Source organism: Streptomyces kurssanovii (assembly GCF_040677245.1).
Taxonomy (GTDB): Bacteria; Actinomycetota; Actinomycetes; order Streptomycetales; family Streptomycetaceae; genus Streptomyces; species Streptomyces kurssanovii.
In genome coordinates this window covers 1-57,671 of sequence record NZ_JBFAQK010000033.1, presented here as the reverse complement: position 1 = coordinate 57,671, position 57,671 = coordinate 1, and the positions used below count along the sequence as shown (strand labels likewise).

Here is a 57,671-nt window from a genome sequence, read left to right as displayed (position 1 = left end):
TAAGCACGGGCGGCGGCCTGCGGCCGGTGGACACCCGCACGGCCCGGGGGTGCCTGAAGACCAGCCTCGGCGTTTCGGCCATCTCCTCTCAGCGGCTCCCCCCGTAGACCCCATGGGTCGGTGCATACCGCATGCTCTGCCTCCCCCTCGATTCCGGGATTCCGAGCCCGACCGAAATACAGGTGTTCGAAATCCGAGCCGGGTCGTTGAGCTGGACGACCCAGCCGCAGCGACCGTGAAGGGGGACCACGTTGACCTCGGCCAACACACATCAGAAGCCGGATCCCGGCACAGCGAATGCCGGTGCTTCGGACGACACGAGCAAAGCGCAGGACGAGGAGTTCCTGTACCGGGATGAATCCCGGCATCAGGCCGGCGCGCAGCTGACCACCGGCACCATGGCGCGGCGGCTGCCCGCGCTCATTCTGCGGTCTCTGAAGATGGCATGGCGGGTGGACCGGGGCGCGGCTGCCGGACTGCTGGCGTGCCAGATCGGTACCGGCGTGCTCGCCGCACTGGGGCTGCTCGCCGTCACGGGGACGATCACCGCGCTGATCTCGTCGGGCGACATCACCGACCGTCTGTGGGAAGCGGCGCCACAGTTGGCGGTCGTGGCCGCGGCCACCGGGTTGCGGGCGCTGCTGGGGATCACGGTCGTCTGGCTGACCGGTCGGCTGCGGCCGGTGCTCGCCCGGGCGGCGGAACTGACGATGATCGAGGCCGCGCTCGGTGCGGAACCGGCCGCGAACAACAAGCCCGGCTACAACGACGCCTATGACATCGCCGACCGCGGTGCCCAAGTCACCCCGGACCTGGTGGACGAGGCGCAGGACGTGCTGGCCGCCACTGCGACACTCGTCGCCGGCGCGACCGTTCTTGCCGTGCTGCACCCGCTGCTTCTTCCTTTGCTTCTCCTGGCATGTCTGCCGCAGGCCGCGGCGTACGTGCGGGCCGCCCGGGTGGTGTACCTGGCAGGACTGGAGACCTCGGGGCGGCGCCGGATGCTGCACAAGCTCCGCTGGCACATGGCCTACATGGAGTCCAGCGAGGAGATGCGGGCCTGCCTGGCCGGACCGTTCCTCGTCGCCCGTTACCGGCGGCTCGCCGCCTCGGTCAACGCCGCCGAACGCGAAGCCGCTGACACCGGCGCGTGGATGGGTCTGGCCGGTGCGATTGCCGGCGGGGTGGCGGCGGCCGCGGTGTGGGCCGCGCTGCTGTGGCTCCTGGCCTCCGGACGCATGAGCCTTGCAGCCGGCGGAGGCGCCGTCTTCGCCCTTCAGACAGCGACCGGCTCCGTGCGCGGCATCATCAACGGCGGTGCCCGATCGGTACGCACAGGGTGGTACGTGCAGGACTGGCAGAACTTCCTCGACAACGCCCACGGGCAGGCCATGGCAGCCTCCCGGGGCGCCGAGGCGCTGCCCGCGGCACCGGAGCGGTTCGAGGTCCGCGACGTCACGTACCGGTACGACGGTGCCCCGGAGGACAGTCTCTGCGGGGTGTCTCTCCAGGTGCGGCGCGGGGAGATCGTCGCGCTGGTCGGAGAGAACGGGTCGGGCAAGTCCACCCTGTCGCGGCTGATGTGCGGCCTGTTGCTGCCCACGGCCGGTGAGGTGGCCTGGAACCACACGACCACTGCGGAGATGGATCCCTGGAGCGCGTGGAAGCATGTCGCCCTGGTCCCGCAGAAGTACACCTACCTGCCCCTGAGCCTGCGGGACAACATCACGTTCGGGCAGGGTGACACGAGCGATGCCGCTGTGCTCGCCGCCTGTGAGGCGTCCGGGGCGACGGACATGCTGCCCGGTCTCAGGTCCGGTCTGGACACCCTGCTGACCTCGGAATGGTTCGGCGGCCAACAACTGTCCGGGGGCCAGTGGCAGAAGGTGGTGCTCACCAGGGCGTTCCACCGCCAGGCGGCTCTGCTGGTGATGGACGAGCCCACCGCAGCTCTCGACGCGCGAGCCGAGCATCGCATCTTCACCGGGCTGCGGGACCTGGCCAAGGACCGGGCGATCCTGCTGATCACTCACCGGCTCGCCAACGTCGCCATCGCGGACAAGATCATCGTCCTCGACCAAGGGCGCATCGTCCAGGAAGGCACATACGAGGAACTCACCCAGGGGCCGGGGCTCTTCCGCTCCCTGTGGGACCTGCAGCAGCGAACTACCGGGAGCGCCCCCTAGACCCGACCTCGGATGCGACGGCCCGGGCCTCGCCCGCAGCCGGGTCAGCCGGGCGAGGCGGTGGTGCGGGAGCCGGACCGGCGCGTCAGCTGGAATGGGTGGCCCATCGACCCGCTTCCCCTCCCCGATCGTGCCCTGCGCCCGGGCCGCGATCGACGGTATCCAGGCCGGCCGCCTCTACAGCGAACTCGGCTGTCCTGAGCCGGATCCTGGCCTCGTTCATGCTGTTTCGTGGTCGAGGGAGTCCAGGACCGTGAGTTCGTCCTGGGAAAGGCGCAGGACGCCGGCGGCCACGTTCTGGGCGAGGTGGTCGGGGTCGCCGGTGCCGGGGATGGCCAGGACGTGGGGGCCCTGGTGCAGCGTCCAGGCCAGCCGGATCTGGGCTGTGCTCACCCCGTGGGCGCGGGCGATGGTGTGCACCTGACTCTTGTCGTCGCTGGTCGCGCCGCCGTCGCGTCCGGTGCCGGCGATCGAGTAGAACGGCACGAACGCGATGCGTTGTTCACCGCAGGTGTGCAGGAATTCCTTCTGCTCGGGCGATGCGCCGATGCCGAACATGTTCTGGACGCAGACCACCGGCGCGATGGCCTGGGCCTCGGCGAGGTGGTGGGGGCGGACGTTGGACAGGCCCAGGTGACGGATGAGTCCGGCCTCGCGCAGTTCGGCGAGTGCGCCGAATCGTTCGGCGATCGAATCGGTGCCGACGATGCGCAGGTTCACCACGTCGAGGTGGTCGCGGCCGAGCTGGCGGAGGTTCTCCTCGACCTGGCCGCGCAGTTGCTCCGGGGTGGCGTGCGGCAGCCACTGGCCCGAGGGGTCGCGGCCTGGTCCGACCTTGGTGGTGATGACGAGGTCGTCCGGGTAGGGGGCCAGTGCCCGGTTGATCAGCTCGTTCGCGGAGCGCAGCGGCGAGAAGTAGAACGCCGCGGTGTCGATGTGGTTCACGCCGAGCTCGACCGCGCGGCGCAGCACGCCCATTGCCTGGCCGCGGTCGCGCGGGACGGCATCTGCCGCGAACGCCACGCCGTGCTGGGGCAGGCGCATCGTGCCGAACCCGACCCGGTTGACCGTCAGGTCGCCGAGATCGAAGGTGCCCGACGCCGCTGCGGTGATCGTCTGTGAGGTCATGGCGGGATGATCTCCGCACGGTAGGCTGGCCCGCCAATGATTCAGAAATCCCTGAATCCATTGAGGAGTGGTCGTCCTGGCGGAGTTGGCGTTCTCGGCGAGCGATCTGGCACAGGTGCGGTTCGCCGTCTCACCGATGTGGGAGGTCGCGCCCAGCTTCCGGCTGCTGAGGTCTGCCGCCGCGCACCCGGTCCACCGGCCCTGGGCCGACCAGGTGCGGCCGCGCATGGTGGCCGCCGGGCTGGACCGAGGCTGGCTCTCCGAGCTGATCCCGCCCACCGGCTACGTCCCCGACTTCCTCAACCCGGCCCCCGCCGGACCGGCCCCCACACCGGCGGCAGAGCGCGATGCGATCCTCGACTCCCCCGCCGACCGGGTACGCCGGGACCTCGCCCACCTGGCCCGCCACCAGCGGAGGCTCGGCCCCCGACTGCGGACACTCCACGCCGACCCGCGGACCCGCCTGGCCAAGGTCACGGAGGAACTGGAAACGTACTGGGAGCTGGCGCTGGCCCCCTACTGGGCACGGATCCGGGCAGTTCTGGACGCAGACATCTTCTACCGGGCCCGCATGGTCGCCGAGCACGGCGCGGGCCGCCTCTTCGACGACCTGCACGCTTCGGTGAGCTGGGACGACAACGCACTACGGATAGCCGGCAGAAAACAGCCGCTGACCCGCAGGACGGCAGGTACAGGACTGCTGCTGATCCCCTCGGTCTTCACCGGACCGGGACTGCGCACCCGGACCACGCTGCCGGATCCACCACAACTTGCCTATCCGGCGCGCGGTGTCGGCTCACTGTGGAACGCGCGGCCCCTCCCCCGGACCGACACCCTCGCCGTCGTACTCGGCCGCTCGCGGACCCTGCTGCTGACCGAACTGGAGACCCCGGCCTCCACCACACAATTGGCCCACCGCACCGGGCTCTCCCCGGCCGGGGTATCCCAATACCTCACCGCACTGCGCAACGCGGGCTTGGTCAGCGCCCACCGCGCCGGCCGCTCCGTCCTCTACGCCCGCACCGCCGCGGCCGAAACCCTCCTCAATGCCGCCTCCACTTGAGACTCGGCTCACCCCGAAGGATTTCCGGAGCCGACCGCCGAGCCGGCGGTAGCCATAGGAGGAACGCCGCATCATCGTCGAGTTCGGGGCAGGTGGGCCGCTCGCGGTGCCGTGAACGTCCTGCCCGTCCTACTGCCGTGAACCTGACGGCTTCTGCATCGGGGCACGCCACTTGTCCGGCCCCGCCTGGGGATCGAGGGGGGACGGTGCGTCGGCGCCGGCGTTCTCGCCGGCCCTCGGGCCGTTCCCTTCGCCCGCCGGGGCGGCCGGGCGGTTCGGCGACAGGCGCGCGCAGTACGCCTCGACCTGGTCGGGTCCGCCGGCGACGGCGGCCAACCGCTCGCTCACGGCACGTTCGTCGGCGCCGCCCTCGGCCCCTCGCCCGTCGGCCTTGCCGCCGTTCGCGTTGCTGCCGTTCGCGTTGCCGCCGCCCGGCTTTCCATGGTTCCGGCCTGCCGCCGCTGCCGCCTCATAGGCGCGGCAATGGGCGGTCAGGTCCTTGGCGGTAGGCGGGTGTTCGTGAGCTCCCGGGACGGTGGCGGCCGGGACGGCGGGCACCGTGGCGGGCGGAGTCGCACCGGTGCTCCGCTCCTCCGCGCCGGACGGAAGGACGCGGGGAGCCGGGCGCGGCTTGTCGGCGGGCGGCTCCGCGAACGGGGCCGGGATCGCGCCGGCCGCCATCGCGACGCCGCCGAGCATGACACCGGCGACGAGTGCGCCGGCACCGGCCCGGATCCAGGGGACACGGGTCCGCGTCTCCGCCGGCCGCCAGTCGTCCTCGGGGCGGGTGGGCAGCTCGAGCGCCCCTTCGTCACGGGCGGCGCGGAACGCCGCCAGGGCGTTCTCCTCGGCATGGGGAGCGACGGGTGCCGGGCGCGCGGCGGCGGCGAGCAGCTCGTCGAGCGTCGGCTGCCTCGACTCCGCGGACAACTGCGGCTGCGGCTGCGGCTGCGGCTGCGGCTGCGGCTGCGGCTGCGGCTGCGGCTGCGGCTGCGGCGAAGCTTGCGGCGGCGCGGCGGGGCCCACGGCATCTCCGGATCGGTTTTCGGTCATCTCGCATCTCCCAGCGAAGGGGAGTCCGAATCTGTCACACCGCCGCGCGGCGGCGACGCCAGGTATCTCTCCAGCCGTCTGAGTCCCCGGTGGGTGGCGGAGCGCACGGCTCCCGGGCGTTTGCCCAGTACGCGTGCGGCGGCCGGCCCGTCGAGTCCGATGACGGTCTGCAGGAGCACCGCCTCCGCCTGCTGCCGCGGCAGTTGGGCGATGAGGGCAAGGGCCTCCTGGGTGGAGACGGTCTCGAAGGCCTCTGCCGCCGTGTCCTGCGGGGCGGGCAGTCCGGTGAGCTCGCTCTCGAGGACCGTCCCGCGCGGGCGGCTCCGGATCCGGCGCAGGTGGTCCATGGCGCGGTGGCGGGCGATGGTCGCCGTCCACGCTCGGAAGCCGGCTCCGTCGCCGCGGAAGCGCCCGAGGTCACGGGCTATTTCAAGCCACGCGTCGGACGCGACGTCCTCGGCGTCGTCGCCCACGAGGCCGCGCAGATAACCGAGCAGCGGAGGGTGGACGAGTCGATAGGCCGCCGAGAAGGCGGCCTCGTCACCTCGTTGTGCCCGCACCACCGCATCGCCGAGCTCCTTGTCGTGCGTCTCCGCACGCCGGCTGCCCCGCCCCTTGCCCACTCGGCCCTCTTCGTTCCCGCCGGCACGGCGCACCCGTGCCCATGTCCCCCGTAGTGGTCAGCGCCGTCGCCCGCGCAAACGTCACAGCTCACCGGCCTCGCGGGCGGGCGCGGGCGGCGGCGCGGGGAATCACAGGCCCACCACGGTGACCTCGGTGGCCTTGACGCCCGTCCAGACCGACTCCCCTTCCGCCAGGCCCAGTTCGGCCGCCGCCTGCGGAGTGATCTCGGCGACCAGGTCCGGCGCGTGCGGCGAGGTGACGAGGACGCGCAGCCGGCTCCCCACGGTGGTGATCTCGCGCACGGTGCCGGGCCAGACGTTGCGGGGGCTGCCGCCAGGGCGTTCGCGGTGCACGGACACCGCCTCCGGGGCGATGATCGCGAGGACGTCCGTGCCCGGTGTCAGCGGATCGGCCACCACGAGCCGTCCGCCGCCGCCGAGTTCGATGCCGCCGGCCACCGCTGTGCCGGGCCAGGCGTTGCGGCCGAGCATCCGCGCGACCCACGGCGAACGGGGATGGCGGGTGACCTCCGCGGGCGGCGCGTCCTGGACGGCGCGGCCGTCGTCGAGGACGAGTACGCGGTCGGCCAGCGACACGGCTTCCACCGGGTCGTGGGTGACGATCAGGCAGACACCGCCGAAGCTGTCGAGATGACCGCGGAGGGTGTGGCGTACCTGTGCCCGGGTCGTCTGGTCGAGGGCGGCGAGCGGTTCGTCCAGCAGCAGCAGCCGAGGCCGGGCGGCCAAGGCGCGGGCGAGGGCGACGCGCTGGGCCTGGCCGCCGGAGAGCTGGCCGGGTCTGCGGGCGGCGAGATGGCCGACTCCGAGCCGTTCGAGCCACTCCTGTGCGCTGCGGCGGGCCTCCGTACGGGAGACGCCCCGCGAGCGCAGCCCGTACGCGGTGTTGCCGAGGGCGCTCAGGTGCGGGAACAGCGCGCCGTCCTGGGGCACCCAGGCCACACCGCGGCGGTGGGGCGGCAGGGCGGACACGTCGGTGTCGCCGAGCCGGAGGGCGGCGTGGGCGCGCGGGGTCAGTCCGAGGAGGGCGCGCAACAGGGTCGTCTTGCCCGCGCCGTTGGGGCCGACGACGGCGATGGTGGTGCCGGGTGCGGCGTCGAGGGTGAGTTCGTCGAAGCCGGTGACCTCCGCGTGCAGGGGCCAGCGTCCGTCCGCCGCCGGCGACCCGGCCGGCGAGGCCGCCGGGGCTCCCGGGGCTTCCGGGGACAGGGGGCCGGGTTCGTCCGGTTCGGCGACGGCGGCGGGCGCGCGGCGGGCCGCGGCGGGAGCCCCGCCCGTCCATCGGCCGCGCAGAGCGATCAGCACGGCCATGGCGATGACGAGCAGCAGGAGTGAGAGCGACGTCGCCGCGTCCGGTTCTTCCTGGAGCAGGAGATACACCTGCAAGGGAAGCGTCTGCGTGGTGCCCGGCAGATTGCCGGCGAAGGTGATCGTCGCGCCGAACTCGCCGAGCGCACGGGCCCAGGTCAGTGCCGCTCCGGCGATCAGCCCGGGGGCGACCATCGGCAGGGTGACGGTGAGGAAGACCCGGAGCGGCGAGGCGCCGAGCGAGGCGGCCGTCTCCTCGTAGCCCGGGCGCAGACCGCCCAGGGCGCCCTCGAGGCTGATGACGAGGAACGGCATGGCCACGAAGGTGGCGGCGACGACGGCTCCGGAGGTGTGGAACGGCAGCGTGATGCCGAAGGTGTCCTCCAGCCACGGCCCCAGCAGTCCGCGCCGGCCGAAGGCGAGCAGCAGAGCCACTCCCCCGACGGTGGGCGGCAGCACCATGGGCAGGAGGACGAGCGAGCGGACGAGCGTCTTGCCCGGGAAGTCGGTCCGTGCCAGCACCCAGGCGAGCGGCACGCCGAGCAGCAGGGACAGTCCGAGCGCCCAGAAGGAGACGACGAGCGACAGCCGCAGCGCCTCGGTGACGCCGGGGCTGGTCAGATGGCCGCCGATGTCGCCCCACGCGGTCCGGCCGAGGATGCCGGCCAGGGGCAGCAGCAGGAACGCGACGGCGAGCAGCGCGGGGACCGCCAGGACCACGGGCGTACGCGCTCCGATGCCCCTGCCGGGCCGGTCCCGCCTGCCGGTCGGGCGGGACCACGGGGGCGTGTCGCGTAGGCGCTTCATGGTGCGTCCTGGTGATCGAGCGGAGAGGGACGGCCGGCGGGGAGAGCGGTTACGGCTGCTGGAAGCCCGCGTCCCGGAGGATCTTCTGGGCCTCGGGGCCGGTCAGCCAGGTCACGAACGCCTCTGCCGCGTCGGGGTTCCGCGACGACTTCAGCGTCGCCGCCGGGTAGGAGGCGACGGCGTTGTGGCCGTCGGGGATGTCGACGGCGTCGACCCTGTCGGCGGCGACGGCGGCGTCCGTGCGGTAGACCATGCCCGCGTCGGCCTCGCCCATCTCCACCTTGCTGAGCACGGCCCGGACGTTCGGCTCCTCGGACACCGGACGCACGTCGACGTCGCGGCCCTGGAGGATCTGCCTGCTGTAGCGGCCGACGGGAACCTCGGGCGCGGCGAGCACGACCTTGAGCTTGGTCGCGGCGAGGTCCTCGAGTGAACCGATCTTGTGCGGATTGCCCTTCCCGGTGGCGATGACCAGCCTGTTCTTCGCGATGACGACCGGTGAGCCGGTGTCGGCGGCGAGGCCGTCCATGGTCCTGCTGTCGGCGGTGACCAGGGCGTCGGCGGGAGCCCCCTGCCTGACCTGCGCGGCGAGCTCCTGCGAGCCGGCGAAGGAGAAGGTGATCTCCGTGCCGGGGTGCGACGTCTCGTAGGCGTCGCCCGCGGTCTTGAAGACGTCGGTGAGCGAGGCCGCGGCGAGCACGGTGAGGCGGGCGGCGGACGGTTCGCCCGAGGCGCCCTTCCCGTCGGCGTCGCCGGTGCCGCAGGCGGCGAGCGGGGCGAGCAGGGCGGCCGTCAGGATCGCGGCCGCGGCGCGGCGTCGCCCGGGAGCGGGAGAGCGGCGGCGTCCGCCGGGGGTGGGGAACACGGGACGGGACTCCTCTGTGCTGCGGTGCGCCGCATCGCGCGGACGGCTCGGCCGGGCGCCCGGTTCAGGCGCGGTCGATGTGCACGTTCGTGGACTTCACCCGGGCGGTGGCCTGCATGCCGACCTCCAGTCCGAGTTCCTCGACGGCTTCGCGGGTGAGCAGGGACACGAGCCGGTGCGGCCCGGCCTGGATCTCCACCTGTGCGGCGACGTCGCCGAGCTTGACGGCGGTCACGATGCCGGGGAAGGCGTTGCGCGCCGAGGTGTACGAGGTCTCCTCGTCGCCGACGCCGCCCTGGGCGACCTCGACGGAGAACGCGGCCAGGTCCCGGCCGTCGATGAGGCGCCGACCGCTGTCGTCACGATGGGTCGCGACCCGTCCGGCGTCGGCCCAGCGTCGCGCCGTGTCGGCGCTGACGCCGAGCAGCCGCGCCGCCTGACCGATGGTGTAGGACTGCATATGCGCCACGATAGGCGCCTGGAGCTCGCAGGTACAGCCTGTTCGGCCGAAGCTCCATGGCAGATGCGCCCCGCTTGGGTGATGCCACGGACGGGCCTTTCCCCGTGGGCCGGCCCGCCGGACGTCTACGGCCCGCCGGACGTCTACGCCACCGACCCGATCCGACCGGTGGGCGTGTCGGGGCCGTCGTGGTGGATGGGGGTGTGCGCGCCGGTCAGGGAGACACCGGTGCCGCCGCGGCGGTTCGCCACGATCTCCGCGCCGATGGACAGCGCGGTCTCCTCCGGCGTACGGGCGCCGAGATCGAGGCCGATCGGTGAACGCAGCCGGGCGAGTTCGAGGTCGGAGACGCCGACGTCGCGCAGCCGCCTGTTGCGGTCCTCGTGGGTGCGGCGGGAGCCCATCGCGCCCACGTAGGCGACCGGCAGCCGCAGGGCCAGCTCGAGGAGCGGTACGTCGAACTTGGCGTCGTGGGTCAGTACGCACAGCACCGTACGGCCGTCGACCTCGGTCGACTCCAGGTAGCGGTGCGGCCACTCGACGACGACCTCGTCCGCCTCCTTGAAGCGGCCCGCCGTCGCGAAGACGGGCCGCGCGTCGCAGACGGTGACGTGGTAGCCGAGGAACTTGCCGACGCGCACCAGGGCGGCGGCGAAGTCGATGGCACCGAAGACGATCATCCTCGGCGCGGGGACGCTCGATTCGACGAGGAGCGTCAGCGGCCGGCCGCAGCGGGATCCGTCCTCGCCGATGACGACGGTGCCGGTGCGTCCGGCGTCCAGCATCGCGCCGGCCTCGCGGGCCGCCGTGCGGTCCAGTTCGCGATGGCCGCCGAAGGTGCCCTCGTACGTGCCGTCGGTCCGTACGAGCAGGGCGCGGCCCGCGAGGTCGGCGGGCCCGTCCGTGATCCGCGCGACCGCCGCCGCCTCCCCACGAGCGGCGGTGGCCAGCGCGGCCGCGAACACCGCCCGGGCGGGCGCGTCCGCGTGGACCGGAGTGACGAGGATGTCGATGACGCCCCCGCAGGTCAGGCCGACCGCGAAGGCGTCCTCGTCGCTGTAGCCGAACCGCTCGAGGACGCTTTCGCCGTCCTCGAGGGCCTGCCGGCACAGCTCGTACACGGCGCCCTCCACGCACCCTCCGGAGACCGAGCCGATCGCCGTGCCCTCGCTGTCGACGGCGAGGGCGGCGCCCGGCTGCCTGGGCGCGCTGCCGCCGACGGCCACGACGGTGGCGACAGCGAAACTGCGGCCCTGCTCGACCCACCGGTGCAGCTCTTCGGCGATGTCCAGCATGTCGGTCTCCTTCGGGTGTTCTCGGTGGCGGGCGGTTACTTGACTCCGAGCCAGCCCTCGATGGGGTGCAGCGCGAAGTAGGCGAGGAAGACGACGGCCAGGACCCACATCAGCCAGCCCACCTCGCGTGCCCGGCCCTGGACGGCCTTGATCAGCACATGGGCGATGACTCCGGCCGCGATGCCCGCGGTGATGGAGTACGTGAACGGCATCAGCACCGTGGTCAGGAAGACCGGTATCGAGGTCGCGGAGTCGTTCCAGTCGATGTGCTTGGCGTTGGTCATCATCATCGAGCCGATGACGACGAGCGCGGCGGCCGCGACCTGGGTGGGGATGACCTGGGCGAGCGGCGTGAAGAACAGGCACAGCGTGAACGCGAGACCGGTGACGACACTGGCGAGACCGGTGCGCGCGCCGTCGCCGACGCCGGCGGTCGACTCGACGAAGACGGTCTGGCCGGAGGCGCCCGCGACACCGCCGATCGCGCCGCCCGCGCCGTCGATGGCCAGGGCGCGGTTGAGGCCCGGCATCTTGCCCTTGTCGTCGGCGAGACCGGCCTGCTGGCCGATGCCGATGATGGTTCCCATGGCGTCGAAGAAGCCCGCCAGTACCAGGGTGAAGACGATGACGCCGACGGTGATGCCGCCGACGCTGCCCATCCCGTCGAAGGAGACGGCGCCGAACAGCCCGAAGTCGGGGCTGGAGACGATGGAACCGGTGATCTCGGGTGCGTTGAGGCCGCCCCAGTCGGCCTTGTCGAGGCCGGCGAACTGGTGGACGGCGGCGGCGAACAGCGTGCCGCCGATGATGCCGATGAGGATGGCGCCGGGGACCTTGCGGACCTGGAGCATGAAGATCAGCAGGACGGTGACGGCGAAGCAGAGAACCGGCCAGCCGGTCAGCATGTCGCTGGTGCCGAGCTGGATCGGCTTGGCGCCGGCGATGCCTCCGTCGCCGGGCATGGAGGTCACGAACCCGGCCTGGACCAGGCCGATGAGACAGACGAACAGGCCGATCCCCATGGTGATGGCGTGCTTCAGCGCCAGTGGGATCGCGTTCATGATCAGTTCACGGAGACCGGTGACGACGAGCAGGACGATCACGGCGCCGTAGATGACGCACATGCCCATCGCGTTTTCCCAGGTCATCTCGGGCGCGACCTGGAAGGCCATGACGGCGGAGACGCTGAGTCCCGCGGCCAGGGCGAGCGGCACATTGCCGACGAGGCCCATCACGATGGTGGTCGCCGCGGCGGCGAAGGCCGTCGCCGTGGTCAGCTGATCACCGTCGAGCCTGTTGCCGGCCGCGTCGGGCACCGACAGGATCACCGGGTTGAGCAGGATGATGTACGCCATCGCCATGAAGGTGGTGATGCCGCCACGCACCTCCCGGCCGACGGTCGAGCCTCTCTTGGTGATGTGGAAATACCGGTCGAGCCAGGACCGTCCGGCGGGCTGGCGCGATCCCGCGCCGGCGTCCTCCGCCGTGGTCCGGGGCTCGGTGGACTGCTGGGTCATGGTGCCTACTCCCAAGGTTCACAGGGGCACCCGCCGTGGAGACTGGTGATGGCGGGATTTGGGATGGTGCTTGGCTGCACGACCCGGGGGACGGCCCGAGACGAACTCGCTCTTCGGGTTACTGCGGTGCTGCTGCGGCCGCGAGCGGTGCGGCACTTGTTCTCCCCGGGCGGCGCGGGCCTGCGGGGAACCGGCTGGTTCCTTGGAGGCATGGCACGCACCGCCCGGAGAAGTGCGGAGAGGATCAGGTGCCGGTGAGGTGCTCGGGGCGCACCGGCGTCCTGTCCAGTTCCAGTCCCGTCGCGTTCCGGATCGCCGCGAGGACGGCCGGGGTGGACGACAGGGTGGGGGCCTCGCCGATGCCGCGCAGCCCGTAGGGGGCGTTGTCGTCGGCGAGTTCGAGCACGTCGACCGGGATGGTCGGCGTGTCGAGGATGGTGGGGATCAGGTAGTCCGTGAAGGACGGGTTCCTGACTTTCGCGGTCTTCGGGTCGACGATGATCTCCTCCATGACCGCGACGCCCAGGCCCTGGGTGGTGCCACCCTGGATCTGGCCGATGACGGACAGCGGGTTGAGTGCCTTGCCGACGTCCTGGGCGCAGGCCAGCTCGATCACCTTCACGAGACCGAGCTCGGTGTCCACCTCGACGACCGCGCGGTGCGCGGCGAAGGAGTACTGGACGTGGCCGTTGCCCTGCCCGGTGCGCAGGTCGAACGCCTCGGTGGGGCGGTGGCGCCACTCGGCCTCGATCTCGACGGCCTCGTCCTCCAGCAGGTCCACCAGGTCGGCCAGTACCTCGCCGCCGTCGGTGACGACCTTGCCGCCCTCGAGCAGCAGCTCGGCGGTGGCCCAGGCCGGGTGGTAGCTGCCGAACTTGCGGCGGCCGATCTCCAGGACCTTCTCGCGGACCAGCTCGCACGAGTTCTTCACGGCGCCGCCGGTGACATAGGTCTGGCGGGAGGCGGACGTGGAGCCCGCTGAGCCGACCTGCGTGTCGGCGGGGCTGATCGTGACCTGCGAGACGCCGAGCTCGGTGCGGGCGATCTGGGCGTGCACGGTGACACCGCCCTGGCCGACCTCCGCCATCGCGGTGTGCACGGTGGCCACGGGCTCGCCCGCGATGACCTCCATGCGCACCTTGGCGGTGGAGTAGTCGTCGAAGCCCTCGGAGAAGCCGACGTTCTTGATGCCGACCGCGTAACCGACGCCCCGTACGACGCCCTCGCCGTGCGTGGTGTTGGACAGGCCGCCGGGCAGCGCGCGGACGTCCGCGCCCTCGGTGGACTCCCACTGGCGCTCGGGCGGCAGCGGGCGGGCCTTGACGCGGCGCAGCAGTTCGGCGACCGGGGCGGGCGAGTCGACCGGCTGGCCGGTCGGCAGCAGCGTGCCCTGCTCCATGGCGTTGAGCTGCCGGAACTCGACGGGGTCCATGGCGAGGGCCTTCGCCAGCTTGTCCATCTGCGCCTCGTAGGCGAAGCACGCCTGGACCGCGCCGAAGCCGCGCATGGCGCCGCACGGCGGGTTGTTGGTGTAGAGCGCGATCGCCTCGATGTCGACGTCGTCGATGACGTACGGGCCGACGGAGAGCGAGGAGGCGTTGCCGACGACGGCCGGCGAGGCGGAGGCGTAGGCGCCGCCGTCCAGCACGATCCGGCACTTCATGTGCGTGATCCTGCCGTCGCGGGTGGCGCCGTGCTCGTACCAGAGCTTCGCCGGGTGGCGGTGGACGTGCCCGAAGAAGGACTCGAAGCGGTTGTAGACGATCTTGACGGGCTTGCCGGTGCGCAGCGCCAGCAGGCAGGCGTGGATCTGCATCGACAGGTCCTCGCGGCCGCCGAACGCGCCGCCGACGCCGGAGAGCGTCATCCGGATCTTGTCCTCGGGCAGGCCGAGTACCGGGGCGATCTGCCGCAGGTCGGAGTGCAGCCACTGGGTCGCGACGTACAGGTCCACGCCGCCGTCCTCGGCCGGCACGGCGAGACCGGACTCGGGTCCGAGGAACGCCTGGTCCTGCATGCCGAAGGTGTACTCGCCGGAGACGATGACGTCGGCCCGCTTGGCGGCCTCGTCGGCGTCGCCGCGCACGATCGGCTGGCGGTGCACGATGTTCGGGTGCGGCACATGGCCGGCGTGGTGGTCGTCGCGGCCGGGGTGCAGCAGCGGCGCGTCCGGCGCGGTCGCGGAGGCCTCGTCGGTGACGAGGGGCAGCTCCTTGTACTCGATCTTGATCTTGGCGGCGGCGCGGCGCGCGGTCTCCGGGTGGTCGGCGGCGACCAGCGCCACGGGCTCGCCGTGGTGACGCACGACGCCGTGGGCGAGGACCGGGGTGTCCTGGATCTCCAGACCGTAGTTCTTCACCTCGGTCGGCAGGTCGTCGTAGGTGAGGACGGCGTAGACGCCGGCCTGGGCGAGCGCCTCCGAGGTGTCGATGGAGACGATCTCGGCGTGCGCGACCGTGGAGCGCAGGATCTGGCCCCAGAGCATGTCCTCGTGCCACATGTCGGAGGAGTACGCGAACTCTCCCGTGACCTTGAGCGTGCCGTCGGGCCGGAGCGTGGACTCGCCGATGCCGCCCTGGGTCTTCTGGGTGAGCTTCGTGGGGGTGCCGGTGGTGGCCATCGTCAGACCGTCGCTTCCTGGTTTCCCTGACGGGCGGCCGCGAGGCGCACAGCGTCGAGGATCTTCTCGTAGCCGGTGCAGCGGCAGAGGTTGCCGGACAGCGCTTCGCGGATGTCCTCGTCCGAGGGGGACGGGGTCCGCTCCAGCATCTCGTCGGCGGCGACCAGCAGGCCCGGGGTGCAGAAGCCGCACTGCACGGCGCCCGCGTCGATGAAGGCCTGCTGGATCGGGGAGAGCTCGGTTCCCTCGCCGGTCTGCGAGTCGCTTCCCTGCGCGGACCACTGCTGGGCGTCCTGGAGGCTGGTGCCGCAGGCGCCCGTCCCGCATGCGCTCTGCTCCCGCTGCTTGGCGTAGTCGGCCAGCCCCTCGACGGTGACCACCTCGCGGCCCTCGACCTGGCCGGCGGCGACCAGGCAGGAGCAGACCGGAACGCCGTCGAGTCTGACCGTGCAGGAGCCGCATTCACCCTGCTCACAGGCGTTCTTCGAACCGGGCAGACCCAGGCGCTCACGCAGCACGTAGAGCAGGCTCTCGCCCTCCCAGACGTCGTCCGCTTCCTGCCGGCGTCCGTTGACGGTGAAATTGACGCGCATCGTTATGCAGCTCCTTCCAGCGTGCGGGCGGTGCCGCGGTACTGCTCCCAGGTCCAGCCGAGCGTGCGGCGGGCCATGATGCCGACCGCGTGGCGGCGGTACTTCGCCGTGCCGCGCACGTCGTCGATCGGGTTGCAGCCGCCGGAGGCGAGCTCCGCGAACTGCTTGGCGATCGACGGGGTGATGATCTTCCCGCTCTCCCAGAATCCGCCTTCTTCCAGCGCGGCGTTCAGGAACTCCTCCGCGGCCTTCGCCCGCACCGGGGTGGGGGCGGCGGACCCGATACCGGTACGCACCGTGCGGGTCTCGGGGTGCAGGGCGAGACCGAACGCACACACGGCGATGACCATGGCGTTGCGGGTACCCACCTTGGAGAACTGCTGCGGCCCGTCGGCCTTCTTGATGTGGACGGCGCGGATCAGCTCGTCGGGGGCGAGCGCGTTGCGCTTGACGCCGGTGTAGAACTCGTCGATCGGGATCATGCGGGAGCCGCGTACGGACTCCGCCTCGACCTCGGCCCCGGCGGCGAGCAGCGCCGGGTGGGCGTCGCCGGCCGGGGACGCGGTGCCGAGGTTGCCGCCGACACCGCCGCGGTTGCGGATCTGCGGCGAGGCGACCGTGTGGGACGCCAGCGCGAGCCCGGGCAGCTCGGCGCGCAGGTTCTCCATGATCGCGGTGTACGGGACGGAGGCGCCCAGCCGGACACTTTCGCCGCCGACCTCCCACTCGGTGAGCTCACCGACGCGGTTCAGGTCGAGGAGGTACTCCGGCCTGCGGTGGTCGAAGTTGATCTCGACCATCACATCGGTGCCACCCGCGATGGGGACAGCCGTGGGGTGCTCTGCCTTGGCGGCGAGCGCCTCCTCCCAGCTGGCGGGGCGAAGGAAGTCCATGGGTGGCTCTCTTCTTCTCGATCGGAGGTCGTTCGGCGCAGTGGCCCGGGACGACCGGCCCTCGACGTGTCATATGCCGTCGTTCATCTGCTGTTCACGCTGTGTGGTCCAGTACACAAGGCCGGATCCGGGCGGTGCAGTCACCGAAACCATGAAGGAGTTGGCTGGCCGCGTCCCTCGTCTTGTAGATTCGAACGAAAGGCGGAGATCAGCAACCTCACCGTTCCCCCATGGAAACGCCGGCGGCAGATCTTTGGCCATGACCGGCAACAACGAGACAGATCGGCGGCGACGAGATGCGGCTGCGCGCACTGCTGGAGAACGACGCGCTGGGGCTGCGGCTGCTCGGCGGCGAGGACGAGCTCGACCGCGGCGTACGTGGCGTGATGACCACGGACCTGCGCGACCCGAGCCGGTACCTGTCCGGCGGCGAACTGGTGCTCACCGGCCTCGCCTGGCGGCACGGCGCGGCGGACTCGGAGCCGTTCGTCCGGATCCTCGCCGCCGCACAGGTCGCGGGGCTGGCCGCGGGCGAGGCGGAACTCGGCGACATCCCCGACGATCTGGTCCAGGCGTGTTTGCGCCACCGGCTGCCGCTGTTCGCAGTGAACGAATCCGTCGCGTTCGCGACGATCACCGAATACGTCGTACGGCAGGTCTCCGGTGAACGGGCCGGAGACCTCGCGGCAGTCGTCGACAGACACAGACGGCTGATGACGTCCGGTCCGGCGGGCGGCGGCCCGGACGCCGTACTGGATCTGCTCGGCTCGGACCTGGACCTCCGGGCCTGGGTCCTGTCCCCGACCGGGCGGCAGATCGCCGGCGTCGGCGAAGGGCTGCCGGCGGAGGTCGGCGCGACGCTCGCCGGCGAACACCTCGCCGCCGTACGCACCGGCCGGCGCGCGCCGCACCGGACCGTCGTACGCGGGGTGGCCTACTCCCTCTTCCCGATCCGCAACACCGGAAGGGGAGCCTCGCCGGCCGTCAGGGACGTACGGGAGGGCGTGCTCTCCGACTGGCTGCTGGCCGTGGAGGCGGACGCCGCCGACTGGCCGGAGGCACGGCTCGACCTGCTCCAGGGCGTCACCCAGCTGATCGCCGTGGAACGGGACCGGCGCGAGGCGGCCCGTACGGTACGGCGGCGGCTCGCCCAGGAGGTCCTGGAACTCGTGCAGACCGGCGCGGCCCCCGCGGAGATCGCGGCACGGCTGCGGGTCGCCGCGCCCGTACTGCTGCCGGGCCTCGGCGCGGCGCCGCACTGGCAGGTGATCGTCGCCCGCGTCGACTGGGGCGCCGACGCCACCGTCGAGACCGGGCCGGTGGCCCAGTCGCTCCTCGAGGAGATCCTCGTCGACCCGTCGGCGGCCGGGGCCGAGTCCGCCGACCGGATCGCCGTCGCCCACACCGGCGACGAGGCGATCGCCCTGGTGCCGCTGCCGGTCGTGGGCCTCGGCGGCCTCGACGACGAGGACCCGCCCCCGGTGGACGCCGGCCTGCACGCCGACGCACTCCTCGAGTCCGTACGCGCCCCGCTGACCGCCGGCCTGGCCGACGACGGGCGCCTCACGCTGGGCGTCAGCGCGGCCGTGCACTCGGCGGAGGCCCTGCGCGGCGCCCTCGAGGAGGCCCGCCACGCCCGCCGCGTGGCCGCGGCACGACCCGGCCGGGTGTGCGCCGCGGGCCACCACGAACTCGCCTCGCACGTCCTGCTGCTGCCGTTCGTCCCCGACGACGTCCGCCGCGCCTTCACGGCCCGTCTGCTGGACCCGCTGCGGGACTACGACCGCCGCCACCGCGCGGAACTCATCCCCACGCTGGAGGCGTTCCTCGACAGCGACGGCTCCTGGACCCGCTGCGCGACGCGCCTGCATCTGCATGTGAACACGCTGCGATACCGGGTGGGCCGCATCGAGCAGCTGACGGGGCGTGACCTGTCGCGCCTGGAGGACAAGCTGGACTTCTTCCTGGCGTTGCGGATGAGCTGAGGGGGCGTTCTCGTCCCGTCCATGCCGGGTCCCGGCGGATACTCTCTCTGCCGGGTCCGGCACTTGCGAGAGGTGCAACGATGCACGCCGATACAGGGCTGACGCAGCACAACCTCGAGGCGCGCGGGTTCTGCGGCTTCATCCCGTTCAGCGGGCTGCCGAGCAGTGACGTGCCCGCGGAGGGCGGCGTCTCCGTGGTGCTGCGGTCGTCTCTCGGCCCGCCGCGCTTTCTGACGACGAGTCCTGCGGGACGGCGCAGGCAGCGCGATCCGTCCGTCCCGCCGGAGCAACTGGCTCTCGAATGGGTCGAAGGCGCCCACGTCCTCTACATCGGCAAGGCGGCTGCCGGAGAGAGGGCGGAGCATGGGCTGAGGGGAAGGCTGAGGCAGTACGCCAGGTCGGGCACCGGTTCGGCCGGCCACTGGGGAGGCCGCTACATCTGGCAGCTCGACGACTCCTCGGCCCTGCTCGTCGCCTGGTGCCTCACACCGGACCTTGATCCAGCACATGCTGAGGCCGACTTGATCGACGAGTTCGTCCGCCTGCACGGCAAACCGCCCTTCGCGAATCTGCGCAGGGGAACCCGGACCCGGCGCCTTGCGGCTCCGTAGACCGACGAATGGCGGCGTGACACCGCACCACAGAGGGGCGGCAAACAGCTGGCCCATCTGCAAACATCCGCCGGAACGCCGACGCCTGGGCGAAAGGCAAGCGTGCACGAGCGACCCTCCCGCCCCTCTCGTTCCTTACACGGCGATGGAGCGGCGGGCCGGACCGGGCGAGGCCGGCCGGTCCTCGCTCACAGGGAGCGCAGCAGGGCCAGTGACGCGTCGCGGAGCCGGTCGTCGTCGTGGCGGGGGCTGGCGAAGCTCCATGGGTCGACGGCTGCGAGGCGTCTTTCGGAGTGTGCCCAGTGATGCAACTCGGTCCGCAGTTCGTCGGGGGCGTAGCCGATCTCGATCAGCCTCTCCAGAGCCAGGATCCCCACCGGTTCGGGACCGGCGAGCGCGGTGAAGACGGGGACGGCCACGGGGTACGGGTCGCCGGTGATCCGCCAGTGCGCCTCGGCCGCGTGCGTGCGTGTCCACTCGTACGACGCGTCGAGGAATTTCTTTACGAGCGGTAGCAACGGCGCACCGGCCGGGCCGAGGAGGGCCGCGTCCTCCAGCCGCCAGTGCCCGGCCGAGACGGCCAACTGCTTCTGGAGCAGGGCGACGGCCGGTTCCGCGGATCCTCCCAGGCGGGCTTCGGCGACCGCCGCCGCAACCGCGACCTCTTCGTCGGAGGGGCTGAAGCCGGGGTGGTCGAAGTCGAAGTCGTCGAAGTCGTCGGAGTCGCCCGGGTGCTCGGCGGGGCCGGCGGCCTCATAGAGGAGCACAATCACTTCGGCGTCCCCCACGCCGAGGTCGCCGAGCCTGCGCGCGACAGGGACAAGGGTGCGGCGGGGGCGCAGCAGCTCTTTGAGCTCGGACATCAGGGCGGTGGCCGATTCGGGTGTGAGCGTGGCGAGTACGCCGCTCGGTGGGCGCGACCCGGTCGCGCGCAGGGCGAGTCGCTGGTGTTCGAGCCGGCCGGTACGAGCGGCAAGCGCGTCCAGGGCTTCCGCGGCCGGGTCCGTCACCGCAGCAAGGAGGCGGTCATCGCCCAGGCGCCCCAGGGCGAGTTGGGCGGCGGAGGCGACCCACCGGTCGTCGGAAAGCGCATGTGTGAGCAGGGCGTCGCTGAGCACCGGCTGCAATGGGCGCGTGGTGCCCGGCAGCCAACGGGCCACGGATTCCAGTATCCGGAGCCGGCACCGCGGATCCCGTTGCCGCTTCAGGGCCTCGCCGAGGAGCTCGACGGCCTCGTCCTCCTTGTCGCGCCAGACGGCGGCCAGCCGATCGGCCCGTCGCCACCCGTTCCCGACACGGTTCCCGTCCCCGATCCACCGGTGGGCCACAGCCACACTGCTCGCCGGATCCTCGTCGAGGACTCGCTCGATACGGTGCCAGGTGTCGCCGACACCGGGGAACGGTCCGCTGTCCGCAGGACCGGCCCGGCCGGCCTGCTCGGCCAGGACCCTCACCGTTTCCGGCGGATGCGGCGTCCCGGACCGCTCCAGAAGCTCAAGCGCCGCCACGGTAAGCACTGCGGGGGTCCTGTCCTGCAATGCCGTGTCCAGCCGGTGCCGGACAGCTTCCGCGTCCGGATCGAGGCGCGTCAGCACCGCCAGGGCGTCCGCACGGATCCAGGCGTCCGGATCGGCCCTGTACCGGGCGGCCAGTTCTTCCAGCACCACCCGTACGGCTCGGCCGGTCGCCAGGGGCGAGATCCTCACGACGGCCCGCCGCACATCGGCGTCGTCGTCGGTCAGGAACGGCAAAAGTGCGGGGACGAGGGCCGCGACCCGCCGGCGCCCTTCCTCCTCGTTCTCACCCCGCGGCCTTTCGCCCTCGCCCGCCGTGCCGGCGAGGATCTTCAGCAGACCCGCCCGCAGACGCGAGACATGAGCGGCGGCGTGCGCGAGGAAGGGGACTGCCTCGACCGTGGCCGGGTAGACCGACTCCTGGTGCAGGAGCACGTCCCACAGCGTGGCGAGCGCGTGGTCCGCGCCCTTCTGCTCCCGCCCGTACAGGGCCCGGATCAGCTCCGGGACGTCGTCCGCTCCGCCCCGCGCGTGCCAGTACGACGCCCAGTCGACTGCGCCGAGTTCATCAGGTGCTCTCACGGCCGGAACCGTAACGGACGGGTCCGACACCGGTCGCGATGCGGCCCACCGCCGCTCGGGCAGGAGCCAGGGTCACCCCCGCGCCAGCACCCGCGCGAACGCGCCCCCCTCCGCCACCAGTTCCGCCCACGTCCCCGTCTGCACGACCCGCCCCGCTTCGAGTACCGCCACCCGGTCCGCGCGGCGGATCGTCGACGGGCGGTGGGCCACGATCACGGTCGTGCGAAGGTGCGCGCCGTCCTTCAGCGCCGCCGACACCGCCGCGTCGCCCTCCGTGTCGAGGTTGGCCGTCGTCTCGTCCAGGACCAGTACGCGCGGGCGCGTCAGCAGGGCGCGGGCGAGGGCGATGCGGGCGCGCTGGCCGCCGGACAGGGTCGTGCCGCGTTCGCCGACGCGCGTCTGGTACCCGTCGGACAGGTCCGCGGCGATCCGGTCGACCCCGGCCACGCGTGCCGCCTCCGCGAAGGCCGCCGCGTCCGCGTCGGGTGCGGCGAGGCGGAGGTTCTCCGCCAGCGTCCCGTGGAACAGCGGCGCGTCCTGGCCGACGACGGACACGGCGCCGCGCAGGTCGGTCTCGGCCAGGTCGCGCAGGTCGACGGGTGGGCCGGATTCCGGGACGAGTTCGACCGCGCCCGACGCCGGGTCCCAGAACCGCGCCAGCAGATACGCGCACGTCGACTTGCCGGCGCCGGAGACGCCGACGAGGGCGAGCGTCTCGCCGGGCCGGACCGTCAGGTCGAGGCCGTCGAGCACGGCCCGGTCGCCGTAGTCGAAGCGCACGCCCCGCAGCCGCACGCCGAGCGGCCCTCCGGGCAGCGGCCGGGGTGCAGCCGGCGCGGGTGCGCCCGCCGGGGCCCGTACGGCCGCGCCCACCCGCGCCGCCGCGGCCCGCAGCCCGCCCGCCTGGCCGAGCGCGGCGGCCGAGTCGGCGACCGGCGCGAGCACGCCGAGCGCCAGCGCCATCGCCGCGGGCGCCCAAGCGCCGGCGACGGTGTGCGCGGCGGCCAGGACGACCCCGACGACGGCCACGACGACGAGCAGGTCGCGCACGGCGGCCGCGTCCGCTTCCCAGGCCTGCTCCGACCGCTGGGCCTCGCCGAGGGCGCGGCCGTGGGCACGGAGCCGTTCGCGGCGGGCGTCGAGCGCGCCGAAGGCCAGGAGCTCCCGGAGTCCGTCGACGCTCTCCACGGCCTCCGCCGACAGGTCGGCCGCCGCGGCCCGGGTCCGGGCGCCGCGCACCGCGCGGCCACGGGACTCCAGCGGCGGCGCGAGGGCGAGCAGCGCCGCGACGGGCAGCACGGGCAGCAGCAGCCATGGTTCGAGCACCGCGAGCACCACCGATCCGCCGCCGAACACCACTGCGGAGGCGAGAAGTTGAGCCACCGCGTGGGCGTAGAAGAACTCCAGGGCCTCCACGTCGCCGAGGGCGGCGGAGGCCAGGTCGCCGCTGCGTCGTCCTCGGATGCGCGCGGGCGCGCTGCGGGCGAGCCCGTCGAAGACCCGGACGCGCAGTTCCGCCAGGACGCGGTAGGCGAGATCGTGCGAAAGGTCCATCTCGCGCCAGGTGGCGAGGGCGCGCACGGTGACGAGCACCAGGAGTGTGGTGATCGTCACGGGGCCGGGAGCCTGTCGTTCGACGACGGCCGTGCCGACGGTGTGCGCGGTGAGTGTGACCAGGGCGACGAGGGCCGCCTGGTCGGCGAGGGCCGCGACGAACGTGCGGACGGCCATGGCCCGATGGGCGTCGAGCACCGGCAACAGGGCGCGCAGAGCGCCTCGTTCGATCCTCTGTTCAGCCTCTGGCGGAGCCGTCCGCCCGGCCTCTTGTCCGGTATTCATGCGGCCTTTCCTTCTGTGGTGCGTCCGGCCGCGACGAGGCGCGCGTAGACGCCGTCCCCCGCGAGCAGGGCCGCGTGGTCACCGACGGCGTCGACGCGTCCGCCGTCGAGGACGACGATGCGGTCGGCGTCCTGTACGGAGTCGAGACGGTGGGCGACGACGAGGCAGGTGCGGCCGCGGGCGGCCGACAGCAGTTCGCCGACGATGCGGGCCTCGCGGCGTTCGTCCACGGCACTGGTGGCCTCGTCGAGCACGAGGACGGGCGCGTCGGCGAGCAACGCCCGTGCCAAGGCCAGGCGTTGACGCTGACCGCCGGACAGGGTGGCACCGCGTTCGCCGACCTGTGTCCCGTAGCCGTGGGGCAGCCGGACGATCTCGTCGTGGATGCCGGCCGCCCGGGCGGCGTCGTGCAGGGCGGCGTCACTGGCCCCGGGGGCGCCGAGGCGCAGGTTGTCCGCGACCGTGGCGTGGAAGAGGTACGTCTCCTGGGAGACGACCGCGATGCCGCGGCGCAGCGAGTCGAGCGTGTACGCGCAGGCGTCGAGGCCGTCGACGAGGACCCGGCCCCGGTCCGGGTCCGCACGGCGGAGCAGCAGGCCCAGCAGCGTCGACTTGCCGGCGCCGGAGGGCCCGACGACCGCCGTGACACGGCCGGCGGGAGCGGTGAAGGTCACACCCTCGAGGGCGGGGCGTCCCCCTCCGGGATGCGTGAAGTCCACTTTCTCGAAGCGGACTTCGGGGGCGGCGGACCACGCGGCGACGGTCCGTCCCGTGTCGGGTACGCCGCCCTCCGCCGTGCGCAGAGCGGCGATCCCGTCGGCGGCAGACACCCCGAGGTACCCGGAGTGCCATTCCCTGGACAGGTCCCGCACGGGGCGGAAGCACTCGGCCGCGAGCATCAGCACCAGATACGTGCTCGTGGAGGGGGCGTGTCCCGACACGGCGGCGCCGCACGCGACGAGCGCGGCGGCGACCGTGCCGCCCTGCACGGCGAGGTCGGTGAGTCCGGTGTCGACGAGCGAGACGCGGAGTTTGGCGACCGTGGCGCGGTGCAGTTCGCGTGAACGCTCCTCCAGCCGCGCCCTGGTGCGTCCGACCGCGCCGGCGGCGCGCAGGGCGGGCATGCCCTGCAGCGCCTCGAGATAGTCGGCGGACAGGGCCTCGTACGCGCCCCAGTGCTGTTGCCCGCGGCGCTCCAGCAGCTTGTCCCACCAGCGAGGCGCGAACAGCGCGAGCACGAGGGCGGGGGCCAGCGCGACGACGGCCCACGGCTCCACGACAGCCACGGCGAGCACGAGTAGCGGCGGCACGGAGCAGGTGATGAGCAGTTGGGGCAGGTAGCGGGAGACGTACGCGTCGACTCCCTCGACGCCGTCGACGAGGGTGGCCCGTACGGCTCCGGCACGCGCGTCGGCGTGTCGCGGGGGCCCCTTTCTGCCGAGGCGTACGAGCAGTTCGTCGCGCAGCCCGGTGCGTACGGCCGCTCCGGCGTTCACCGCGACGCGCCGCTGCGCGCGCCCGAGGACGGCGCGGGCGAGGACGGCGGCGAGCACCGCGCCGAGCAGCGGCGGGAGGCCGCCGGTGTCCCCGCGGGCGATGCGGGCCAGGGCGAGGGCGAGCAGGACCGCCTGCGCGAGATGGGTGACCGCGACGGCCGCGAGGAGCGCGGTGGCCGTGAGCAGGGGGCGGCGCGCGGTACGCGCGGCGCGCAGCAGCTCCGGGTGGAGCATCATGACGGTTCGTCTCCTTGGTTCGTACGGCCTGTCGCACGGCCGGTGCTGGGACCTGCTGTCGCACGGCCGGCCGTCGGTTGGGTCGCACGGCCGTCAACGGGGCTACGGCCGAGGGCCAGGCCGTGGACCACCCAGTCCTGCCCGGCCGGGCCGCCGAGCGCGGCCCCGAGGTCCGCGCCCTGCCAGGAGCCGACGGGCCGTGACGGCACGCCGGCGGCGGTGGCCGCTGCCTGGGCGTGGCCGATGCCGTATCCGGCGGCGAGGTGGTCGTGCCGGACCCGGGCGACTGGGGCTCCCGCGGGGCAGCCGTACGCGAGGAGCACGGCCCCGGCCCGCGCGATCCAGCCCTGCCGGGCGCCCCAGTGGGCGAGTGCGGGCAGCACGTCACCGGAGGCGAGTCGGTGGAGGGTGACGGTCCGCCCGCGGGGCGGGACGAGGTCTCCGTGCGCGGTCGCCCCGCCGGGTGCAACCCTGTCCCGGGCCGACGGGGCCGACGGGGCCGACGGGCGGCTCGTCAGCAGGCCGGGTCGTGGCCCGCCCACCGCCAGGCACCAGCGTGGGCCCGCGGGTGACGCGGTCTCCGCGGCGGCGAGGATCCGCGCCAGCACGGCGTCCGACGGCAATCCGTGGAAGCCCGGGGACGCGCTGCGCCGCGTCAGCAGCACGGAGTCGTCGGGTTCCTGGCCGACGACCGCCCTCCAACTGCCCTGGGCGCCCCCGGAGTCGGTGAGCTCGGCGAGAACGCGCAGCGCCGTGCGCAGGCAGCCCGGTGGTTCCTGGGCCCACGGTGGCGACACGGAGCTGTCCCGGCCCGCTGCCCAGCGCGCGAGCGCGCCGTGATCCCCGGGAAGCAACTGGACGGCGGCCAGGGCGACCGGCACGCCCCCGGCCGCTGCGGACAGCAGCCCGCCGTCCTCGTCCAGGCACACCGTGTGCGCGCCCGCCAGGGCGAGCGCGGCCGCCGCGTGGCCCGCGTCGAGCAGCACCAGGGGCCAGGCGCGGTGGCCGTAGTGCGACACCGTGCGGCGAGCGGTCACGCCCAGGACGGCGAAGGCGCCCGCCGGTGCCGGTTCCGGCGCCGGGCCGTGCCGGTGCAGGCGGTGGCGCGCCGGGTCGTAGGCGTAGACGCCCGGCGGAAGCCCGCAGCCGGTCCCGAGCAGCAGATACGTGTCCACGGGGTGCAGCGCGCCGGCCGAGGGCGCGGGCCGCAGTCTGTCGCCCGCGAGCGAGAGCCGCAGGGTGCGGTCCAGGCAGGCCGGGACGGGCAGCGCGTCGCCGCGCAGGGGTACGGCCGCCGGCCCCGCGGGAAGGTCGGGGCCGGGGTCCGCCGGGGAACGGGCCAGGGCCAGCGCTTCGGTCACCAAGGGCGAATGCGACACCGTCACCGCCTCACATGTGCGGGGGCGGCGTGAGCGTGAAGTCACCGGGCCCGGTGGGCGCGTGTGCGCGCCAGCCGCGTCCGACCGCGGCATCCGCGAACCGCGGACAGCCGAAGTAGCCGAACGCCGCGGGCGCGTTGGGCACGAGTCCGGAGACGAGCACACGGGCCACCCGCAGCGGTGTCTCCGCGACGTCCTCCGTGGTCAGGTCCAGGGTGACGACCCGGTGCCCGCCGGCCGCGAGGCGCGCCTCCAGAGCGGCCCGGCCGCCGTGCGCGACCTCGCCGACCGGTACGACGCCCAGGGCGGGACGGGTGAAGCGGTCGGCCAGCGGCGCCGTCCGGGGATCCAGCCACACCTGGACGTGTGCGCCGAGGTCACGGACGGCACGGAAATCGGGTCCGCAGTCGTCGAGGTAGCGGCGGTCGGCACGGTGGTCCAGGTAGAGGCCGCGTGCCAGCATCCCGGCGTCGATCGCCCGGAAGACCCAGCCGTCCGCGTCGGCGGCGCCCTGCGTGAACACCCAGGTGTGCACGGCCTCCAGGACGGCCTTGCGGACGGCTTCCGCCGGGTCGTAGCGGCAGGCGAAGCCGGCTGCGTGGATGCCCCGCGCGGGGTCGTGGACGAGGGCGGCCATGCACGGCGCGAACTCGGAGGGCATCTCGACGACGGACACCTCGAGGCCGCAGCCGTCCAGGTCGCGGGCGAGGCCGGGGACGGAGCCGGGGTCGATGCCGCGGGTGGGGCCGTCGAGGTGCCACCACAGTTCGAGGGCGTCCCGCTCGACGACCTCGAGGAGTGCCCGTTCGACGGCGTCGTCGAAGCCCTGACCGGTGGCGATGCCCGCGTAGTTGAGGTGGTGGGTACGGGGCAGGTCCCGCAACCCGCCCTGCCGCCAGTTGAGATGGGTCAGCGCGACGGGCGCCCAGCATTCCTCTCCCGCCTCCTGCGCGCGGGTCCACAGCGCGGGGGTGTCGGGGGTGAGACGGCCGTATTCGAACCGGTGGCGTTCGTACTGCCAGTCGGCGTAGACGGGCAGGTCCCCGGGCCCGTAGAGGGTGCGGCCCTCCGACAGCAGTTCCGCGGCCGTGGCCCGGCGGGGCGCGTCGGGGTGTCCCGCGGGGGGCAGCCGGTTGCCGCAGTAGCGCTCCACGGCCTCGGCGACCGCCGCGATCCGCGCGCCTTCGGGATCGCCGAACGTGGTGCCGAGCGACACCCGGTCGGCCGGCCACGCCCCGAAGCGGCGTGCGTCACCCACGTCCGCGGTCATGGCGGTGTAGCGGGGAGGTGCGCCCGCGGGGTGCGGTACGGGCTCCACGGCGCGTATCAGCCCGCAGACGGGGTCCACGAGCGCGTCGAGGGTCAGGGGGCTGGTCAACTGCATGTCTCCTGTACGGGGTCGATGGGCCGGCGGCCGCGCACGACGGGCAGCAGGAGGCTGCTGCCGGCGGGCCGCAGGGTCCTGCGTGAGGCGGTGAGACGGGTGGCGTGGACGGGGTCCTCGCCGGTGTGCGGGTTGCGGGCGTGGGCGGGGAAGTGGTGTCCGGCCACCTCCACGCGCAGCCGCGTCCCCGCGGGCAGCCGGTGGGCCACGAGGCCGAGCGGCACCCGGAACCGGGCCACCTCGCCGGCCGGGTCCGACCTGCGGACGATGCCGGTGGCGAGCGGCCGGGCACGGCCGTCCGGATCGAGGGCCACCAGGCGCACGGCCCAGTCGGCGGTGGGGGTGGCGGCGGTCCCGCACAGCTCCGCCTCCGCGGCGCCGCACAGGTCGAGGGGGCGGGGCAGCGGCGGGGCGACGAGCAGCGCGCGGTCGGGGACGTCACGGCGTTCGACGCTCAAGTCGTCGGAGCGGACGGGGCGTTCTGGGTCGGCGACGAAGGTTCCGCCCTGGAGGAGCCGCAGGCCGCTCGGGACGCCGAACGGCCAGGCGGTCCGCTCGCCCGTGCCGTGCGGTGCCGGGTACCAGTGTTCGCTGCCGCCGAGGGCGACGGCACCCCGGCGTTCGTGGCGCAGAACGCCGTCGAGGGCGGCGCGTGCCCACCGTGCGTACAGGTCGCCGAGCCGCAGCCGGTGCCCGGGGCGCGCCTCCGGGGCGGGCTCGGAGGTCAGGCCGTGGCCCCACGGTCCGAGGAGCAGCCGTGCGGGGCCGCCCCAATCGAGCCAGAGCCGCAGCGTGTCGTCGGCGAACGGGTCGCGGGTGCCGCCCACGGCGAGGAGCGGGACCGGCGCGCGGGGCACGGGCGTGGGCCGGTGGGGCGCGGCCCATAGCCCGGGCCAGGAGGGGAGCGGGCGCCCGAGCCGCTCCGGGAGACGGACCAGGGGCAGGTGATCGAGGAGCCGGGGGTCACGCGCGAGGGCCTTGTCGAGGGCCGCCGTGTCCGAGTCGGGCCGGTCTCCGTGCGCCGCCCACCAGCCCGCGCGGGCCGACAGCCGCTCCACGCCGCCGGTTTCGCGGGCGGTCTCCGCGAGACCGAGAGCGGGTACGGCGGCGATCACGGCGTCCGGCCTGCTCCGGGGGTCGCCGTCTCCGACGGCCGCGAGTGCGCAGTGGGCCGCGTACGAGGAGCCGGCGGCGACGACCCGTCCGTCCGACCAGGACCGGCCGCGGACCCAGCGGAGCGTGGCGGCGCTGTCGGCCTCCTCGTGCCGGTAGGGCTGCCAGTCGCCGTCGGACGCGTACCGGCCGCGGACGTCCTGGACCACGGCGGCGAAGCCTCTGGCGGCCCAGGCGCGGGCCTCGCCGCGATGGCTGCGCCGGTCGTACGGGGTGCGCAGGACGACGGCTGGGAAGGGCCCGTCGCCACCGGGCAGTTGCACGGTGGTGACGAGACCCGCCCCGCCGACGGCCACGCGTACGAAGACGGGCTCGGGCAGGGGGACGTGTTCCGGCAGGGGCGCACGCTTCGACACCGGCCCAGTGCGGTCCGATGCGGCGACGGCACTGCCCGGCGCGGGCGCGGCTTCCGGCACGGGCCCGGGCTGACACCCGGACGCTGCCGTACGCCCCGGCACAGGCGACGCGGAGCGCGACCCGTGGGCGGGCCGGCCTCCGTTCGTCGGTCCGGTCGTCATCGCGTCAGCGGTGCGACGGCGGGGACCGGCAGCACGGTGTGCTCGTCGACCGTGAGGTCGCGGAGGTCGACGCGGCGCAGCCGGCGCGAGCCGCCCCGGCCCGACGCCCACGCGATGAGATCGGCGGTCAGCAGGCAGGCCGTGAGGGCGGCGGAGGCCGCCGTGTGCGCCGGACCGGTGTCGTGGGTGCACGATGCGGCCCAGTAGGCGGCGAGTTCACGGTGGGCGGGCGTCGCGGCGAGCCGTCGGAGCCGTACGTCGGCCGAGGTGACGTCCCCCGGGGCGGCCGCGAGCGGTTCGAGCCACGCCGTCGTGCCTTCGCGGTGGCAGCGCAACCAGCCGGCCCCGCGGGCCGGCAGCCGGTCCGCCTCGTCCCACAGCCCGTGCGGCACGGGCGAGTCGAGGCACCAGACGACAGCGTCGGGTGACGGCTCGTCGGCCAGGTCCGTGAGCCGTGTCGCACGGCGGACTTCGCCGGCCTCCGCCCGTACGAACCGGGTCAGCGGCTCGGTCAGCACGTCGTCGCCGAGGACGACGACGGTGCGTCCGGCGAGCGGCCCGCGGATGCCGGCCTCCTCGCGGACGAGAAAGCCGGCGTCGTCGAACGCGGCGACCAGGCCCGCGAGTTCACCCCCGTCGGCGCCGGGGGCGGACGGGCCGGGTGCCGTCGCGGCCGGGCCGTGGTCCGGTCGGCCTGTCCCGGTGAGCGCCGGGCGGCCGTGACCGCCGGTCAGGTGTGCGACGACGGCGTCCGGTGCCACCGCGCCGGTGTCGACGCGGAGGAACTCGCCGTCGGGCGTCCGGACGGCGAGGCCCTGGCCGGGGACGGTGACGAGGGCGACGCCTGGGGCGAGTCGCGCGGTGGCCACGGGTTCTCCTGGGGTGAGAGGCGGATGCGGGTCGGGCCCGCCCGGAACGGTGTTCCGGGCGGGCCCGATGGCGGGGACTACTTGTCGCTGTCGGTCTCGACGGCGGCGGCGCTGTCCTCGAAGGGGTTCTCGACGAGGGCGTTGGAGTGGGTGGCGGACAGGTGGGCGAGCTGGCCCTGCTCGGCGATCGGGCTGAAGACCTTGTGCTGCTCCATGAGTTGCTCTCCATTCGTCGGTTCCTGGCTGCGCCGCCCGGACTGTGCGGCGGCGACACCCAGACTAATGAATATGATTTTCATTTCGCAAGGGGTTCGTCGAGGGGAAGGGGGTGATCCGGGTAACACACGGGCCACCCACCCTCCGGGTCACGCCCCACGCGCCCTGCCACGCCCAGGACTTCGGCGAGCAGACCGGGCGTGACGACCTCGGCGGGCGGACCGTCGGCGGCCACGGCGCCCGCCCGCAGGGCCACGATCCGCTCGGCGAACCGCGCCGCGTGCCCGAGGTCGTGCAGCACCATCACGACGGTCAGTCCGCGCTCCTCCCGGAGCCGGACGACCGTCTGCATGACCTCGAGCTGGTGGCGCAGATCGAGATAGGTCGTGGGTTCGTCGAGGAGCAGCACACGGGTGTCCTGCGCGAGGGCCATCGCCAGCCGTACGCGCTGCCGCTCGCCGCCCGACAGGGAATCGACGGGCCGGTCCGCCCACTCGCCGACCCCGACGTCGGCCATGGCCCGTGCGCAGACGGCGTCGTCACCGTCCCTGAGCATCCCCAGCGGGCCCCGGTCCGCGTAGCGGCCCTGCCTGACGAGTTGACGTACCGTCATGCCCGGTACGGCAGGGGCGGACTGGTGCAGCAGGGCGACCCGGCGCGCCGTGTTCCTGCGCGACAGCCGGGCGAGGTCGTCGCCGCCGAGCAGCACCCGGCCGGCCGCGGGTGTGAGCAGCCCGGCGCACAGGCGCAGCAGGGTGCTCTTGCCGCAGCCGTTGAGGCCGACCAGGGCGACGCTCTCGCCGGTCCTGATGTCGAGATCGACCCCGCTCAGCACCTCCCGCCGGCCGTATCCGAAGCGCACGCCCTCGATGTGCAGCGTCCCTTGCCGCTCCGCCTGCCGTGCTCCGGCGTCGGCGTCCTGGCGGGTGGCCATGGTCATGGGTTTCCTCCGTGAAAGGGCGGCCCTGGCCGCCGGGTTCCTGCCGCCCGCACCGCATACGCGGGCCGCCGGGTTCTTGCCGCCGCACCGCAGGCGCGGCCCGCCGGATTCCTGCCGCCGCACCGCCCGCGCGGTGCGGCAGGTTCTCGCCACCGCACCGCATACGCGGTGCGGCGGACGGGGCGGCCGGGCGCCCCCGCTGCGGCGTCACTCGGGGCCCGTTCCGCGCCTCGCGACCGCCAGCAGCAGGGCGGCCCCGACGCATGTCGTCAGCGCGCCCGTCGGTACGGACAGCCGGTCCATGTCCAGCGCCCCGGCCAGCGCGCGCGACAGCCATTGGGCGCCCGCGTCGGCTCCGGTCACGACCGCCGCGCCCAGCAGCGCCGCGCCGGGCAGGGCGCGGCGCAGGTCCGCGCCGAAGACGGCGAACGCCAGGTGGGGGACGAGGAGTCCGACGAAGCCGAGCGCGCCGACGGCGGAGACCGCGCCCGCCGTGAGTGCGACGGCGCACCCGAGTGCCGCCGCGCGGGCCCGGCCCGTGGCCAGGCCCGCCGCGGCGGCCTGTTCGTCTCCGCAGCGCAGCAGGGTCAGCGGCCCGGCCATGATCCAGGCGGCGATCGCCCACACCGACGCCCACGGCCACAGCAGGACCCAGTGCTCCCACACGCGGCCCTCGGTGGAGCCCACCAGCCACTGGACGACGCTGCCGAGTTCTCCGGGCGCGACGAGCAGGACCATCGCCGTGAGCCCGCTGAGGACCGCGGAGACGAGGACTCCGTGGACGGCCGTCCGCGCCGGGTCCGACTTCTCCCGGCCGGTCAGCAGCCACAGCAGCCCGGCGCCCACGAATCCGCCGACGCAGGCCGCGACCACCACGGCCGCGGGTGAGCGCCACCCCGCCAGTCCGAGGCCGGTCGCGGTCACGGCGCCGAGCACCGCGCCGGGGGTGACGCCGGTGACCTCCGGGCCGGCGAGCGGGTTGCGCAGGGCGGACTGCAGGACCATGCCCGCGAGTCCCAGGCCGGCGCCCGCGGTCAGTGCGACGAGGGTCCTGGGCAGCCGGAGCCGGAGCACGATGTGACGTGCGGCCGGGTCGCCGTCACCGCCGAACACCTGCCACACGTCCCTGGCGTCCAGCGACCGCCCGGCCACCAGGTCGGCGCAGCCGACGGTGAGGACGAGCAGCGCGGTGAGGACGAGCGGCCACCGCCGTGCGGTGAGGGGTGCGAGAGCGCTCATGCCACGGCCGCCCTTCTCCTCATGAGGGCGACCCCGGCGGGCACGCCGAGCAGCGCGGTCCAGGCGCCGACGGGTGTCTCGACGGGTGCCAGCGCGAGCCGGGCGGGGAGGTCCGCACAGGCGACGACCAAGGCGCCGCACACCACCGACCAGGGCAGCCATCGCACCGCGTCGCCCCGGGGGTCGAGCCGCCGGGCCAGGTGGGGTGCGAGGAAGCCGACCCAGGCGACGGGCCCGCAGACGGCGACGACCGGCGCGATCAGCACGACGGCGATGGCGAGGGCGGCGAATCTGGCCCGCCGCACCCGTACGCCGAGTGCCAGGGCGTCGTCGTCGCCGAGCCGCAGCACGGACAGCACCGGCGCGCACAGCACGAGCGCGGGCACGGCGGCCGCGAGCCACGGCCAGAGCCCGGTGACGTCCTGCCAGGTCCGCGCGGACAGACTGCCCAGCAGATAGCGGTAGATGAGCTGGAGGTCGAGCTGGTCGGCCAGCACCATCAGGACCAGCAGCGCCGCCTGCAGCGCCGCGGCGACCGCGGCGCCGGTGAGCAGGACCGCGGAGGGACTGCGCCCGAAACCGGCGGCGAGCAGGGTGAGTACGCCTCCGACCGCGGCGCCGCCGACGGCGAGCAGCGGCTGTACGGCCAGGGGCACGGAGAGGGCGAGGACGAGGGGCGCGGCGACGCCGAGCGCCGCGCCGGAGGAGACGCCGAGCATCTCGGGCACGGCGAGCGGGTTGCGCAGCGCCTCCTGGAGGACCAGGCCGGCGGCGCCCAGGCAGGCCCCGGCGACGAGCGCCAGGACGAGCCGGGGCACGCGCAGTTCGGTGACGACGAGGCCGGCGAGCCCGTCGCCGCCGAGGGCGGCGGGCAGTTCGAGCGGCGGTACGTACGGCGTGCCGAGGGACAGCGCGCACAGCACCGCCGCCGTCAGCAGTCCGCCGGCGGCGGCGATCCGGCGCTTCACCGCAGCTTGGCCGTGGCCTCGTCGAGGACGATGCTCAGGGACCGGGTGCCGCGCCCCTTGGCCCACACCTCGGGGTCGACCTCGTACACCTGGCCGTTCCTGACGGCGGGGATCTGCGACCAGAGCGGGTTCTTGGCGAGCCGGTCGGACAGTTTGCCCTCGGAGGGGCCGCCGAAGGAGAGCGTCTCGACGAAGAGGACGTCGACGTCGCGCGCCAGGATCTCCTCCATGCTGTAGGAGCCTTCGATGCCACGGCTCTTCCACGGATAGTGGGAGATGCCGGGGAACAGTCCGGCGGCGACGTCGGTGCCGGGGGTGGCGACGCCGAAGTTCTCGTCGCTCCCGAAGATGATCAGTGCGGTCCTGTCGCTCTTCGCGGCCCGGGCATCCGCGAGTTTCTGCCGGAAGGTGAGCTCGGCCTTCTCGCCCTGCTCCGTACGCCCTGTCAGGGCGGCCAGGTCGCGCAGGTATCCGACGCTGTCCTCCCACGTGCGGGGCTGGACGGGCCAGAAAACGGTGGCGCCCTTGAGCGCGGGGGCGAGTTTGCCGTGGGTGTCCTCGAGTCCGATGACGAGATCCGGCTCGTGCGACAGGATCGCCTCCGCCTCGGGGCTGATGAATCCGCCGGGTACGACGGGGATCCCGGCGGCCTTCTTCTCGCCGAGGAATTCCTTCCGGGCGAGCAGCCGTGAGTTGGTGGCAACGGGCTGCATGCCGAGTTCGGCGAGCATGTCGTCGCAGAGTGCCACGAGGCAGACGACCCGCTCGGGCGGGGCGGATGTCGTGACGGTGACGCCCGCGGCGTCGGTGATCTTCCGTGCCGGGGTGATGGGTTCGGCCCGTACGTCGACCGCCGGGCCCGTGCCGTCCGGCTTGTCACCGGCCTCGTCGACGGGTGCCCCGCAGCCGGCCAGCAGGGTTCCCAGGACAGCGGCGGCTGCCCATCGGCGGACGGTCCTCATCGCTCTGCGCGGCATCGCATCTCTTTCGTCTCGGCTGGGCCGGGTGGGTGACCCGACATCATTTCTACATGATAATCATTACCAACAACACCGTCCGACCGCGGCCCTCCGCGACCGCCGACCCCGGAGACCGCCGTGTCCATGAGCCCTGCCCCCGCCTCTCCGCGCCTGCTCGTCGCCGATCAAGTCGCGGGCGCGGTATACGTGCTGAACCTCCCGGACGGGCGGGAGACCGGCCGCGTCGAAGGGCGCCACCTCGCCGAGCACGCCGGCTTCCTCGCGCTGCCCGGCGGCCGCACCGCGTTCGTCGACGACCTCGCGGGCGAGCTCGTCGTCCTCGACCCGTACGGCCCGGACGCGGGCAGGCCGCTCACGGCGGCGACCGCGCCGGTGGCCGTCCCCGCCGAGCACCTCGCCGCCGATCCGGCCGGGCGGCTGCTCGCCGTCACCACCGGACTCGGCCGCAACCGGGAGGCGTGGAGCGACCTGCTGACAGCGGTGGACCTCGGCGCACCGGGCGGACCGCGTTCGGTGCGGGTCCGCACCCGCGCGGGCGAGCCCGGCGTCACCGTCCTCGCCGGCACCGGCGAGGACGCGCTCGTCGTCCTGCGCCACCGCGAGCCGGGCTCCCTCACCGCCTACCGGCACGCCGACCTGATGAGCGCCGCACCGGCCTGCCCGCCCGCCGCACCCGCGGCCGAACTGCCGCTCGCCGACGACGACGGGCACGGCGACGCCCACGACCCCGTCTCCGGGCGGCTGTTCGCGGCCACCGGCTCCGGGGTCCGGCGCGCCCGGCGTGACGGCGCCGGCCTGGTGGCGGAGGAGCCGCTGCCGTGGGCCGGCGAGGGGCGCGGCTACTACCTGCGCCTGGATCCGGCGCGCCGGACGCTCTGGTCATGCGTCCGGGGCGGACCCGCCGACCCGGGCCGCTGGCCGGAGTGGACCAACGACGCCTGGTGGCACTCGCTGGAGCACGACACCACCGGGCGCCTTCCGCTCGGCCCCGGGCTGGTCTTCCGGCTCGCCGTTTCCGCGCGCCGCGCCGCGTACGCCAGGGTGCACCCCGACGGCGACGAACTCGTCCTCGTCGCGACGGACTCGGACTCCCCCGCCGTCGCCGCCCGGCTGCCGCTGCCCGCGATGGACGGCGCGCCCCGGCCCGGCGGCACACCGTGGGACGGGGTGCAGCGCCGGGCGGTCGCGGCGTCGCCCGGATCATCGCTCGTAGCCGTCACCCGTGGGGGTCATGGAGAGATCCACTTGATTGACGCCGACGCGGCCCCTGGCACATCACCCCTGGTGACGACCCTGAAGGTGCCCACACCGCTCAACGACGGGGGCCATCTCGCCCTGATCTCCCCCGGCGACGGCGCCCATGGTGACCCGGTCGGCCGCTGAAAGATTGTGAATTGATTCACCTGAACCCTTGGCCAGGCGCGCGGATCCGTGCTGAGATGCCGTCTGACTCAACAGCTCGATGGCGTGCTCGGGGAGGGCAAGTGGCGCATACCGCCATGTCTGGTTCCGGAACCACAGCAGGTGACGATCCACTCCAGACCGCGGTATGGCGGCTGCGTTCGCGCGGCTGTTGGACCGATGCGGCGGCGCTGCTCGCGCCCCGTGCCGCGGAACCCGCGGCGGCACTGGAGCGGGCCGGACTGCTCGTCGAACGCTGCCTGTTCACCTGCGAGGGCTGGGCGGAGGCGGAGGACGCCCTGCGCACGGCGGAAGCCGTCGCCCGCGACGACGAGGAACGCGGCGGCGCCGCGAGCGAGCGCGGCCGGCTGGCCTACGCGGCGACCCGCCTCGGCGTACGGGACCGGGCCGACGAGGCCCGCTCCGCGCTCGGCAGGGCGACCGCGCTGCTCTCCCCCGCCTCACCGAGACGCCCGCTGCTCGACTTCCGGCGCGGTCTGGTCTCAGAGCACATCGCGGACGCGCCGCAGGCGGCTCTCGCCGCCTACCAGCGGGCCCACGCCGGCGCGAAGGCGCAGAACGACCCGCTGCTGCTGTCGTTCACCTGGCAGCAGCAGGCCGGACTCGCCCTGCGTGAGGGCGAGTTGGCGCAGGCCCGGCACGGCTTCTCCGAGTGTCTGCGCATCAGGGAGGACCTCGGGTACCTGATCGGCACCGCGCCCGCGCTCGCCGGGCTCGCGGACTGCGAGCCGGAGCCGGAGGCGGGCCGCCTGCGTTCCGAGGCGCGCAGGCTGTTCCGGCTGCTGGGCGGCGTGCCGGTGTGGCTGGGCGCGCAGTTGTCGCCCGTGGTGCCTCCGCAGCCGTCCGTGGCCGAGCCCGAGCCCGCGGGCCAGTGAGGACCCGCCGCAGGGAAGGCGACGTCCCGGAGCCGCGCAGCCGGTGGGACGAGATCACGACCGGCCTGTGGGTCGGCGGTCACGTCTGGGCCGACACCGCCGGCCGGCACCAGGACGTCGTGGTCGCCGACGAGTTCGACGTCGTGATCAGCCTCTACACCCGCGAGGGCCACGGCCCCGCCGAGGGCGTGGAGCATCATGTCGTCCCCATCCCCGACGACTGGCTGACGGCCGACGAGATCGACCGCGTGAGCCGGGTGGCGCTGACGGCCGCCGACGCCGTACGGGCGGGACGCCGCGTGCTGGTGCGCTGCTACTCCGGCTACAACCGCGCCGGCCTGGTGGCCGCCCAGACCCTGATCGAACTGGGACACGACGCGGAGGGCGCCATCGACCGGGTCAGGCTGCGGCGTTCGCCGTGGGCACTGCACAACGCGGCGTTCGAGCAGTACCTGCTCACCGGACTGGACATCGCCTCGCTGCTGTCCGGGCTGGAGCCACCGCCCGCGAGCTGATCACGTCATCCAGGCGAGGACCCGCTGCGGATTCATGGCGAGCAGCACGAGGGCGACCACGACGGCCGCCCAGACGTATCCGCGCACCCTGCGGCGCGGCTTCACCGCCTGCGGCCGGCCGGGCCACTCCCGCCACCCGTCCGGCCTGGCCTCCACCGGCTTCCCCCGGCGTGCCCAGCGCCGCAACCGGCCCTGCCGCCGGGCGGCCTCCTCGTCGGCGCGCCGCAGCCGTTCGGTGACCATCCGCGCCCTGGCGGACGGTTCCTTGGGCGCGGCCAGCCGCGCCGGCCCCTCGCTCTCGAGCTGGAACCTCGCCCATTCCTCGTCGGATATGGACGACTCCGGCACCTCCGGAGATTCCGCGGTCATGTCGGCCCCCACCTGTCGGACAACTCGAACGGACACCCTAATGCAGCCTGGCCGACGCTCAGTTGGGAGGTGCGCCGGTGGGCCGAGGAGTATCCGCTCAGATCGGGCGCCGCGCCTTCGGTCTGCCAGGGTGGGCGGCTGACGGAGCGTCGGCGGGCGGACGGCCCGAAGCCCCCCGCCCGGCGGCAGCATGCCGTGACGACGCTCACCGCGGCGTCCTCGTCCCGGCCGGTACTCGTTCTCACGCTCACACATCGATGGCCTTGCGCGCATGGCTCACGAACTGCTCCCGCTTGTTCGACGCATGGTTGAGGAAACGCCGGATGCGATGCGACTCGTTCGCCCCGAGCGCATCACTGCCCTCGCGGCCGATGATTCTCGCCTGGATCGCTGCCGCGCAGGCCGACAGCGACGTCGCCCACTCGCCGGCCATGCGGGCCAGTTCCTCCGGGCCTTCGAGCTCGACGGCAGTCCGGGCACCGGCCAGGTCCTCTCGAACCGACCTGCGGGTCTCGTCAAGAGCACCCCGCAGCGCGTCGAGATCATGGCCCGGCCTGGCCAACTCGGTTTCGATACCCCTCAGCGCCCCGTGAACCTCATCAGCCTTGACCGTGAAGGCGGCGTAAGCATCGCGGCGCAGTTGGCGACGCCAGTGACGATGCTCGGCCCGAGCCTGCCGCTGCCCCGCCACCCCGGCGATGATCGCCGCCAGGGTCGTTCCGACCACTCCCACCCCGGCACCCAGAACGGCTGCAGTCCCAGCATCCACAAGAAGAGAGTGCCAGCAGGGCCTCCCGAGCGCTCGTGAATCCAGAGACCGGTCCGGTAGCAGCCGCGCCAACGTCCGGATTCAGCGGGGCCGGAGACGGACCAGGGCCTCTTCCGTGCCGATGTACAGGGCTCCGTCGGGTGTGACGGCGACGGCCCGGATCGCCGGGCCCGGGCGGAAGGTGAGGACGTCGCGCCTCCCCGGGCGGTGCAGTTCCGCCAGGCCGTCCGCCCAGGCGACCGCGAGGGCCGGTCCCTCCGGCGTCGGTCCCGTGTGCAGGGCGACGACCGGCGAAGGCCGCTGCGACACGGTCGAGCCGTGCCCGCCGCCCGCGGGCGACCAGGCGCGGACTGCGCCGTCCGTGCCCCCGGTCCGTACGGCGAGCGAGGGTGACGCGGTGGCCGCGAGAGCGGTGACACGTCCGGAGTGCAGGGCCGCCTGGTGGAGGCCGTCGGAGCCGAAGGCGTGCACCGAGCCCATGCGGTCGCCGACCAGCACGATGTCCGCCGCCGCGGCGAGGGCCGTACCCGGATGGCGGGCGAGGGTGGCGGCGACGGCCTTCGTCAGCGCGGTCGCGGTGCCGCCGTGCCGGTGGAGCCGGCCCCGTTCGTCCAGGAGCAGGACCGTGTCCTCCCCCAGCACGGCGGCGGCCTTGACGCGGGTGGCCGTCGACTGCTGCCGGACACCGTCGGGAAGGACGCGCACCCCGCCGCCCGGATCGGCCACGACCGGCGCGCCGCCCGGCAGGACGGTCAGGGCGGCGACCGGGCAGGGCCGGACCCGCTCCAGGTGCCAGGGCGCGCCCGCGGCGGACCGGGCCAGTGCCTGCCGTACCCGCGGCTCCGCGTCCGCCGGCAGAGCGGTCTGCAGGACCAGGGCGCGGCGGGCCGGCTCCTGGTCGCGGATGAGGGACTGCCCGGCCCTCAGCCAGGCACTGCGCAGGCCGCCGCAGTCGTCGTCGGCAGACTCGTAGGCGGCGGTCACCCGCACGGGGTCGGTCGCACAGACCGCTTCCGCGTCGGCCGTGTCCACGGGTCCTTCGTCACCGGGCTTCCTGACGGGGGCCGGCTCGTCGGGAGCTTCCACGGTCACCCGTACGTGACCGAACTCGCGGAGCACGGCGGCCAGTTCCGCCACTTCGGCCGGATCCTGGCCCGCCCCGCCGAGCCGCACGGTGCGCGGTGGACCCGCCAGCAGCGCGGACAGCAGTTCGGCGGGGGTGCCCGCCACGACGCCCAGCTGGTTCGCCACCGCCCACACCGTGCCGCGCACGTCGTCGTCCCCTCGGGTCCCGGGGCGCGCTCAGATGTCCGAGCCCGCGAAGTGCTCCCGCACCAGCGCCTGGACCACCGTGAGGTCCTGGGCCGCCAGCGCGTCCAGCAGCGCCGTGTGTTCTGCCGCGTCCGCGACCAGATCCGCGCGGCGGGTGGTGGGCGCGCCGCTGAGCGGCCACTGGGAACGCCGGTGGAGATCGTCCGCCACCGCCAGCAGTTGCTCGTTGCCCGCGAGGGCGAGGACCGCGCGGTGGAAGGCGCGGTCCGTCTCCGCGTAGCTCGCGCGGTCGCCGGTCGCGGCCGCGGCGGCCGTCGCCTCTGCCAGCGGGCGCAGCGCGCTCCAGCGGTCGGCCGGGACCGTGCGGGCCAGACGCAGCATGACCGGGACCTCGATCAGCGCGCGGACCTCCGCCAGCTCGGCCAGTTCGCGCGCGGTGCGCCGGGCGACGCGGAAGCCACGGTTCGGCACGACCTCGACGGCGCCCTCCATGACCAGCTGCTGCATCGCCTCGCGCACCGGAGTCGCCGACACGCCGTAGCGCTCGCCGAGGACCGGCGCCGAGTAGACCTCACCGGGGACGAGGTCGCCGTCGACCAGGGCCGTTCGCAGGGCGTCGAGGATCTGACCGCGGACCGAGTGACGCTGCACGGGACGGGGGGCCGGGGGCTCGCTGTGGGTGTGCTCGCCGCGGACCTGTTCCCGGGCGGCCCCCGGGCCGCCCTGCGCGGGCACGCGGACGGAGGCGTACGGCTGCGGAACGGCGAGGTCACGCGCTCTGGCCTGCTCCACCCGGTCCTCCTCCGGCAGTCCGCCCGGCCCGGCTCGCGGATGCGGGGCCCTGAGTGCACGATAGGCGGCCGGGGCCGCAGTTCAAACATCGAGATCATCGGGTAAGGTAAGGCTTACCTGCTAACGATCGCGATTCGGTGGTCCCCAGCATGACCCTTCCTGCACTGATGCCCGGCCTCACCTCCCCCGTGACGGACGCCTACGCGCGCCTCGCCGAGGTCTTTCCCGGGCTGCGCGTGAAGGAGCTGACGGACGAGGGACGCGCGCCCGACGGCGTCGGCTGGGTCCGGGCGGCGGACCTGGCGGCAGGCGGCGCTCCGCTCGACGCCTTCCTCGCCTGGGACAACGCCCAGGTGCTCCGGGACTACGGACAGCAGGCCCGTCCCGACGTCGTCGCGAGCTTCGGCCTGCACCGCTACGCCTGGCCCGCCTGCCTCCTGGTCACCGTCCCCTGGTTCCTGGTGCGCAGGGTGCCGCGGGTCCCGGTCGAGGACGTCGCCTTCCAGCGTGCGCTGGGTCACATGACGGTACGGATCCGGGAGTTCGCCTGCCTGCCGGACGACCCCGCCGCGAACCTGCCCGGCGCCCGCGTCGTACCGGACGAGGAAGCGCTGCGTGACGAGGTCCGGGCGGCCGTCGCCGAGCACATCGGACCGGTCCTCGACGGCTTCGGAGCCCGGATGCGCCGCGGCAAGCGCGCCCTGTGGGGGATGGCGACCGACGAGATCGTCGAGGGCCTGTGGTACGTCGCCCACCTCCTCGGTGAGGAGCGCCGCGCGGTGGCCGAGCTCGAGCAGCTGCTGCCGGGCGCGACCAAGCCGTACGTGGGCACCGCCGGGTTCCGCGAGCTGACCGGTCCGAACGGCGAAGCGCTGCCGACCCGCGACCGGGCCAGCTGCTGCCTGTTCTACACGCTGCGGCCGGAGGACACCTGTGTCACCTGCCCGCGCACCTGCGACGCCGACCGGGTCGCCCGCCTTCAACAGACCTCGTGATTCCACGCCACCTTTTCGAGTGGCATGAATTCGAACGCAACTCGCGTTGTTCAGGCGTCAGTTCGAGCAGATCGCACCTATTCGCGTACGGGACGGCCCCATTGGCGTTCTCTTGCTCGGAAAGCCCCTGGGTGTCCCCCGCGTTCGGCAATATGGCGGCCGAAACGCCCTACCGCGATGCAAGGGACACCGCACATGAGACTGACCGACATATCGCTGGACTGGCTGCTTCCGGGCGCCGTGATGATCCTGGGAGTCCTGGCGGCGGTGGCGGTGCTCGCGCGCGGCAAGCGCGCCGGTGACAAGGCCGCGGCCGATGACTCGTGGGAGCGCAGCGAGGAGCGCCGCAGGCGCAAGGAGGCCGTCTACGGAACCGCCTCGTACGTACTCCTCTTCTGCTGCGCCGCCGTCGCGGCGGCACTCTCCTTCCACGGCCTTGTGGGCTTCGGCCGGCAGAACCTGAACCTGACCGGCGGCTGGGAGTACCTGGTGCCGTTCGGCCTCGACGGGGCGGCCATGTTCTGCTCCGTCCTCGCCGTACGGGAGGCCAGCCACGGTGACGCCGCCCTCGGCTCCCGGCTCCTGGTGTGGACGTTCGCGGGCGCGGCGGCCTGGTTCAACTGGGTGCACGCGCCCAGGGGCCTCGACCACGCGGGCGCACCGCAGTTCTTCGCGGGCATGTCGCTGTCCGCCGCCGTCCTGTTCGACCGGGCACTGAAGCAGACCCGCCGGGCGGCGCTGCGTGAGCAGGGGCTGGTGCCCCGGCCGCTGCCGCAGATCCGGATCGTACGGTGGCTGCGGGCGCCCAGGGAGACCTTCGCGGCCTGGTCGCTGATGCTCCTCGAGGGCGTGCGGACCCTGGACGAGGCGGTCGACGAGGTACGCGAGGACCGCCGGCAGAAGCAGCAGAACCGGATGCGCCGACGCGACCGGGAGAAGCTGGAGCGCGCCCAGATCAGGGCCCTCAACCGGCAGCACCGCAACTGGGGGCTGGGCCGGGCGGTCCGAGGGTCGCAACTGCCCGCCCTCGGACCGGCCACGGGCGGCTCCCAGCAGCCGGGGAACTCGTCCTCGTCCGTCGTGGAGCCCGTCATAGCGGAGCCCGGACAACTGCCCGTGCGGACACGGCCGTCGCTCCAGGCCCTGAAGCCGGCCGGCTCCGAACCGGTCACGGTCGACCTCACGGCCGAGGACGACACCCAGGCCCTGCCGCGTCTCGACTCCCTGGAGCGCAAACTCAAGGATCTGGAGCAGCAGTTCGGCTGACCGGTGCCGGACGCGGGAGCGGCCCGCTGGCGGACCCGGCAGGCTCCCTGGCAGGGTCCTTGGCAGGCGTTCGGCCGGGGCCTACCACGGGAGCCGCCGGTCAGCGGCCTCTGGCCCAGGGCCGCTGGTCAGGCCGCCCCCGCGTGCAGCTCGAACCAGATCACCTTGCCCACTCCTTGGGCCGTACGCACGCCCCACGCGTCGGCCAGGCGCTCCACCAGGACCAGCCCCCTGCCACCCGTACCGAGGTCGGCGTTCGGTATGTCCCGCACGGGCAGTCCTGCCATGAAGTCCTGGACCTCCACATGGAGTCGCGCGTCCTCGACGGTGGCCGTCACCACCGCTCCGTGGTCGGTGTGGATCAGGGCGTTGGTCACCAGCTCGCTGGCGAGCAGCTCGGCCACGTCGGCCGCGTCCGCCGCGCCGTCCTCCGCCCGCTCCGGCCACTTGCCCAGCAGGTCGCGTAACGCATGCCGCACTTCGGGCACGGCCGTGAGATCGCCGTTGCCGAGTCTGCGATGCAGCCGGCCCCGGACCGCGCCCCCGTGACGTCCAGTCATCTTCCCCCACCCACATCGGAACGAGTTTCGGCTTCGTAGCGTCACCGGATGCATGCCCCGCCCGGGGGACACCACTCATGCCGATTTCGTCAGTTCCCCGGCCGAACGCCGATGTGCGGGGCCGCGCACCGCCGTCAGGGCGGTCGCCGCGAGGCGTTCACATGCCCGGTGAGCGGCACGGACGCCGCGCCCGTCGGTCCGCCGGCCGGCGACGACATGCCGATGGCCGGATACGCGCGCTCCACCGGTTCTCGTCCCGGCGACCGGCCGCGCTGGACGGGCGCTTGTCCCGGGCCGCCCGCGGCCGGCGGCGTTGCGCGGTCAGGGCCTCGGCACGTTCCGCAGGTTCGAGCGGGCCATCTGCACCATCCGGCCCACCCCGCCGTCCAGCACGATCTTGCTGGCCGACAGGGCGAAACCGGTCACCATCTCGGCGCTGATCTTCGGCGGGATGGAGAGCGCGTTGGGATCGGTGACGATGTCGACCAGCGCCGGGCCCTTGTGCTTGAAGGCGTCCTTGAGCGCGCCCGCGAGCTGCTTGGGCTTCTCCACCCGCACCCCGTAGGCGCCGGCCGCTCGGGCGACCGCCGCGAAATCCGGGTTGCGGTAGGCGGTGCCGAAGGACGGCAGGCCCGCGACCAGCATCTCCAACTCCACCATCGACAACGACGAGTTGTTGAACAGTACGATCTTCACCGGCAGGTCGTACTGGACCAGGGTGAGGAAGTCGCCCATCAGCATGGTGAACCCGCCGTCGCCCGACATGGAGACGACCTGCCGGTTGCGGTCGACGAACTGGGCGCCGATGGCCTGCGGCAAGGCGTTCGCCATCGAGCCGTGGCTGAAGGAACCGATGATGCGGCGGCGGCCGTTGGGTGAGATGTAGCGGGCGGCCCATACGTTGCACATGCCGGTGTCCACGGTGAACACGGCGTCGTCGTCGGCCAGTTCGTCCAGGACGGCCGCGACGTACTCGGGATGCACCGGGACGTGCTTGTCGACCTTGCGGGTGTAGGCCTTGACCACGCCCTCGAGGGCGTCGGCGTGCTTCTTCAGCATTTTGTCCAGGAACCGGCGGTTCGTCTTGGCCCGCACCTTGGGGGTGAGGCAGCGCAGGGTCTCGCGCACGTCGCCCCACACGGCAAGGTCCAGCTTGGAGCGGCGGCCGAGATGCTCCGGCCTGACGTCGACCTGTGCGATCTTGACGTCGTCCGGGAGGAAGGCGTTGTACGGGAAGTCCGTGCCGAGCAGGAGGAGCAGATCGCACTCGTGGGTGGCCTCGTAGGCGGCGCCGTAACCGAGCAGGCCGCTCATGCCCACGTCGTAGGGGTTGTCGTACTGGATCCACTCCTTGCCGCGGAGCGCATGACCGACGGGCGACTTGATGCGCTCCGCGAACTGCATGACCTCGGCGTGCGCGCCCGCCGTGCCGCTGCCGCAGAAGAGCGTGACACGCTCCGCGTCGTCGATCATCCGGACCAGCCGGTCGATCTCCGCGTCGCCGGGGCGGGCGGTGGGGCGGGTCGTGACCAGGGCGTGCTCGATGGACTTCTCCGGCGCCGGGCGGTCCGCGATGTCGCCCGGCAGCGACACCACGCTCACCCCGCCGCGGCCGACGGCGTGCTGGATCGCCGTCTGCAGCAGCCGGGGCATCTGCTGCGGGCTGGAGATCAGCTCGCTGTAGTGGCTGCATTCCCGGAACAGCTGGTCGGGATGGGTCTCCTGGAAATAGCCGAGGCCGATCTCGCTGGAGGGGATGTGCGAGGCGAGAGCGAGGACGGGCGCCATGGAGCGGTGCGCGTCGTACAGGCCGTTGATGAGGTGCAGGTTGCCGGGCCCGCAGGAGCCGGCGCAGGCGGCCAGCCTGCCGGTGATCTGGGCCTCCGCGCCGGCCGCGAACGCCGCGGCCTCCTCGTGCCTGACCTGGATCCAGTCGATGCCCGCGGTGCGGCGGACGGCGTCGACGACGGGGTTGAGGCTGTCGCCGACGACGCCGTAGAGCCGCTGGACTCCTGCGCGGACGAGGATGTCGACGAACTGCTCCGCCACGTTCTTCCTGGCCATGGGGTGCGCGCCCTTTCTCCGTGGAGGTCCTGGACGTCCGCGGGACGTCCGCCCGGGCCCCTCCCGTACGTCGGGGCCCGTCGCTCCATCAACCCATGGCCGGGCCGGTCGCGCCCGTGCGGTTACGCCTGCGCGGTCATGCCTGCGCGGTCATGCCTGCGCGGTCATGCCTCCCACACGGCCACCGCCGTCCGGTCGTCGGCGTAGCCCTTCACCCTGAGCTGTGTGTCGGCGAGGAACTGCGCCAACCCGGGCGGCTCGGGACCGCGCCAGCGCTCGGCGAGCTCCTTCGCGAGCGCCGCCTCGCCGCGCACCGGGGCCGCGAGGCCCGGGCTGCACAGCAGCAGCGTGTCACCCGGACGGGCCACCGACGCACGGAAGCGGAACGGCTCGGCCACCGGGGGCGGCGGGGCCTCGATGTACGGCGCCGGGCCCGTGGGGATGCCGAGGTCCATGGTGAGCCGGTCACCGTCGGGCGTGGCCTCCGGCACGGCGGACCCGAAACCGACGACGGGTGCGCCGGTGACGTCGGCCCGGTCGGGTACGGGCGGCTCGAGATCCTGCCAGGCGCCGTCACGCAGCCGGAACAGTCCCCCGGCGCCGACGCCGAAGAAGACGCGGGTGCGGCAGGCGGGATCGGCGGAGAGCAGCAGACACCGCAGCCCCGCCGTGTACGCCTCCGGCTCCACACCGAGCTCGGCGGCGCGGGCGCGGAGCCTGCCCAGGCTGCGGTCGGTGAGCCGGTGCAGCCCGGACTTGAGGTCCCCGCGCCGGCCGGCCCTTATGTCCTCGGCCAGCCGGGCGTGACTGCGGCCGACGGCACGTCCGATCCACCGGCAGGCGTCGGCGGCGGCGAGGTGCGCGGTGTCCGACCCGCGGATCCCTCCGGCGACGGCGACGAGCACCAGCGCGGCGTGCCCGGTGCCGAACCGGGCCGTGAGCAGGGCGTCGCGGCGCGGCTCGCCACGGAAACGCGCGGAGTCGCCCCGCACAGAGGCGGCCCGCAGCGTGTACGTGCCGTACCTGGCGCCGTCGAGCACCGTGTCGGCGACAAGCCGGTCCAGTGCGTCCGCCTCGGCGGCGGGCAGCGCGGTCGGCTCCGCGTCGTAGGTGGGCGGCCCGTCGCCGACGACACCGCCGCGCGGCGCCTGCGCGGGCACGACCACCCGCGGCGCCGCCGCGGACCCGGGTGCGTCGCCCCCGGGCGACGCGGGCGGGGAACCCACCGGATTCCCGCCCCCGGCGGAGCCCGGGCGACGTGGCGGCCCGCCCTCCCGGGACGGCGGACCGCCATCGGCGCGGGCCGCGGGCGCGGCCCCTCCACGCGGATCACTCCCGGCGGCTGCGGACGCCTGCGCGGGCCCGTCCGGGCGCGTCGACGCGTCACCGGCGCCCGTACCGCCCGCACGGGACGGCGGGCCTCCGGCGGAACCGGCCGCCACCGGCGTGCCGGTACCGGCGCCTTCCGCGCGGGACGAGTCCTGCTGCGGCGGCGCACCTGCTCCCGTACCGCCCCCACGGGACGCCGGGCCTTCGGCGAATCGGTCCGCGCCGGCGGAACCGGACGCCGCTGGCGCACCGTCACGCGGATCGCCACCCACGGCCGACAGCGCCGGCCCGTCCGGCCGCGGCGGCGCGCCGTCACGCGGATCGCCACCCATGGCCGATTGCGGCTGCTCCGGACCGGCCGGCCGGGGTGGGGGCTCCGTGGGCGCGGGCCGGGGCGGGCTGAGCGGCGGGTTCGTGGGCGGGGGCGGGGCGGCGGCCGATCCGCGTGGGTCTTCACCGGCCGGCGCGGCACCGGGGCCGGGGGCAGGCAGTCGGGTCGCCGAGGCGGGCGGCTCGTGGTGGACAGGCGGGACGAAGCCGCCGTCCGTGGCTGCGTCCGCCGCGCCCGGCGGCTCGTTATGCATGCCGTCGTCAGGCCGCAGGGCCTCGCCGGGTAAGCGCGTCGCCGGGGCGGGCGGCGGAAGGGCCACCGACTCGTCCCCGATGGCGGGTCCGCGCGTCGCGGGAGACGGCGGATCGCCCGCCGGGCGGGCGGGGGCCGAAGGGGCCCGCGCCGGGTCGTCGGCCGCGGGGCCGTCGCCAAGGACGCCCCGGTCCCCGACGCGCCCCGCGGGCGGTGGCGGTGGGCGGTCCCACCAGGCGTGCGGGCGGGTGGTCACCGTGCCCGATGCCGAGTCGAAGCGGTCGTCCAGGGAATCGGCGGACTCGGTCGGGCGGCCGGTGTCCGGGGCGGAGTCGTCGTACAGCCGGCTCCACCAGTCGTCCTCGGTGGTAGGCCTGTTGGGCCTGTCCCCCTGCTCACTCATGCCCCTATTGTCGACCGCACTCAGGGCCAGAAAACGGGCATTGACGAAAAGACACCCGCCGAAGGTCCGCCGGGCGGCCCAACCCCCCACGGGAAGGACGCCCGGCGGACCGGTCGTGATCGGCGCGTCTGCGCGTCAGCGCACCGCGTAGGCGTCGACCACGAGCTGGGTGACGGAATTGCCGTGGGCGTCCGTCAGTTCGGTTCTCAGGGTGACCGCCTTGGCGGACGCGCCCGCGTGGTCCACGGTCGCGTTCCAGGCGCCGTCGCCCTGTCGTTCGGTGGCCGCCCCGGTCCAGGTCTGTCCGCCGTCGTACGAGTACGACAGCTTCGCGGCGGTGAGTGCGCCCGGCCGGTAACCGGCGTGCCCCGTGGCGCTCAGGCCGATCCGCAGTCCGTCGCTCGCGGCGACGGTCTTGAGGCCGTCCTCGGGGAGTTCGTAGCCCGGGAAGAGGAGCGGGATGCCCTGGGAGTACACGTTCTCGTCGAGCTTCGAACGGAATTTCCAGGTCGTCTCCAGACGGGTGGACCGCTTCCAGACGGCGGCCGGCGAGCCGATCTTCATCGTCATCAGGGTCAGTTCGTAGGCGGCGTCGCCGGCGGGGACCTCGTAGACACCGAACGGGTACGGTGTCCGGCCGATCTCCTCGCCGTCGCGGACCAGCCGGGTGTTGCCGATGTCGCCGAACGACCCTGCCGCGCCCACGTGTTCGCTGTCGCGCCAGAACGCGGGGGCCACTCCGACGAGGTTGCCCTGACGCTCGGCCGCGAGGGCCTGCTCCCCTGTCGCGTCGAGGGGCGCGGCCGGGGCGAGGACGCCGCCGTACCAGCTCTCCTCGCGCCGTTCGCCGGGCTTGTACGTGCGGGCCGGGTCGGACATGAGCTCGCCCCAGGGGAAGCTGGAGGAGACGTGGTGCTCCCACCGCGTGTCACCGGGGGTGTAGAACTCGGCGCGTTCGCCGGGCGCCGGCACCAGGTCGACGCCGGAGACGGACGCCTGGATGCCGCTCGGGCTGTGCGCGACGACGACGTCCCGGTAGTCTGCGGCGACGCCCATCGCGCGGTACCTGCTGTCGTTCCTGGCGAGCTTCGTGTCGCGTACCCGGTAGGCGCGGTCGGAGGCGACCGGGCCGTGCTCGGGGAAGCTCAGGTTGTAGACGTACGGGCTCTTGGCGGTGGCCTTCCAGCGCAGGGAGACCGGGCCGTCGGCCAGCCGCTCGAGCAGGAGTCGCGCCTCCGCGGCCTCGATGCCGATGACCGGGTGCGGGGCGGTGCCGAAGCCGGTGGAGGGCAGGTACCGGCCGGGCGCGTCGCGGTGCGCGACGACGGCGAGCGCGCCGGCCGCCTTGGCGTTGCGTGCCGCGATCGCGGCTCCCGTGCCGCCGTCCGGGACGTGCACGAGGGCGAACTTGCCCTTGACGCCCGCCGCTTCGAGTTCCGCCGGCGTGCCGGTGCCCGCGTCGACGATCTCCGCGGTGCCGGTGCCGTCGAGGTTGACCGATCCGGTGCTCGCGGCGACGGCACGCAGTCGCGGGCCGCCCTCGACGGTGAGCTCCTCGATCAGCGGAGCGTAGGCGCGCCAGTAGCTGGCGAACTCGAAGTCGCCGTCCTTCGCCCGGCCTTGGACGTCGGCGTAGAAGCCGGTGACCGCGCGGCCGCCGCTGATCGTGCCGGAGTGCAGCCAGGTGTCGTCCCAACTGCGGGCGAAGCCGAGCGTTCCGACGCGGACCTCGGAGCTGCGGTCGGTCTCGACGCTCAGCCGGTGCGCCTTGCGCGCGTCGAGCACGACGGTCGCGTCCTTCGTCAGTTCGATCTCGGGGCGGCCGAGGTAACTGACGGTGCCGTCGCCGGAGGTGACGAAGGAGGAGAGGAGGTACGAGCCGGGGCGGAGCCGGTAGACCTGGTCGGTGGCGCCGTCGTTGAAGCGGCGTTCGCCTGTCGCGTCGTCGGTTCCGATGACGTCCAGCGAGGACGATCCGGCCGCGGGCGCGCCCTCGCGGTCGACGAGCTTGACGCGCAGGGCGACCGTTTCCGGCTGCACGTACAGCGAGAACGGCGTGGACACGGCGGCGCCGTCACCGGTGGCGACGACGCGGCCGGTGATGTCCCCGTACTGGGCGCGTCCGATGCGCGCCGACGGGTCCAGGGTCAAGGGGACCTCGACGGTCGCGCCGGCGGGGACGGTCACCGAACGCGCACCGAGCCTGGCGATACCGGTGCGGACGGGCGAGCCGTCGTTGCCGGTCACGTTCCGCACGGCCAGGTCGAGGCGTACGGGCTTGTCGCCGCTGTTGGTGTAGGGGATCCGGACGGTGGTCCGGTCGCTGTCGTCCTGCGGCCAGTTGAAGGTGCCGCCCTGGACGGCGGGCGCGCCGGTCACGGTCGTGTCGACGGCCGCCTTCACATCGAGCCGGCCGCCGCCGGTCTCGCGTACGTCGCCGGGGACGGACGACTTGGCGGAGGACACCAGCGCGGCCTTGATCTGCTGCGCGCTCCAGTCGGGGTGGCGCTGCTTGACGACGGCCGCGGCGCCGGCGACGTGCGGGGTGGCCATGGAGGTGCCGGACATCGACCGGTACGCGTACGGGCCCCGGCCGCCCGCCGCGGCGGCCGAGACGGCGACGCCGGGCGCGGCGATCTCGGGCTTCAGCGTGTGGGAGACGATCGCGGGTCCCCGGCTGGAGAACCGGGCCGTGCTGTCGTCGCGGTCGACGGCGCCGACCGTGAGGACGCCGGGCACGCAGCCGGGCGACGAGACGGTGTTGTGCGACGGGCCCGCGTTGCCGGCGGCGACGACGAACAACGTGCCCTCGGTGCGGGCGAGTTCCTCGGCCGCGGTGCTCATCGGGTCGGTGCAGTCGGTCGGCTGCGGACTGCCGAGGCTCATGGAGACGACGTCGGCCTTCTGGTCGACGGCCCACTGCATGCCGGCGATGATCCAGGACTCCGCGCCGTTGCCGTAGTCGTTCAGGACCTTGCCGCTGAGCAGCTCGGCGCCGGGGGCGACGCCCTCGTTCCTGCCGCCGCTCGCGGCGCCGGACCCGCCGACGGTGGAGAGCGTGTGGGTGCCGTGCCCATGGCTGTCGCCGGCGGTGTCGGAGTCGGTGAAATTCTCCGCGGCGGTCACCCGGCCCTTGAGGTCGGGGTGTTCGGCGTCGACGCCGGTGTCGAGCACGGCGACCTTGGTGCCCTTGCCGTCGTATCCGGCGGCCCAGGCGAGGTCGGCGGCGACCTGCTGGGTGGAGCGGTCGAGGGTGGCCTCGACCTTGCGGTCCAGCCACAGCTTCTTCAGCCCGGCGGCCGAACGGGACCGGGTGTTCGTGACGTCCGCCCAGAAGTCGGCGGCCTGCTTCTTGTCGGCCTTGAGGGCGACTCCGCCGACGGCGTCCAGGACGAGACCGCGCTTCGCGCCGCGCGGGACGGCCGGGGCGGAGCGGGCCACGTCGCCGCCGTAGGTGGCTATCAGCGGCAGTGCCGCGGTGTGCGCGTCGTCGTAGCCCTGGCGGACCAGCCCGGTGACGTTGAAGAGCTGCTCGTCGACGGTGCCGGCCGCCAGCGCGGCGACGGCGTCCTCCGGGTAGACGTACAGGTCGTGACCCGAGCGGCGGGTCTGCGTCGTGGCCGTGGTGCCGTCGGGGCGCGGCAGTACGGTGGCGGACGGCGCGCCAGAGGCGTCCCGGCCGACGAGGACGCGGTCCCCGGTCACGAGCGTGACCGTGACCGGTCGCTCCCCTTGCCGTGCGGCGGCCTCGCTGCCGGCCAACGGTCTCTTCTCGGTCGCCTCGTCCTGCGGCCCTGCGGCCGCCGACGGTGCGATCGCCGTGACGGCCAGCACGGCGGCTGTTGCCGCCCCCAGTGCCGTACGCGATATCGGGCGCATCGCTCTCCCCATCTGAATCCGGCCACAAAAGGACACAAAGGCCCCGTTGCCGGAGGCTGTTGGTGCTGCGGTGGCGGCCACATTGGCAGAGCGGCGGCCGATGCGGGGATGATGTCCGAGGCGGGTTCACGCCGTGGCCGATTTCCGCCACGGCGGCCGACAGGCGCATGTCCGGGGAGGGTTTCCGTGCTGGGAGCGATAGGGCTCGACGAAAGACAGGAGTCGGCGTACCGCGCGCTGGTGGCGCTCGGGGCCGCGGAGATCTCCGATCTCGCACACCGGCTGGCGATGCCGGAGCCGGAAACGGAGCGGGCCCTGCGCCGGCTGGAGCAGCAGGGGCTGGCCGCGCAGTCGTCCGCGCGCACCGGCCGCTGGGTGGCGGCGCCGCCCGGTGTGGCGCTCGGCGCCCTGCTGACGCAGCAGCGGCACGAACTGGAGCAGGCGGAGCTGGCGGCGGCGCTGCTCGCCGAGGAGTACCGGGCGGAGTCCGACGAGCCGGCCGTCCACGACCTGGTCGAGGTGGTGACCGGTGCGAGTGCCGTGGTGCACCGCTTCGGGCAGCTTCAGCTCGGCGCGACGGAGGAGGTCTGCGCGCTCGTCACCGGCACCCCCATCGCCGTCAGCGGTATGGACAACGACGCCGAGGAGAACGCCACGTCCAGGGGCGTGACCTACCGGGTCGTGCTGGAACGCGAGGTGCTGACGAAGCCGCACGGCATCACCGAGCTGTCGGCGGCCCTGAGCCGTGACGAGCAGGTCCGGGTGGTCGACCGGGTGCCGACGAAGCTCGTCATCGCCGACCGCACCCTCGCGATGGTGCCCCTGACCGGCCGCGGCGCGGAACCCGCCGCGCTCGTCGTCCACGCGAGCGGACTGCTGGAGTCGCTGATGGGCCTCTTCGAGGCGGTCTGGCGCGAGGCGCTCCCCCTGCGGCTGGGGGCGCGCGGCATCGAGGAGGACGTCTTTGGCCCGGACACCACGGACCTGGAGATCCTCTCGCTCCTCCTGGCCGGCATGACCGACGCGAGCGTCGCCAAGCAGCTGGACCTGGGGCTGCGGACCGTGCAGCGCCGGGTCAAGGGGCTGATGGAACTCACCGGCGTGACCACCCGCCTCCAGCTGGGCTGGCACGCCTACGCGAAGGGCTGGGTGGCGCGCGACCTGCACGACCGCCTCTGATCCTGCACGCTTGGCATGTGGGCGTATGGCAGCTCCTCATGGTCGGCGGGGTGATGCTGCTGGGTCTCCTCGGGGTGATCGTCCCGGGTGTCCCGGGGCCGTGGCTGGTGTGGGCCGCGATGCTCTGGTGGTCCCTGCACGTACAGACGGGCCTGGCGTGGTTCCTGCTCGTCGGCGCGACGGCGGTCCTGCTCATCATCCAGGTCGTCGTCTGGCTGCTGCCCAACCGCCGGCTGCGCGGCCTCGGCATCACCCGCCGGATGGCCGCGTCCGCGGGCCTCGGGGCCCTGGCCGGCTTCTTCCTGCTTCCCGTCATCGGCGCGGTGCCGGGCTTCGTGGGCGGCATCTACGGCTCGGAACGCCTCCGGCTGGGCGGCCACGGCCCGGCGATGGCCTCGACCCGCGCGGTGATGCGCGCGGCGGGCACGAGCGTGCTGGTGGAGCTCATGGGGTGCCTCCTCGTGGTGGGGGCGTGGGTCGGGGCGGTGCTGGCGGGCGGGTGACCGGGGCTTCGCCTCGCGAAGAGCCCCCGGTGGTTCGCCAGGCCCGGGCCTGGCGGACCCCCGGCGGGGACGTCGATCCGGCGGCCACGCCGCGTGTGGGGACGGTGGCCGCTGCGCGGGGCCTGTTCCCCACCCCGCCCCTTCCCGAAACCGGGGCGAGCCCCGGACCCCATGGGGTGCCCCTGGAGTCCCCCTTCCAGGAAAATGTTTCTGTCGGGGCTGACGCCCCCACACCCCTCGCAGCGGCAGCTCCGCGCCGAAGAGCCCCCGGGGCCTCCCGGGCGCCGCTAACGCCGGGGGCGGCCGGACCGACGGGCACGGCGATCCGACCGCCCCCACCGACCGGGACCACGCCGGGCCACGCCACGCCCGAGGACGCCGCACCCGCGGCCCGGCCAGGAGAGGCCCGAAACGCCACCCCCGGCCCGGACCGCGCCCGCGGCCCGGCCAGGAGAGGCCCGAAACGCCACCCCCGGCCCGGACCGCCCGAGGCGCCACCCCAGGCCGGGCCGTGCCCGGGTCAGCGGATGCGGCCCCGTTTGGCCTCCATCGCCGCCCGGCCCTGCGCGCCCTTCAGTTTCCAGTCGCGCCGGATCTCCGCCCGCAGCCTCGCGTCCGTCTTGGCCACGATCCGCTGGTTCTCGCGGATCAGCTTGCGGTAGCTGTCGAGCCGGCGCTCCGGCAGTGTGCCGTCCTCGATCGCGCCGAGCACGGCGCAGCCGGGCTCCGCCTCGTGTGCGCAGTCGTGGAAACGGCACTGCGCGGCGAATTCCTCGATCTCGGAGAACACCTGGTGCACGCCGGCTTCGGCGTCCCAGAGCCCGACGCCCCGCAGCCCCGGCGTGTCGATGAGGACTCCGCCTCCGGGAACGACGAGCAGGTTGCGCGTGGTGGTGGTGTGCCGGCCTTTGCCGTCGACGTCACGGGTGGCCTGGACGTCCATGACGTCCTCGCCGAGGAGCGCGTTGGCGAGGGTGGATTTGCCGGCTCCGGAGACGCCGAGCAGCACGCTGGTGCCGCCGGACACGATGGCGGTGAGGATCTCGACGCCTTCGCCGGTGGTGGAGCTGACGGGGATCACCTGGACGCCGGGCGCGGTGGTCTCGACGTCCTGTACGAGGTAGGACAGCCCGGTGACGTCGGGGACGAGGTCGGCCTTGGTGAGGGCGATCAGCGGCTGCGCCCCGCTTTCCCACGCCAGGGCGAGGAAGCGTTCGATCCGGCCGAGGTCGAGTTCGACGGCGAGCGAGACGCAGATGACGATGTGGTCGATGTTGGTGGCGAGCACCTGGCCTTCCGACCGCTTGGACGACGTCGACCGCACGATCGCGGTGCGCCGCGGCAGGAGGGTCCGTACGAACCGGGGGTCGCCGTCGGGGTCGACGGCCACCCAGTCGCCGGTGCAGACGACCCGCATCGGGTCGCGGGGGGTGACGAACTCGGTGTCGGCGCGCAGGAGACCGTGCGGCGTGACCAGGTCGCACTGGCCGCGGTCGACGCGTACGACACGGCCGGGCAGCAGCCCTTGGGTTGCGTACGGTGCGAACTCGGCTTCCCAGGCCGGGTCCCACCCGTACGGGGCGAGCGTGTCCTGGGCGGCAGAGGTGGTGGAAGACGTGTGGGACAGGGTGTTGGACAAGGGGAACCCTTCGAAGGGCGGCCCCGGCAGCGCGCGCTCCGCGCGCGGACGTCGAGTGGGTGTCAGCCGGAGGCCACAGGGGTGGAAACGATGATGAACCTCTGAACGCGGGCAGCGCCCGCCACCGTGACAGTCATCAATGTCCTCACCTCCTGTTCGTCTTCTTCTCGACGAACCAACACTGTTCCGCCGGGCACGGCTCACTGCCGCGGCCCGGAACGAGCAGAACGATAGCGGCGCCCCTGGGCGGGGCGCCAGCGATTAATCCGGCCCGTCCTCGCGCGCCGGTTCCCGGCGTCCGGCGGCCTCGGGGCCGGCTTCGGATTCGGGGGCCGTCGACCTCGTCGCGCGGGTCGGAAATCGCCTTGACCGGCCGTTCGGCCCGGCAGTTGGATCGGCGCAGTCGGAGTGCGCCCACCACGGGGGACGTTGTGAACGACATCTTGATCTCCGGCGCGCTGGCCGGTTTCGGAATCGCCATGCCGGTCGGCGCAGTCACCGTCATGATCGTCACGCTCTCCGCGCAGACGTCGTTGCGTACGGGGCTCGCGGGCGCCATGGGGACGGCGACGGCCGACGGCCTGTACGCGCTGATCGCCGCGTTGACGGGTGCCGCGCTGGCCGGACTGCTCCGGCCCGTCGCGCAGCCCATGCGCTGGACGGCCGCGGTCGTGCTGCTCGCCCTCGCGGCGAAGGGACTGGTGGACGCCGTCCGCCGGTCCCTCGACACCGGGTCGGTACAGCGGGTCGAGGAGAGACGGCCGCTCGTCGTCTACTGGCAGTTCCTGGGGCTCACTGTCCTCAACCCGCTGACCATCGTCTATTTCTCCGCACTGGTGTTGGCGCTCCGCGACGACGACCGGCCTGCGACGGGTGGCTTGTTGTTCGTCGCCGCCGCGTTCGCCGCGTCGGCCGCCTGGCAGGCGCTGCTCGCCGTCGGCGGGGCGCTGGTCGGCCGTGTTCTCACCAGCGACAAGGGCCGTCTGGGCACGGCGCTCATCGGCAACGGGCTGATCATCTTCCTGGCGGCCCGTCTGATGTTCAGCGGCTGATCAGCCCGCGGCGGGCGGGCGCCCGGTCCGGGTCCACTCGAGGAGTTCGTCCGCCGTCCAGGTGTTGATCACCCGCTCCGCCGGCACCCCGCACTCCTCCGCGCGGGCGCAGCCGATGATCTGCCAGTCGAGCTGTCCTGGCGCGTGGGCGTCGGTGTCGACGGCGAAGAGGACGCCCTTCTGCACGGCGTGGCGCAGCAGCCTTCGCGGTGGATCGCGGCGTTCGGGGCGGCTGTTGATCTCCAGGGCGGTGCTGTGCTCGGCGCAGGCGCCGAACACCTCGTCCGCGTCGAACCGCGACTCGGGCCGGGTGCCGCGGCCGCCGGTGACGAGTCGTCCGGTGCAGTGGCCGAGAACGTCGGTGAGCGGGTTCTCGACGGCGCGGACCATCCGCCGGGTCATCGCGGCGGGGTCCATGCGGAGTTTGGAGTGGACGGACGCGACGACGAGGTCGAGGCGGTCCAGGAGTTCGGGGTCCTGGTCCAGGCTGCCGTCGGGGAGGATGTCGCACTCGATGCCGGTGAGGAGCCTGAAGGGCGCCCACTCCTTGTTGAGTTCGGCCACGACGTCGAGCTGGGCGCGCAGCCGTTCCGCGGTGAGTCCTCCTGCGACGGTGAGGGTGGGCGAGTGGTCGGTGAGGACGGCCCACTCGTGGCCGAGCGCGGCTGCCGCACGGCCCATCTCGTCGATGGGGCTGCCGCCGTCCGACCAGTCGGAGTGCAGGTGGCAGTCACCGCGCAGCGCGGCGCGCAGGGTGCTGCCGCCGTCGGCGAGCGGCGCGCCTGCCTCGTCCTCGAGTCGCTGGAGATAGGCGGGGGTGCCGCCGGCGAGGGCCTCCTCGATCACCCGGGCGGTCTTGGGGCCGATTCCCTTGATCTTGACGAGTGTTCCGGCCTTGGCGTGGTCGGCGATCTCCCGCGCGTCGAGTTCGGCGAGGGCAGCGGCGGCCGTACGGAAGGCGCGTACGCGGTAGGTCTCCGCGAGTGAGCGTTCCAGGAGAAACGCCACCCGGTTCAGGGCCTCGACCGGTTCCATCGTCACCTCCCTGGGGTCCTCAGCTCAGTGAACCCCGATGCCGGCTGCTCGTCCAACGCGCAGCGACACAGGCGTGAACAGCGCCACACCTTTCAATCAACGGTTCAAGATTTCGCCAGCCTTATATTCAATTGATCAACAACCTGGAACGTCTTTCTTCGGCCGATTCGGTGAGCTACTGAACCGCTGGTCAGCATCCCCCACCCGGTCACCGCCTGCCCTCAGAGCATCACCTGAAGTGACCGAAACCGTGCACAGGGCCAAGCGTTCTTCACCGCGGTGAGTAAGACTCCCGTCCGATTTCCGAAACAACGACCCCAGGGAGTGTTCGAAATGCGGTACATCGCCAGAGGCCTCGCGCTCTCAGCCACCACCACGCTGGCTCTCGTCGCGGCGCCCGCCGTGGGCAGCGCGAACTCCGCGCAGCCCGGCCCGGACAGGCTGTACCCGCCGTCGGCCCTCGTGCTGACCGTCACGACAGGGGAAGACGCGTCGGCCGGAACGGTGCTGCGCGCGGTGACGCTGAGCTGCACGCCCACGGCGACCGGCACCCACCCCGCCGCGAACGCCGCCTGCGCCGAACTCCGCGCCGCGGAGGGCGCGTTCGACGCCATCACCACACGGGACCCGAGCGTCGTCTGCACCAAGCAGTGGGATCCGGTGACGGTGACCGTGGACGGCGTGTGGAACGGCACGCGCGTCGACTACGCCCACACCTTCGGCAACTCGTGCATCCGAAGCAGCGGCAGCGGCGTGCTCTTCGACTTCTGAGGCGGCCGGGGGGGGGCGGGGCGCCGGCCCGCGCCCGCAG

The 57,671-nt window shown here is 73.5% G+C and carries 46 protein-coding genes; 13 read left to right on the top strand and 33 right to left on the bottom strand.

Annotated elements, in window-relative coordinates:
• Window positions 1-344 precede the first annotated feature (344 nt).
• Window positions 345-2,186 carry an ATP-binding cassette domain-containing protein gene (locus tag AB0K36_RS22400; protein ID WP_364597174.1) on the top strand — a complete coding sequence of 614 codons (1,842 nt, stop codon included), beginning with the start codon at window positions 345-347 and terminating at the stop codon, window positions 2,184-2,186.
• 219 nt (window positions 2,187-2,405) lie between these two features.
• On the opposite strand, the gene AB0K36_RS22395 is transcribed toward AB0K36_RS22400, so the two are convergent.
• Window positions 2,406-3,314, bottom strand: a complete 909-nt coding sequence (locus AB0K36_RS22395; RefSeq protein WP_364597131.1) for an aldo/keto reductase — start codon at window positions 3,312-3,314, stop codon at window positions 2,406-2,408.
• Window positions 3,315-3,381: 67 nt separating this feature from the next.
• Between AB0K36_RS22395 and AB0K36_RS22390 the strand changes: the two genes are divergently transcribed.
• Window positions 3,382-4,377, top strand: coding sequence for an ArsR/SmtB family transcription factor (locus AB0K36_RS22390; protein WP_364597128.1), 996 nt, complete (start codon window positions 3,382-3,384; stop codon window positions 4,375-4,377).
• 129 nt (window positions 4,378-4,506) lie between these two features.
• Here AB0K36_RS22390 and AB0K36_RS22385 read toward each other — a convergent pair whose 3' ends face one another.
• The 10 genes from AB0K36_RS22385 to AB0K36_RS22340 form a co-directional block, all read right to left on the bottom strand.
• Window positions 4,507-5,430 (bottom strand): hypothetical protein, encoded by a 924-nt coding sequence (locus AB0K36_RS22385; protein ID WP_364597125.1) that lies wholly within the window; start codon window positions 5,428-5,430, stop codon window positions 4,507-4,509.
• Complete coding sequence (locus AB0K36_RS22380; protein ID WP_189474887.1) at window positions 5,427-6,053, bottom strand: RNA polymerase sigma factor; 627 nt, start codon at window positions 6,051-6,053, stop codon at window positions 5,427-5,429. Before AB0K36_RS22380 ends, AB0K36_RS22385 begins: the two co-directional genes overlap by 4 nt.
• Before the next feature lie 129 nt (window positions 6,054-6,182).
• A complete protein-coding gene (locus AB0K36_RS22375; protein ID WP_364597122.1) occupies window positions 6,183-8,186 on the bottom strand; it encodes an ABC transporter permease in 2,004 nt (667 codons plus the stop codon).
• Window positions 8,187-8,235: 49 nt separating this feature from the next.
• Window positions 8,236-9,051, bottom strand: coding sequence for a molybdate ABC transporter substrate-binding protein (gene modA, locus AB0K36_RS22370; protein ID WP_364597119.1), 816 nt, complete (start codon window positions 9,049-9,051; stop codon window positions 8,236-8,238).
• Between the two features lie 64 nt (window positions 9,052-9,115).
• On the bottom strand, window positions 9,116-9,511 hold the full coding sequence (locus AB0K36_RS22365; protein ID WP_053556799.1) for a TOBE domain-containing protein: 396 nt from the start codon (window positions 9,509-9,511) through the stop codon (window positions 9,116-9,118).
• A gap of 143 nt (window positions 9,512-9,654) precedes the next feature.
• On the bottom strand, window positions 9,655-10,806 hold the full coding sequence (locus AB0K36_RS22360; protein ID WP_364597116.1) for an XdhC family protein: 1,152 nt from the start codon (window positions 10,804-10,806) through the stop codon (window positions 9,655-9,657).
• Between the two features lie 35 nt (window positions 10,807-10,841).
• Entirely contained in the window at window positions 10,842-12,323 is a 1,482-nt protein-coding gene (locus AB0K36_RS22355; RefSeq protein ID WP_364597113.1) for an NCS2 family permease, read from the bottom strand.
• Window positions 12,324-12,567: 244 nt separating this feature from the next.
• Window positions 12,568-14,943, bottom strand: a complete 2,376-nt coding sequence (locus AB0K36_RS22350; protein ID WP_364597111.1) for a xanthine dehydrogenase family protein molybdopterin-binding subunit — start codon at window positions 14,941-14,943, stop codon at window positions 12,568-12,570.
• A gap of 2 nt (window positions 14,944-14,945) precedes the next feature.
• Entirely contained in the window at window positions 14,946-15,536 is a 591-nt protein-coding gene (locus AB0K36_RS22345; protein WP_364597108.1) for a (2Fe-2S)-binding protein, read from the bottom strand.
• Between the two features lie 2 nt (window positions 15,537-15,538).
• A complete protein-coding gene (locus AB0K36_RS22340; RefSeq protein ID WP_364597105.1) occupies window positions 15,539-16,429 on the bottom strand; it encodes an FAD binding domain-containing protein in 891 nt (296 codons plus the stop codon).
• Between the two features lie 296 nt (window positions 16,430-16,725).
• On the opposite strand from AB0K36_RS22340, the gene AB0K36_RS22335 reads away from it, so the two are divergent.
• Together AB0K36_RS22335 and AB0K36_RS22330 are read left to right on the top strand one after the other, a co-directional pair.
• On the top strand, window positions 16,726-18,414 hold the full coding sequence (locus AB0K36_RS22335; protein WP_364597102.1) for a PucR family transcriptional regulator: 1,689 nt from the start codon (window positions 16,726-16,728) through the stop codon (window positions 18,412-18,414).
• A gap of 80 nt (window positions 18,415-18,494) precedes the next feature.
• Window positions 18,495-19,025, top strand: a complete 531-nt coding sequence (locus AB0K36_RS22330) for a hypothetical protein (protein ID WP_364597099.1) — start codon at window positions 18,495-18,497, stop codon at window positions 19,023-19,025.
• A 188-nt stretch (window positions 19,026-19,213) separates the two neighbouring features.
• Here AB0K36_RS22330 and AB0K36_RS22325 read toward each other — a convergent pair whose 3' ends face one another.
• From AB0K36_RS22325 to AB0K36_RS22270, 12 genes are all read right to left on the bottom strand, one after another.
• On the bottom strand, window positions 19,214-21,121 hold the full coding sequence (locus AB0K36_RS22325; RefSeq protein ID WP_364597096.1) for a hypothetical protein: 1,908 nt from the start codon (window positions 21,119-21,121) through the stop codon (window positions 19,214-19,216).
• Window positions 21,122-21,193: 72 nt separating this feature from the next.
• Complete coding sequence (locus tag AB0K36_RS22320) at window positions 21,194-22,960, bottom strand: ABC transporter ATP-binding protein (RefSeq protein WP_435877910.1); 1,767 nt, start codon at window positions 22,958-22,960, stop codon at window positions 21,194-21,196.
• On the bottom strand, window positions 22,957-24,693 hold the full coding sequence (locus AB0K36_RS22315) for an ABC transporter ATP-binding protein/permease (RefSeq protein WP_364597093.1): 1,737 nt from the start codon (window positions 24,691-24,693) through the stop codon (window positions 22,957-22,959). The genes AB0K36_RS22320 and AB0K36_RS22315 overlap by 4 nt, the downstream gene beginning before the upstream one ends.
• Complete coding sequence (locus AB0K36_RS22310; protein ID WP_364597169.1) at window positions 24,690-26,054, bottom strand: nitroreductase family protein; 1,365 nt, start codon at window positions 26,052-26,054, stop codon at window positions 24,690-24,692. The genes AB0K36_RS22315 and AB0K36_RS22310 overlap by 4 nt, the downstream gene beginning before the upstream one ends.
• Window positions 26,055-26,082: 28 nt before the next feature.
• Window positions 26,083-27,450 (bottom strand): YcaO-like family protein, encoded by a 1,368-nt coding sequence (locus tag AB0K36_RS22305; protein ID WP_364597090.1) that lies wholly within the window; start codon window positions 27,448-27,450, stop codon window positions 26,083-26,085.
• Window positions 27,447-28,925: a CocE/NonD family hydrolase gene (locus tag AB0K36_RS22300; protein ID WP_364597166.1), complete on the bottom strand. Its 1,479-nt coding sequence runs from the start codon at window positions 28,923-28,925 to the stop codon at window positions 27,447-27,449. The genes AB0K36_RS22305 and AB0K36_RS22300 overlap by 4 nt, the downstream gene beginning before the upstream one ends.
• Before the next feature lie 218 nt (window positions 28,926-29,143).
• Window positions 29,144-30,016 (bottom strand): hypothetical protein, encoded by an 873-nt coding sequence (locus AB0K36_RS22295; RefSeq protein ID WP_364597087.1) that lies wholly within the window; start codon window positions 30,014-30,016, stop codon window positions 29,144-29,146.
• 77 nt (window positions 30,017-30,093) lie between these two features.
• The gene (gene amiA, locus AB0K36_RS22290) at window positions 30,094-30,231 is read right to left on the bottom strand and encodes a streptamidine family RiPP (protein WP_364597084.1); all 138 of its coding nucleotides are present in this window, start codon (window positions 30,229-30,231) and stop codon (window positions 30,094-30,096) included.
• A gap of 80 nt (window positions 30,232-30,311) precedes the next feature.
• Window positions 30,312-31,166 carry an ABC transporter ATP-binding protein gene (locus AB0K36_RS22285; RefSeq protein ID WP_435877911.1) on the bottom strand — a complete coding sequence of 285 codons (855 nt, stop codon included), beginning with the start codon at window positions 31,164-31,166 and terminating at the stop codon, window positions 30,312-30,314.
• Between the two features lie 213 nt (window positions 31,167-31,379).
• Window positions 31,380-32,411, bottom strand: coding sequence for a FecCD family ABC transporter permease (locus AB0K36_RS22280; protein WP_364597081.1), 1,032 nt, complete (start codon window positions 32,409-32,411; stop codon window positions 31,380-31,382).
• Window positions 32,408-33,379: a FecCD family ABC transporter permease gene (locus AB0K36_RS22275; RefSeq protein WP_364597078.1), complete on the bottom strand. Its 972-nt coding sequence runs from the start codon at window positions 33,377-33,379 to the stop codon at window positions 32,408-32,410. The genes AB0K36_RS22280 and AB0K36_RS22275 overlap by 4 nt, the downstream gene beginning before the upstream one ends.
• Window positions 33,376-34,356: an ABC transporter substrate-binding protein gene (locus tag AB0K36_RS22270; protein WP_364597075.1), complete on the bottom strand. Its 981-nt coding sequence runs from the start codon at window positions 34,354-34,356 to the stop codon at window positions 33,376-33,378. Before AB0K36_RS22270 ends, AB0K36_RS22275 begins: the two co-directional genes overlap by 4 nt.
• Window positions 34,357-34,482: 126 nt before the next feature.
• Here AB0K36_RS22270 and AB0K36_RS22265 point away from each other — a divergent pair, with 126 nt between their 5' ends.
• The 3 genes from AB0K36_RS22265 to AB0K36_RS22255 all read left to right on the top strand — a co-directional run bounded on the left by AB0K36_RS22265 (window position 34,483) and on the right by AB0K36_RS22255 (window position 37,171).
• Window positions 34,483-35,742: a hypothetical protein gene (locus tag AB0K36_RS22265; protein ID WP_364597163.1), complete on the top strand. Its 1,260-nt coding sequence runs from the start codon at window positions 34,483-34,485 to the stop codon at window positions 35,740-35,742.
• 116 nt (window positions 35,743-35,858) lie between these two features.
• A complete protein-coding gene (locus tag AB0K36_RS22260; protein ID WP_364597072.1) occupies window positions 35,859-36,656 on the top strand; it encodes a hypothetical protein in 798 nt (265 codons plus the stop codon).
• Window positions 36,653-37,171, top strand: a complete 519-nt coding sequence (locus AB0K36_RS22255) for a protein-tyrosine phosphatase family protein (protein WP_364597069.1) — start codon at window positions 36,653-36,655, stop codon at window positions 37,169-37,171. The genes AB0K36_RS22260 and AB0K36_RS22255 overlap by 4 nt, the downstream gene beginning before the upstream one ends.
• Here AB0K36_RS22255 and AB0K36_RS22250 read toward each other — a convergent pair whose 3' ends face one another.
• From AB0K36_RS22250 to AB0K36_RS22235, 4 genes are all read right to left on the bottom strand, one after another.
• A complete protein-coding gene (locus AB0K36_RS22250; RefSeq protein WP_364597067.1) occupies window positions 37,172-37,540 on the bottom strand; it encodes a hypothetical protein in 369 nt (122 codons plus the stop codon).
• A 247-nt stretch (window positions 37,541-37,787) separates the two neighbouring features.
• Complete coding sequence (locus AB0K36_RS22245; RefSeq protein ID WP_364597064.1) at window positions 37,788-38,267, bottom strand: hypothetical protein; 480 nt, start codon at window positions 38,265-38,267, stop codon at window positions 37,788-37,790.
• A gap of 123 nt (window positions 38,268-38,390) precedes the next feature.
• The gene (locus AB0K36_RS22240) at window positions 38,391-39,560 is read right to left on the bottom strand and encodes a WD40 repeat domain-containing protein (RefSeq protein WP_364597061.1); all 1,170 of its coding nucleotides are present in this window, start codon (window positions 39,558-39,560) and stop codon (window positions 38,391-38,393) included.
• 51 nt (window positions 39,561-39,611) lie between these two features.
• The gene (locus AB0K36_RS22235) at window positions 39,612-40,373 is read right to left on the bottom strand and encodes a GntR family transcriptional regulator (protein ID WP_435877909.1); all 762 of its coding nucleotides are present in this window, start codon (window positions 40,371-40,373) and stop codon (window positions 39,612-39,614) included.
• Window positions 40,374-40,522: 149 nt separating this feature from the next.
• On the opposite strand from AB0K36_RS22235, the gene AB0K36_RS22230 reads away from it, so the two are divergent.
• A complete protein-coding gene (locus AB0K36_RS22230) occupies window positions 40,523-41,368 on the top strand; it encodes a (2Fe-2S)-binding protein (RefSeq protein WP_364597058.1) in 846 nt (281 codons plus the stop codon).
• A 195-nt stretch (window positions 41,369-41,563) separates the two neighbouring features.
• On the top strand, window positions 41,564-42,634 hold the full coding sequence (locus tag AB0K36_RS22225) for a DUF2637 domain-containing protein (protein WP_364597055.1): 1,071 nt from the start codon (window positions 41,564-41,566) through the stop codon (window positions 42,632-42,634).
• A 128-nt stretch (window positions 42,635-42,762) separates the two neighbouring features.
• On the opposite strand, the gene AB0K36_RS22220 is transcribed toward AB0K36_RS22225, so the two are convergent.
• The 4 genes from AB0K36_RS22220 to AB0K36_RS22205 form a co-directional block, all read right to left on the bottom strand.
• Window positions 42,763-43,194: an ATP-binding protein gene (locus AB0K36_RS22220; RefSeq protein WP_189474944.1), complete on the bottom strand. Its 432-nt coding sequence runs from the start codon at window positions 43,192-43,194 to the stop codon at window positions 42,763-42,765.
• A gap of 321 nt (window positions 43,195-43,515) precedes the next feature.
• On the bottom strand, window positions 43,516-45,258 hold the full coding sequence (locus tag AB0K36_RS22215; RefSeq protein ID WP_364597051.1) for a pyruvate dehydrogenase: 1,743 nt from the start codon (window positions 45,256-45,258) through the stop codon (window positions 43,516-43,518).
• A gap of 164 nt (window positions 45,259-45,422) precedes the next feature.
• Window positions 45,423-46,484: a protein phosphatase 2C domain-containing protein gene (locus tag AB0K36_RS22210; RefSeq protein ID WP_435877908.1), complete on the bottom strand. Its 1,062-nt coding sequence runs from the start codon at window positions 46,482-46,484 to the stop codon at window positions 45,423-45,425.
• A 1,224-nt stretch (window positions 46,485-47,708) separates the two neighbouring features.
• A complete protein-coding gene (locus AB0K36_RS22205) occupies window positions 47,709-51,452 on the bottom strand; it encodes a S8 family peptidase (protein WP_364597048.1) in 3,744 nt (1,247 codons plus the stop codon).
• Window positions 51,453-51,638: 186 nt separating this feature from the next.
• Between AB0K36_RS22205 and AB0K36_RS22200 the strand changes: the two genes are divergently transcribed.
• Window positions 51,639-52,631, top strand: coding sequence for a helix-turn-helix domain-containing protein (locus AB0K36_RS22200; protein WP_364597045.1), 993 nt, complete (start codon window positions 51,639-51,641; stop codon window positions 52,629-52,631).
• Window positions 52,632-52,648: 17 nt separating this feature from the next.
• Window positions 52,649-53,134, top strand: a complete 486-nt coding sequence (locus tag AB0K36_RS22195; protein ID WP_364597042.1) for a DUF456 domain-containing protein — start codon at window positions 52,649-52,651, stop codon at window positions 53,132-53,134.
• A 520-nt stretch (window positions 53,135-53,654) separates the two neighbouring features.
• Here AB0K36_RS22195 and rsgA read toward each other — a convergent pair.
• Complete coding sequence (rsgA, locus tag AB0K36_RS22190; protein WP_364597040.1) at window positions 53,655-54,773, bottom strand: ribosome small subunit-dependent GTPase A; 1,119 nt, start codon at window positions 54,771-54,773, stop codon at window positions 53,655-53,657.
• Between the two features lie 431 nt (window positions 54,774-55,204).
• Between rsgA and AB0K36_RS22185 the strand changes: the two genes are divergently transcribed.
• Window positions 55,205-55,825, top strand: coding sequence for a LysE family transporter (locus AB0K36_RS22185; RefSeq protein ID WP_364597037.1), 621 nt, complete (start codon window positions 55,205-55,207; stop codon window positions 55,823-55,825).
• Here the strand turns inward: AB0K36_RS22185 and AB0K36_RS22180 are convergent, their stop codons facing one another.
• On the bottom strand, window positions 55,826-56,860 hold the full coding sequence (locus AB0K36_RS22180; protein ID WP_364597034.1) for a PHP domain-containing protein: 1,035 nt from the start codon (window positions 56,858-56,860) through the stop codon (window positions 55,826-55,828).
• A 333-nt stretch (window positions 56,861-57,193) separates the two neighbouring features.
• Here AB0K36_RS22180 and AB0K36_RS22175 point away from each other — a divergent pair, with 333 nt between their 5' ends.
• Window positions 57,194-57,631, top strand: a complete 438-nt coding sequence (locus tag AB0K36_RS22175; protein ID WP_364597031.1) for a subtilase-type protease inhibitor — start codon at window positions 57,194-57,196, stop codon at window positions 57,629-57,631.
• The last annotated feature ends 40 nt before the right edge of the window (window positions 57,632-57,671 follow it).

Coding starts and splice junctions, on each gene's coding strand:
- AB0K36_RS22180 (WP_364597034.1), bottom strand. CDS start 56,860: ATGGAACCGGTCGAGGCCCTGAACCGGGTGGCGTTTCTCCTGGAACGC.
- amiA (WP_364597084.1), bottom strand. CDS start 30,231: ATGGAGCAGCACAAGGTCTTCAGCCCGATCGCCGAGCAGGGCCAGCTC.
- AB0K36_RS22205 (WP_364597048.1), bottom strand. CDS start 51,452: ATGCGCCCGATATCGCGTACGGCACTGGGGGCGGCAACAGCCGCCGTG.
- AB0K36_RS22395 (WP_364597131.1), bottom strand. CDS start 3,314: ATGACCTCACAGACGATCACCGCAGCGGCGTCGGGCACCTTCGATCTC.
- AB0K36_RS22365 (WP_053556799.1), bottom strand. CDS start 9,511: ATGCAGTCCTACACCATCGGTCAGGCGGCGCGGCTGCTCGGCGTCAGC.
- AB0K36_RS22175 (WP_364597031.1), top strand. CDS start 57,194: ATGCGGTACATCGCCAGAGGCCTCGCGCTCTCAGCCACCACCACGCTG.
- AB0K36_RS22360 (WP_364597116.1), bottom strand. CDS start 10,806: ATGCTGGACATCGCCGAAGAGCTGCACCGGTGGGTCGAGCAGGGCCGC.
- AB0K36_RS22315 (WP_364597093.1), bottom strand. CDS start 24,693: ATGATGCTCCACCCGGAGCTGCTGCGCGCCGCGCGTACCGCGCGCCGC.
- AB0K36_RS22335 (WP_364597102.1), top strand. CDS start 16,726: ATGCGGCTGCGCGCACTGCTGGAGAACGACGCGCTGGGGCTGCGGCTG.
- AB0K36_RS22250 (WP_364597067.1), bottom strand. CDS start 37,540: ATGACCGCGGAATCTCCGGAGGTGCCGGAGTCGTCCATATCCGACGAG.
- AB0K36_RS22375 (WP_364597122.1), bottom strand. CDS start 8,186: ATGAAGCGCCTACGCGACACGCCCCCGTGGTCCCGCCCGACCGGCAGG.
- AB0K36_RS22230 (WP_364597058.1), top strand. CDS start 40,523: ATGACCCTTCCTGCACTGATGCCCGGCCTCACCTCCCCCGTGACGGAC.
- AB0K36_RS22330 (WP_364597099.1), top strand. CDS start 18,495: ATGCACGCCGATACAGGGCTGACGCAGCACAACCTCGAGGCGCGCGGG.
- AB0K36_RS22225 (WP_364597055.1), top strand. CDS start 41,564: ATGAGACTGACCGACATATCGCTGGACTGGCTGCTTCCGGGCGCCGTG.
- AB0K36_RS22270 (WP_364597075.1), bottom strand. CDS start 34,356: ATGCCGCGCAGAGCGATGAGGACCGTCCGCCGATGGGCAGCCGCCGCT.
- AB0K36_RS22285 (WP_435877911.1), bottom strand. CDS start 31,166: ATGGCCACCCGCCAGGACGCCGACGCCGGAGCACGGCAGGCGGAGCGG.
- AB0K36_RS22280 (WP_364597081.1), bottom strand. CDS start 32,411: ATGAGCGCTCTCGCACCCCTCACCGCACGGCGGTGGCCGCTCGTCCTC.
- AB0K36_RS22340 (WP_364597105.1), bottom strand. CDS start 16,429: ATGGACTTCCTTCGCCCCGCCAGCTGGGAGGAGGCGCTCGCCGCCAAG.
- AB0K36_RS22350 (WP_364597111.1), bottom strand. CDS start 14,943: ATGGCCACCACCGGCACCCCCACGAAGCTCACCCAGAAGACCCAGGGC.
- AB0K36_RS22320 (WP_435877910.1), bottom strand. CDS start 22,960: ATGAATACCGGACAAGAGGCCGGGCGGACGGCTCCGCCAGAGGCTGAA.
- AB0K36_RS22355 (WP_364597113.1), bottom strand. CDS start 12,323: ATGACCCAGCAGTCCACCGAGCCCCGGACCACGGCGGAGGACGCCGGC.
- AB0K36_RS22265 (WP_364597163.1), top strand. CDS start 34,483: ATGAGCCCTGCCCCCGCCTCTCCGCGCCTGCTCGTCGCCGATCAAGTC.
- AB0K36_RS22260 (WP_364597072.1), top strand. CDS start 35,859: ATGTCTGGTTCCGGAACCACAGCAGGTGACGATCCACTCCAGACCGCG.
- AB0K36_RS22215 (WP_364597051.1), bottom strand. CDS start 45,258: ATGGCCAGGAAGAACGTGGCGGAGCAGTTCGTCGACATCCTCGTCCGC.
- AB0K36_RS22220 (WP_189474944.1), bottom strand. CDS start 43,194: ATGACTGGACGTCACGGGGGCGCGGTCCGGGGCCGGCTGCATCGCAGA.
- AB0K36_RS22345 (WP_364597108.1), bottom strand. CDS start 15,536: ATGCGCGTCAATTTCACCGTCAACGGACGCCGGCAGGAAGCGGACGAC.
- AB0K36_RS22385 (WP_364597125.1), bottom strand. CDS start 5,430: ATGACCGAAAACCGATCCGGAGATGCCGTGGGCCCCGCCGCGCCGCCG.